At 43.0% G+C, this 55,947-nt stretch carries 46 protein-coding genes, 1 pseudogene and 1 CRISPR repeat array (1 of these 48 cut by a window edge); of the genes and pseudogenes, 32 read left to right on the top strand and 15 right to left on the bottom strand.

What is annotated here, in order from left to right; genetic code table 11:
* Positions 1–166: 166 nt before the first annotated feature.
* The 3 genes from DW182_RS18660 (at position 167) to mdh (ending at position 5,258) form a co-directional block, all read left to right on the top strand.
* Positions 167–3,292: a hypothetical protein gene (locus DW182_RS18660; protein ID WP_118296473.1), complete on the top strand. Its 3,126-nt coding sequence runs from the start codon at positions 167–169 to the stop codon at positions 3,290–3,292.
* Positions 3,293–3,575: 283 nt separating this feature from the next.
* Positions 3,576–4,001, top strand: coding sequence for a DUF1573 domain-containing protein (locus tag DW182_RS18655; RefSeq protein WP_118296472.1), 426 nt, complete (start codon positions 3,576–3,578; stop codon positions 3,999–4,001).
* Between the two features lie 315 nt (positions 4,002–4,316).
* On the top strand, positions 4,317–5,258 hold the full coding sequence (gene mdh / locus DW182_RS18650) for a malate dehydrogenase (protein WP_118296483.1): 942 nt from the start codon (positions 4,317–4,319) through the stop codon (positions 5,256–5,258).
* A 111-nt stretch (positions 5,259–5,369) separates the two neighbouring features.
* On the opposite strand, the gene DW182_RS18645 is transcribed toward mdh, so the two are convergent.
* Positions 5,370–6,239 carry an NAD kinase gene (locus DW182_RS18645; protein WP_007659715.1) on the bottom strand — a complete coding sequence of 290 codons (870 nt, stop codon included), beginning with the start codon at positions 6,237–6,239 and terminating at the stop codon, positions 5,370–5,372.
* A gap of 104 nt (positions 6,240–6,343) precedes the next feature.
* On the opposite strand from DW182_RS18645, the gene DW182_RS18640 reads away from it, so the two are divergent.
* From DW182_RS18640 to folE, 13 genes are all read left to right on the top strand, one after another.
* Positions 6,344–7,057, top strand: coding sequence for a pyridoxine 5'-phosphate synthase (locus tag DW182_RS18640; protein WP_060408294.1), 714 nt, complete (start codon positions 6,344–6,346; stop codon positions 7,055–7,057).
* Positions 7,057–7,773, top strand: coding sequence for a MotA/TolQ/ExbB proton channel family protein (locus tag DW182_RS18635; RefSeq protein WP_007659717.1), 717 nt, complete (start codon positions 7,057–7,059; stop codon positions 7,771–7,773). The genes DW182_RS18640 and DW182_RS18635 overlap by 1 nt, the downstream gene beginning before the upstream one ends.
* A gap of 36 nt (positions 7,774–7,809) precedes the next feature.
* Positions 7,810–8,223, top strand: a complete 414-nt coding sequence (locus DW182_RS18630; RefSeq protein WP_181982215.1) for a biopolymer transporter ExbD — start codon at positions 7,810–7,812, stop codon at positions 8,221–8,223.
* A 50-nt stretch (positions 8,224–8,273) separates the two neighbouring features.
* A complete protein-coding gene (locus tag DW182_RS18625) occupies positions 8,274–9,101 on the top strand; it encodes a TonB family protein (protein ID WP_117693877.1) in 828 nt (275 codons plus the stop codon).
* A gap of 14 nt (positions 9,102–9,115) precedes the next feature.
* On the top strand, positions 9,116–9,664 hold the full coding sequence (locus tag DW182_RS18620) for a DJ-1 family glyoxalase III (RefSeq protein ID WP_044266135.1): 549 nt from the start codon (positions 9,116–9,118) through the stop codon (positions 9,662–9,664).
* Between the two features lie 3 nt (positions 9,665–9,667).
* On the top strand, positions 9,668–10,342 hold the full coding sequence (locus DW182_RS18615; protein WP_118296471.1) for a 2-C-methyl-D-erythritol 4-phosphate cytidylyltransferase: 675 nt from the start codon (positions 9,668–9,670) through the stop codon (positions 10,340–10,342).
* On the top strand, positions 10,330–12,426 hold the full coding sequence (gene recG, locus DW182_RS18610; RefSeq protein WP_117693843.1) for an ATP-dependent DNA helicase RecG: 2,097 nt from the start codon (positions 10,330–10,332) through the stop codon (positions 12,424–12,426). The genes DW182_RS18615 and recG overlap by 13 nt, the downstream gene beginning before the upstream one ends.
* A 201-nt stretch (positions 12,427–12,627) precedes the next feature.
* Entirely contained in the window at positions 12,628–13,497 is an 870-nt protein-coding gene (locus tag DW182_RS18605) for a M23 family metallopeptidase (RefSeq protein WP_007659724.1), read from the top strand.
* A 105-nt stretch (positions 13,498–13,602) separates the two neighbouring features.
* Positions 13,603–14,145 carry a DUF1599 domain-containing protein gene (locus DW182_RS18600; protein ID WP_118296470.1) on the top strand — a complete coding sequence of 181 codons (543 nt, stop codon included), beginning with the start codon at positions 13,603–13,605 and terminating at the stop codon, positions 14,143–14,145.
* A complete protein-coding gene (locus tag DW182_RS22600) occupies positions 14,135–15,442 on the top strand; it encodes a BT_3928 family protein (protein WP_118296469.1) in 1,308 nt (435 codons plus the stop codon). The genes DW182_RS18600 and DW182_RS22600 overlap by 11 nt, the downstream gene beginning before the upstream one ends.
* A gap of 54 nt (positions 15,443–15,496) precedes the next feature.
* Complete coding sequence (gene tpiA, locus DW182_RS22595) at positions 15,497–16,252, top strand: triose-phosphate isomerase (protein ID WP_007659726.1); 756 nt, start codon at positions 15,497–15,499, stop codon at positions 16,250–16,252.
* A 102-nt stretch (positions 16,253–16,354) separates the two neighbouring features.
* The gene (locus DW182_RS18585; protein WP_007659727.1) at positions 16,355–16,810 is read left to right on the top strand and encodes an SPOR domain-containing protein; all 456 of its coding nucleotides are present in this window, start codon (positions 16,355–16,357) and stop codon (positions 16,808–16,810) included.
* Positions 16,811–16,871: 61 nt separating this feature from the next.
* Complete coding sequence (gene folE, locus DW182_RS18580) at positions 16,872–17,465, top strand: GTP cyclohydrolase I FolE (RefSeq protein ID WP_118296468.1); 594 nt, start codon at positions 16,872–16,874, stop codon at positions 17,463–17,465.
* Between the two features lie 191 nt (positions 17,466–17,656).
* Here the strand turns inward: folE and dnaG are convergent, their stop codons facing one another.
* Complete coding sequence (gene dnaG / locus DW182_RS18575; RefSeq protein ID WP_118296467.1) at positions 17,657–19,741, bottom strand: DNA primase; 2,085 nt, start codon at positions 19,739–19,741, stop codon at positions 17,657–17,659.
* 377 nt (positions 19,742–20,118) lie between these two features.
* On the opposite strand from dnaG, the gene cas9 reads away from it, so the two are divergent.
* The 3 genes from cas9 to cas2 all read left to right on the top strand — a co-directional run bounded on the left by cas9 (position 20,119) and on the right by cas2 (position 26,055).
* Positions 20,119–24,486, top strand: coding sequence for a type II CRISPR RNA-guided endonuclease Cas9 (gene cas9 / locus DW182_RS18570; protein ID WP_118296466.1), 4,368 nt, complete (start codon positions 20,119–20,121; stop codon positions 24,484–24,486).
* Between the two features lie 305 nt (positions 24,487–24,791).
* Positions 24,792–25,721, top strand: a complete 930-nt coding sequence (cas1, locus tag DW182_RS18565) for a type II CRISPR-associated endonuclease Cas1 (protein WP_118296465.1) — start codon at positions 24,792–24,794, stop codon at positions 25,719–25,721.
* A gap of 1 nt (position 25,722) precedes the next feature.
* Positions 25,723–26,055, top strand: coding sequence for a CRISPR-associated endonuclease Cas2 (gene cas2, locus DW182_RS18560; protein ID WP_118296464.1), 333 nt, complete (start codon positions 25,723–25,725; stop codon positions 26,053–26,055).
* A gap of 109 nt (positions 26,056–26,164) precedes the next feature.
* Positions 26,165–26,520: direct repeats of the CRISPR family, unit length 47 nt; unit sequence ACTGTTTCCAATGGTTCAAAGATACTTAAATGAAAGCAGACCACAAC.
* Positions 26,521–26,656: 136 nt separating this feature from the next.
* Here cas2 and DW182_RS18555 read toward each other — a convergent pair.
* The 6 genes and pseudogenes from DW182_RS18555 to DW182_RS18530 all read right to left on the bottom strand — a co-directional run bounded on the left by DW182_RS18555 (position 26,657) and on the right by DW182_RS18530 (position 33,722).
* Positions 26,657–27,871 (bottom strand): annotated as a pseudogene (locus DW182_RS18555) (IS256 family transposase).
* Between the two features lie 430 nt (positions 27,872–28,301).
* On the bottom strand, positions 28,302–29,075 hold the full coding sequence (locus tag DW182_RS18550) for a prephenate dehydrogenase/arogenate dehydrogenase family protein (RefSeq protein ID WP_007659729.1): 774 nt from the start codon (positions 29,073–29,075) through the stop codon (positions 28,302–28,304).
* 89 nt (positions 29,076–29,164) lie between these two features.
* On the bottom strand, positions 29,165–30,232 hold the full coding sequence (locus tag DW182_RS18545; RefSeq protein ID WP_118296463.1) for a bifunctional 3-deoxy-7-phosphoheptulonate synthase/chorismate mutase type II: 1,068 nt from the start codon (positions 30,230–30,232) through the stop codon (positions 29,165–29,167).
* A gap of 215 nt (positions 30,233–30,447) precedes the next feature.
* On the bottom strand, positions 30,448–31,629 hold the full coding sequence (locus tag DW182_RS18540; protein ID WP_118296462.1) for a pyridoxal phosphate-dependent aminotransferase: 1,182 nt from the start codon (positions 31,627–31,629) through the stop codon (positions 30,448–30,450).
* Positions 31,604–32,452, bottom strand: coding sequence for a prephenate dehydratase (locus tag DW182_RS18535; protein WP_118296461.1), 849 nt, complete (start codon positions 32,450–32,452; stop codon positions 31,604–31,606). The genes DW182_RS18540 and DW182_RS18535 overlap by 26 nt, the downstream gene beginning before the upstream one ends.
* A gap of 310 nt (positions 32,453–32,762) precedes the next feature.
* Entirely contained in the window at positions 32,763–33,722 is a 960-nt protein-coding gene (locus DW182_RS18530) for a tetratricopeptide repeat protein (RefSeq protein WP_118296460.1), read from the bottom strand.
* A gap of 433 nt (positions 33,723–34,155) precedes the next feature.
* Between DW182_RS18530 and DW182_RS18520 the strand changes: the two genes are divergently transcribed.
* On the top strand, positions 34,156–34,956 hold the full coding sequence (locus DW182_RS18520; protein ID WP_118296458.1) for a M48 family metallopeptidase: 801 nt from the start codon (positions 34,156–34,158) through the stop codon (positions 34,954–34,956).
* Positions 34,957–35,007: 51 nt separating this feature from the next.
* Here the strand turns inward: DW182_RS18520 and DW182_RS18515 are convergent, their stop codons facing one another.
* Positions 35,008–36,900 (bottom strand): ATP-dependent DNA helicase RecQ, encoded by a 1,893-nt coding sequence (locus DW182_RS18515; RefSeq protein WP_118296457.1) that lies wholly within the window; start codon positions 36,898–36,900, stop codon positions 35,008–35,010.
* A gap of 75 nt (positions 36,901–36,975) precedes the next feature.
* A complete protein-coding gene (recJ, locus tag DW182_RS18510) occupies positions 36,976–38,691 on the bottom strand; it encodes a single-stranded-DNA-specific exonuclease RecJ (RefSeq protein WP_117693863.1) in 1,716 nt (571 codons plus the stop codon).
* Positions 38,692–38,913: 222 nt separating this feature from the next.
* On the opposite strand from recJ, the gene yaaA reads away from it, so the two are divergent.
* Entirely contained in the window at positions 38,914–39,678 is a 765-nt protein-coding gene (gene yaaA / locus DW182_RS18505; RefSeq protein ID WP_118296456.1) for a peroxide stress protein YaaA, read from the top strand.
* 13 nt (positions 39,679–39,691) lie between these two features.
* On the opposite strand, the gene aat is transcribed toward yaaA, so the two are convergent.
* The 4 genes from aat to DW182_RS18485 all read right to left on the bottom strand — a co-directional run bounded on the left by aat (position 39,692) and on the right by DW182_RS18485 (position 43,438).
* Positions 39,692–40,330, bottom strand: a complete 639-nt coding sequence (gene aat, locus DW182_RS18500; protein ID WP_117706821.1) for a leucyl/phenylalanyl-tRNA--protein transferase — start codon at positions 40,328–40,330, stop codon at positions 39,692–39,694.
* 4 nt (positions 40,331–40,334) lie between these two features.
* Positions 40,335–42,563 carry an AAA family ATPase gene (locus DW182_RS18495; protein WP_118296455.1) on the bottom strand — a complete coding sequence of 743 codons (2,229 nt, stop codon included), beginning with the start codon at positions 42,561–42,563 and terminating at the stop codon, positions 40,335–40,337.
* Positions 42,564–42,579: 16 nt separating this feature from the next.
* Positions 42,580–42,888, bottom strand: a complete 309-nt coding sequence (locus tag DW182_RS18490) for an ATP-dependent Clp protease adaptor ClpS (RefSeq protein ID WP_025725925.1) — start codon at positions 42,886–42,888, stop codon at positions 42,580–42,582.
* A gap of 115 nt (positions 42,889–43,003) precedes the next feature.
* Positions 43,004–43,438 (bottom strand): thioesterase family protein, encoded by a 435-nt coding sequence (locus tag DW182_RS18485; protein ID WP_044534862.1) that lies wholly within the window; start codon positions 43,436–43,438, stop codon positions 43,004–43,006.
* 80 nt (positions 43,439–43,518) lie between these two features.
* On the opposite strand from DW182_RS18485, the gene DW182_RS18480 reads away from it, so the two are divergent.
* The 8 genes from DW182_RS18480 to DW182_RS18445 all read left to right on the top strand — a co-directional run bounded on the left by DW182_RS18480 (position 43,519) and on the right by DW182_RS18445 (position 52,406).
* A complete protein-coding gene (locus DW182_RS18480; protein ID WP_044534865.1) occupies positions 43,519–44,082 on the top strand; it encodes an L-threonylcarbamoyladenylate synthase in 564 nt (187 codons plus the stop codon).
* 15 nt (positions 44,083–44,097) lie between these two features.
* Entirely contained in the window at positions 44,098–45,888 is a 1,791-nt protein-coding gene (locus DW182_RS18475) for a chloride channel protein (RefSeq protein WP_117706827.1), read from the top strand.
* An 11-nt stretch (positions 45,889–45,899) separates the two neighbouring features.
* Positions 45,900–46,871, top strand: a complete 972-nt coding sequence (gene fmt / locus DW182_RS18470; protein WP_118296454.1) for a methionyl-tRNA formyltransferase — start codon at positions 45,900–45,902, stop codon at positions 46,869–46,871.
* Between the two features lie 205 nt (positions 46,872–47,076).
* On the top strand, positions 47,077–47,670 hold the full coding sequence (locus tag DW182_RS18465; RefSeq protein WP_007659775.1) for an RNA polymerase sigma factor: 594 nt from the start codon (positions 47,077–47,079) through the stop codon (positions 47,668–47,670).
* Between the two features lie 219 nt (positions 47,671–47,889).
* Positions 47,890–48,075 (top strand): hypothetical protein, encoded by a 186-nt coding sequence (locus tag DW182_RS18460; RefSeq protein ID WP_115503496.1) that lies wholly within the window; start codon positions 47,890–47,892, stop codon positions 48,073–48,075.
* 63 nt (positions 48,076–48,138) lie between these two features.
* Complete coding sequence (rpe, locus tag DW182_RS18455; RefSeq protein ID WP_115503497.1) at positions 48,139–48,789, top strand: ribulose-phosphate 3-epimerase; 651 nt, start codon at positions 48,139–48,141, stop codon at positions 48,787–48,789.
* A gap of 57 nt (positions 48,790–48,846) precedes the next feature.
* On the top strand, positions 48,847–50,949 hold the full coding sequence (locus tag DW182_RS18450) for a ComEC/Rec2 family competence protein (RefSeq protein ID WP_118296453.1): 2,103 nt from the start codon (positions 48,847–48,849) through the stop codon (positions 50,947–50,949).
* Between the two features lie 161 nt (positions 50,950–51,110).
* Positions 51,111–52,406, top strand: coding sequence for an ATP-binding protein (locus tag DW182_RS18445; RefSeq protein WP_118296452.1), 1,296 nt, complete (start codon positions 51,111–51,113; stop codon positions 52,404–52,406).
* 22 nt (positions 52,407–52,428) lie between these two features.
* Here the strand turns inward: DW182_RS18445 and DW182_RS18440 are convergent, their stop codons facing one another.
* A complete protein-coding gene (locus DW182_RS18440) occupies positions 52,429–53,064 on the bottom strand; it encodes a DUF6266 family protein (protein WP_118296451.1) in 636 nt (211 codons plus the stop codon).
* A 363-nt stretch (positions 53,065–53,427) separates the two neighbouring features.
* On the opposite strand from DW182_RS18440, the gene DW182_RS18430 reads away from it, so the two are divergent.
* The 3 genes from DW182_RS18430 to DW182_RS18420 form a co-directional block, all read left to right on the top strand.
* Positions 53,428–53,805: a DUF2809 domain-containing protein gene (locus DW182_RS18430; protein WP_118296482.1), complete on the top strand. Its 378-nt coding sequence runs from the start codon at positions 53,428–53,430 to the stop codon at positions 53,803–53,805.
* 135 nt (positions 53,806–53,940) lie between these two features.
* Positions 53,941–55,170: a DUF4934 domain-containing protein gene (locus DW182_RS18425; RefSeq protein WP_117693222.1), complete on the top strand. Its 1,230-nt coding sequence runs from the start codon at positions 53,941–53,943 to the stop codon at positions 55,168–55,170.
* 177 nt (positions 55,171–55,347) lie between these two features.
* Positions 55,348–55,947 carry the 5' portion of an efflux RND transporter periplasmic adaptor subunit gene (locus DW182_RS18420; RefSeq protein ID WP_044532904.1) on the top strand. It continues 474 nt past the right edge of the window, so only the first 600 of its 1,074 coding nucleotides appear in the window; it begins with the start codon at positions 55,348–55,350; the stop codon falls past the right edge of the window.

Below are 55,947 nucleotides of genomic sequence, written 5' to 3'. Positions count from 1 at the left end.
TTTATGATTATGAAAGTAGAAAAGGAAATGAAGTATGAGGCTCCGGAAGTGATGGTTCTGGAGATAGAAGTAGAATTAGGTTTTGCAGCAAGCCCAGTTCCTGGTGAAGATGGTGAACAAGCACCTGAATTATAAAAAGTAGCAATTGTAATTAAAGACAAATAAAATGAAAGCAAACAAAATTTTATTATTTACTCTCGCTTCTGCAATGTTTGCAGGCTGCTCCAATGACGAGTGGCAGAGCAATGAATATGCAGAAGGCTTGAAGAACGGGAAGTTGGTTTCTTCCGGTTTGTTGTCTATGAGTGTTGGCGCAGAAGCAGGCACACGCGCTCTCTCTCCTTTGGGCAATTTTGTATGGATGCCGGAAAGTGTGAATGAAAACGGTAATATCCTAGAAGATAGCAACCAGAAAATCGGTCTTTGTTGGACAGGTAGAAACATTGACGAGCCGGGCTATGGTGTCATTACCACAGAAGATGCCCTGACCGCCAATGTTTATTCTAACGTGAAGTTTGAACATGTGGGATGGTTGGATGTCAATGCCACAAAACCCAGCGGAGTGGAATGTGCAGAAGAAACTTTGGCAAATGGTGCTTACATCGTAGGTGAGGGTACTCCAGTAGCTGACTTTAGTGGTAGTTTGACGGGAGGCAGATACAACAAATATTATACAGAGGACAATAGAGCGACAGGCGCAAAAGGTGCTTACACTAAAACAGAACACGAGGAAAGTACTGGTGTGCTGAATTTGGGTAAGGGCTTATTCAAGACAGAGAATACTTCTGTATTTGCCGGTGAATATTTGGCTTACTATCCTTATACAGATAAATTCACCAAAGGCTCTATCATTGCAGAAGAACCCGTTGAATTTAACATCAATGTAGATGGTGATGCTTATGCAGCCACTTCTAAGTATGGGTTTGCCATCGGATATATCAGACAGTACAACGGTGGTATGGAGGCTTCGAAAGTTTCATCGAAGACACTGTCAGGTTTCTTCGGTGTGAAGTTGACGAACAGTGATGTTAATCAATCTAACAATATCAAAACCGTTATCTTCTATTCTCCGAAAACAGGTATCGTTTATAGCCAAATGCTGAACACCAAGGCTTGTGTGGCTGCATTGAAAGGACTTGACGCTGAAGGTCAGAGCGCAAGCTCAGCCGATCTGGGTAGCGGTTCTTCTCTCTTCGTAGGTGAGGGATTGACTAAAAATTCTGTATTCGTAAACCTGGAAGAAGGTGATAATAAATATGCTACTGTGACAAAAGATGAAATAGAGACAGTGGTTATCCCCGTTCTTCCGCAGACAATTGATGACCTGATGATTGTGCTGGTAAACGACAAAGACCAGACTTATACCATCACGAGTGAAGCAATTGCAGATGGCGTAAAAACTATCCAACCGAATAAGGCAAGCATCCATAGCATCGATTTAAAAGATGTTGTATTCAAGAATGAATACATGGTAGTGGACGAAGCTTCGTTTATAAGCGCAATGGCTAAGATTTATGCAAACGGTAGCGCAACTGATGTGAATACCATCCAGCTGCTGAACAACGTGAGACTGGAAAGCGTGAATGCAGAAAATTATGGTGATTTGAATTACATTGGTAATTTCCAAACCTTGTTCTTCAACAAGGACATCAACATCATAAGTGATTTTGACGCTACACTGACCATTGCCGAAGGACAGTACATCAACATTAAGAGTGACAACAACGATGCCAAACTGGACATTGATGTGGATGTCATCATTGAAGGTATGGGCTGCTGCGGCTTAGAAGTAGGCAAACTCGCTATTGGTGGTAAACAAGGAAAAATTGTCAAAGTTGACATGGAGAACGTAGTAAACCATGGTGCTTTGCTACTTGGTAATGTAACGGGCGATAATAGCGGAGCTGAAATCAATATTACCACTCTGGAAAACAAGTTCGACGAATATGCCGTCAGCAAGCAGAAGACAACCGATGCAGCCTGCCTCTTCTTACTGGGCGGAACGGCAACGGACGTCACAATTGGCACGCTGAACAACAACGGTACCATTCTTTCAAAAGCCATTACATTGGACGTATCATTGGAAACTGAATTGATGAATTTCCAAGCCACAGCTCCTGCTTATTCTGATCTTAAGAGCCGCATCATCAATACCAAAGTTACTACATTGGTAAACGAGACTTCCGAGAATAAGGGTGGTAAAATCAGCATTGAAGGCAATACCGAAATGTATGTAGAAAATCTGACCAACAAGAGTACTGATGCTTTGATTATTACCAAGAACATCAAGGATAATGAAGCATCCGACTTGGACGGTCGTCTGAGTGTGACCGGAAATTCTACCAATAACGGTATTATTGACAACAACGGTATCGTGAACTGGAACAAGCATTCCATGGAAAACAAAGGTTTGTTTATCGACCAGTTGAGTGGTCAGGTAGGTGGCTATCCGGTAATTAACGGTCAAGGTGATGGCAACAATATGACATATGAAGGCGTGATTTATGCTACAGATTTGAAAGTAAAAGGTATCTATGTATCTAAAGTGGCTTCTGCCGAAAGACTGAATTTTGCCCTGACAGACGCAGTGGAAGAACCTTCTACAAATGTTGTCGAAATTCTGGATATGGATGCTAAATACTATGATCTGTCTAAAGTTGACCCGAATAATAAGCTGCAAGACAAAGATGTGTATGTGGCTGCAGGAAAGCCTATCCTCTTTAAAGCTTTGGGTGCTGACAACAAAGGTGAAGAGAAGTACTTCGGTCACTGTGTGACTGTTCGCAGCGAAAGTAGCCTGCTTGTGAAAGACGGTGTGCTGAAAACTAAGGGTGACGTGAACGTAGAAGCTGAGGCTGAATTCACTGCTGATGTCAATTATACAGCCGAAAAGACTGAAGTAGAGATTGGAGGCAACCTGAACAATGAAGGTACAACAAATCACAAGGCAAATAAGATGACAGTGACTGAGGATTTAAACAATGCTACCGATGCTGAGTTTATCAGTGATCAGACGTTCAATGTGGTGGGCAACGTGCTAACTTCCGGAACGTTTGATTCTAATGGTTCTCCGAACACTGTGGGTGGGAACTTCACTCAGAAGGCTGGTGAGGTGACATTCGCCAACCAGACCACAACAGACATTGCTGGTCAATTCAGTTGTGAAGCTGGCATATTCACTCGTGAAGCATTGGGCACGAGCACTAATTTCCGTGCTACTGTAAACGTAGGAAGCTTGGGTGTTTTAACTGGAACCAACAATGGTGGCTGGCCTACAGTAAAAATCCAATAAACAAGATTGCACGCAGATTTTACGGATACAGGGGAATTTTTCCTGACCGCAAATTTACCGATAAAGAGAGGGAAGATATCCGGAAGGGAATATCTTCCCTCTCTTCCCTTTGAGGAGACGGATAGAATTCCTGCTTTGGAATGATGTATTTTGTTTATAATCAGTAAAAAATGCACTAAAAAGGCTGCAAGGGAATTGCAGCGACGTTGCAAAGAGGATTGTTTTATTCCTGATCTATAATTCCTTATCTTTCATCCTTCAACTTTAAATTCTTCTGTATAATATGAAACGAATATATACTTACCTTTATGTTACAGTTTTTCTGTTGCTTCTCGTTTTGTGCGCTTCCTGTCGCAATCGGACTTCCTCTCCTTCCGCTTCGCACAGGCTACCGTCAGCCGATATCTGTTTCACCGACACCGCACACGATTTTGGCGTCATCCCCCTTTCGCAGCCCGTCGACTCTTTCGATTTTGTATTTCGCAACACCGGCCGAGGTATGTTGGTGGTGCTGGGCATAAAAGCCTCATGTCACTGCACCAAGGCTGTTTTCCCCCGTACCCCCATAGCCTCCGGACAGCAGTCGCACATTCGTGTCTTCTACGACGGACGTGGTCGTCGTCCTGAATACTTTAACAAGTCCGTGCAAGTTTATACCAATGCCCCTTCGGAGTGCATAACACTTAATATCACGGGTAGGCTGCAATAAGACTATACATTTTCATCCCTTTCCTTTCTCACCTATTTCACTTAATTCATTACCCGGTTAGGAAAATATTTTTTCCCAGTTGGGAAAATAAAATTCTCCAGTTGGGAAAAAATAAGAGTCGACTTTTCGTTGGTGGAGTGCCGTTACACCGATACTATCTGAGTTGTGAAGGCGGACGATGGAGAAGATAGTTCGTCTGTTGCCCTTCGGATGAAGTATTTAACTAAAATTATTACGGAAAAATTTCCTTAATTACGAATGTCGTTGTACTTTTGTCGCAACTTTATAACACATATAAACAAAAAATTGAAGATTATGTCAAAAGTAACCGTAGTAGGTGCAGGTAACGTAGGTGCTACATGCGCTAATGTGTTGGCCTTTAATGAAGTGGCTGACGAAGTGGTAATGCTGGATGTTAAAGAAGGCGTTTCGGAAGGTAAGGCAATGGATATGATGCAGACTGCTCAATTGTTGGGTTTTGATACCACTATTGTAGGTTGCACCAACGATTATGAGAAGACTGCAAACTCTGACGTTATCGTTATCACATCAGGTATTCCCCGTAAGCCGGGTATGACTCGTGAAGAGTTGATCGGTGTAAATGCCGGTATCGTGAAAACTGTTGCAGAAAATGCATTGAAATATTCTCCCAACGCTATCCTTGTAGTTATTTCTAATCCGATGGATACAATGACTTATCTGGCATTGAAATCTTTGGGTCTGCCTAAGAACCGCGTTATCGGTATGGGTGGTGCTTTGGATAGCTCTCGTTTCAAATACTTCCTGTCTCAGGCTTTGGGTTGCAATGCAAACGAAGTAGAAGGTATGGTAATCGGTGGTCATGGTGATACAACTATGATTCCTTTGGCTCGTCTGGCTACATACAAAGGACAGCCGGTTAGCGCACTGTTGAGCGAAGAAAAATTGAGCGAAGTTGTTGCTTCTACTATGGTAGGTGGTGCAACTCTGACTAAGTTGCTGGGTACTTCCGCATGGTATGCGCCGGGTGCAGCAGGAGCTTATGTAGTTGAGTCTATCATTCACAACCAGAAGAAGATGATTCCTTGCTCTGTATTGCTGGAAGGCGAATATGGTGAATCTGATCTTTGTATCGGTGTTCCCGTTATCCTGGGCAAGAACGGTATTGAAAAAATCGTTGAACTGGAACTGACTGCTGACGAAAAAGAAAAATTTGCTGCCAGCGCTAAAGCTGTTCACGGAACCAACGCTGCATTGAAAGAGGTAGGTGCTCTCTAATTGGGAAAACTATTTCATACATAAATAAATTATTAGGGGGTTGATTCCATCAGGAATCAACCCCCTAATTTTGCCATGTATTCAATCTCAGAAGTAGTCTGATAATGTTATTTATCTTACATCCGCCCCCCACATCAATTTATTGCGAAGCGTATCAAAGAAAATATGATTGAAGCGCTTGATTACCTTAATACTGTAATCAGCCCGTGAGATTCGCAAGCGGGTTGTCTCTTTGCAGGATTCACTACGCCCGTCGATGGCAACCAGAAAATTGTGGCTGCGACTTTCAACATCAAGGGTGATTTCCCAATCATCACAAATGACGATAGGACGGACATTCAGGCTATGCGGAGCCACCGGAGTGATAGCGATCGTTTTGCTATGAGGCACGATAACCGGACCACCGACACTCAGCGAATAAGCTGTGGAACCGGTAGGGGTGGATACCACCAGCCCGTCCGCTTGATAAGTGGTGAGATGGGCCCCATTGATAGCAGTATGAATACTGATCATTGAAGAACTGTCGCGTTTCAATACAGCAATTTCATTGAGTGCATAAGGCGATTCCATCAATTTTTTATCATCACAATGTAATTGCAACACGCTGCGTTCTTCCACCTTGTAGTGGTTATTATAAATCTCATCGAAAGTCTCTTCCATCTCTTCCGGAGAAATGTCTGCCAGGAAACCGAGGCGGCCGGTATTGATGCCCAGAATGGGGATATTCTTTTTGCCTACCCGGCTGGCTGCTTTTAGGAACGTACCGTCGCCCCCGATACTGATGACCATATCTGCTGTAAAATCGTCTCCGTCAAAGAGTTCGGCGGAAGCGATAGTCATGTGCAGGTCGGAAGTCAGGAAGTTATAGAACTCCCTGCAAATGCAAAGCTGGGCATTACGCCGTTCCAGCAAGCGGAATAAAGTTTCCGCATGTGTTGATTTTTTGGCTTGGTAAGTATTTCCAAATATGGCAAATTTCATCGTCTGTACTTTCTTAATGAAATGCAAATATGGTGTTTTTTTCTCAGAACGCTGCCAATGTATCGCTATTATTTGTACATTTGCGGCAAACTATGATCCGAATTATGACTAGATTAAGTGTAAACATAAACAAGATTGCGACGTTGCGTAATGCGCGTGGAGGGGATGTACCTAATGTGGTGAAGGTAGCCTTGGATTGTGAAAGCTTCGGTGCGGAAGGAATTACCGTACATCCACGCCCTGATGAACGTCATATACGCCAGAGGGATGTGTATGATCTTCGCCCGTTGCTTCGTACTGAATTTAATATCGAAGGATATCCTGCCCCCGAATTTATTGACCTGGTATTGAAAGTGAAACCGCATCAGGTGACTCTGGTTCCGGATAGTCCGACTCAGCTGACTTCTAACGCAGGTTGGGATACCAAGCAGAATCTGGAATTTCTGACTGAAGTGCTCGATACATTTAATGATGCAGGCATCCGTACTTCCGTATTTGTATCGGCGGATGCGGAGATGATAGAGTATGCTGCCAAGGCTGGTGCCGACCGGGTGGAACTCTATACCGAACCCTATGCGACCGCTTATCCGCAGAATAAGGAAGCCGCCGTTGCTCCTTTTGTAGAGGCAGCCAAAGTGGCACGTAGTCTGGGGCTGGGGCTGAATGCCGGTCATGACCTGAGTTTGGTGAATCTGAATTATTTATATCAAAACATTCCATGGATGGATGAAGTCTCTATCGGACACTCGCTGATAAGCGATGCTCTGTATCTGGGATTGGAACGTACCATTCAGGAATATAAAAACTGTCTTCGTTGATGAATGTAATGTTGTTATTAGCCCAAGTGGCTCCGGCGCTGACCGATTCTATTGCGGGCGCCAATCCGGTATTGACTCCGGTAGCTGGTCCTGAAGAGATGAACTTATGGAGTATGGCTGTCAAGGGTGGTTGGATTATGATCGTTCTTGGCCTGCTGTCCATTCTTTGTTTCTACATCTTGTTCGAACGCAACTATGTGATCAGGAAAGCCGGCAAAGAGGACCCGATGTTCATGGATAAGATAAAGGATTATATCTTGGATGGAGAAATAAAAGCTGCCATAGCCTATTGCCGCAGCGTAAATACTCCGGCTGCCCGTATGATTGAGAAAGGTATCAGCCGTTTGGGACGTCCGGTGAATGATGTGCAGGCTGCCATTGAGAATGTGGGAAATATTGAGGTAGCGAAACTGGAAAAAGGATTGACGATTATGGCAACCATCTCCGGAGGTGCGCCGATGATTGGTTTCCTCGGTACGGTGACCGGTATGGTGCGTGCTTTTTACGAAATGGCCAATGCAGGCAACAACATCGATATCACATTGCTTTCGGGCGGTATCTACGAAGCTATGATCACTACGGTAGGTGGCTTGATCGTGGGTATTATTGCGATGTTTGCCTATAACTACCTCGTGACTCTGGTGGACGGCGTGGTGAATAAGATGGAGGCTAAGACCATGGCATTCATGGACCTCTTGAATGAACCCGCTTCCTAAGTAATTAATAATTAGTAATTAATAATTGAACTAAGCGTGTTACAACGTAGAGCTAAAATATCGCCCAATTTCAGTATGGCATCCATGACGGACGTCATCTTCCTGTTGCTGATCTTCTTTATGATCACGTCTACGGTTGTTTCGCCGAATGCTATCAAGGTGTTGCTTCCGCAGGGAAAACAGCAGACGTCGGCTAAGCCCTTGACGCGGGTTATTATCGATAAGGACCTGAATTTTTACGCGGCGTTTGGAAATGATAAGGAGCAGGCGATTTCTTTGGAAGAATTGACTCCTTTCCTGCAATCGTGCGCTGCGAAAGAACCGGAAATGTATGTGGCGCTTTATGCTGATGAAGCTGTGCCTTACCGGGAGATCGTGAAAGTGCTGAATATTGCCAATGAGAATAAGTTCAAGATGGTGCTGGCTACACGGCCGCCGGAAAGCAAATAAATGTACGATGGCTAAATTGTACATTGTAAATGGTTAAATAGTAAATGGCAATGGTGAATCCGAAGAAGAAAGGCAAATATATAGGAATAGTAGGTGCGTTGCTGGTACATGTAGCGTTCATTCTCCTGTTGATACTGGTGGGCTTCGCTTTGCCGGAGCAGCAGGATGAAGACGGTATGCCGGTAATGCTGGGTGAAGTGCCCAATGCATTTGGAAGTGCTGACCCTTCCCTGGTAAAAGTGGATGTGATGCCCGAGACCGTTGCTCCTAAAGTACAGGAGACGGTAGAACAGGAGATGCTTACACAGGAGGATGAAGAAACCGTTGTTATCAAGCCCAAAGCGGAACCTAAAAAGGAAGAAGTAAAGAAGAAGCCGGAAAAACCGGAGAAGACGGAAGCCGAGAAAGCGGAAGAAGCCCGGAAGTTGGCGGAAGCTAAAGCTGAGCGGGAACGCAGGGAGGCGGAAGAGGCTGCCCGCAAGAGGGTGGCAGGTGCCTTCGGAAAAGGAGCGCAAATGGGAAGCAAAGGTAAGACTGAGGGAACAGGTATCCAGGGAAGTCCCACCGGAAATGCACCGGAAGGTGCGTCGAGCGGAACGGGAGGTTATGGAACTTTTGACCTCGGCGGACGTTCTATAGGACAAGGAGGTTTGCCGCGTCCGACATATAACGTACAGGACGAGGGCAGAGTGGTGGTTACGATTACTGTGAATCCTGCGGGATATGTAATTGCTACCAGCATCAACCGACAGACCAATACCGTAAATCCTGCTTTGCGGAAAGCGGCTGAAGATGCTGCTAAGAAAGCGCGTTTCAATAAAGTAGAGGGTTTGAATAACCAGACAGGAACGATAACATATTACTTTAATCTAAAATAATAAGGAGAACAATTATGGGTACAGTTTATGTTTTTTTTGCAGACGGATTTGAAGAAGTGGAAGCTTTCACCTCTGTGGATGTAATGAGACGTGCAGGGCTGAACGTGGAAATGATTACGGTGACTCCCGATGAGATAGTAACTGGTGCACATGATGTACCGGTGCTTTGCGATAAGAATGTAGTGAACTGTGATTTTTATGACGCAGATTTAGTTCTTTTACCCGGTGGAATGCCTGGTGCAGCTACTTTGGAAAAGTGCCCGGAACTACGTAAACTGGTTTTAGACTTTGCAGAAAAGAATAAACCGATTGCTGCCATTTGTGCTGCTCCTATGATATTGGGTAAACTCGGCTTGCTGAAAGGCCGCAAGGCAACTTGCTATCCAGGCTTCGAACAATACCTGGAAGGTGCTGAATGTACCGGTGCTCCGGTGGAAAGAGACGGTAATATCATTACTGGAAAAGGACCGGGTGCTGCGATGGAATTTGCTCTGACGGTGGTAGATATGATGCTCGGAAAAGAGAAGGTACAGGAACTGAAAGAGGCAATGTGTGTTAATTGATTTATGGTTCAGTATGCTCTGATAGTTGCCGGTGGTAAAGGGTTGCGCATGGGAGGTGAACTTCCCAAACAATTTCTGCCTATAGGTGGAAAACCTGTTTTGATGCGTACTTTGGAAGCCTTTTATGACTACAATCCGGAGATACATATAATATTAGTGCTCCCGCATAGTCAGCAGTCTTATTGGAAGGAGCTATGTGCGGAGCATTCTTTTTCTTTGCCGCATACAGTAGCGGATGGAGGTGAAACCCGCTTTCATTCGGTAAAGAACGGATTGGCTCACGTTACTACTCCGGGATTGGTTGGTGTCCATGATGGGGTACGCCCGTTTGTTTCCCGGGAAGTCATAGCCCGCTGTTATGAATTGGCTGCCGAAAAAAAAGCGGTGATTCCCGTGACAGATGTGGTGGAGACTATACGCCATCTTAAAGGAGAAGAAAGTGTGACCGTCAGCCGGGATGAGTATAAATTGGTACAGACTCCCCAGGTGTTTGATGCCGATTTACTGAAACAGGCCTATGAACAACCTTATGCTTCTTTCTTTACGGACGACGCTTCTGTAGTGGAAGCGATGGGAGCATCTGTATACCTCGCGGCAGGTAATCGGGAAAACATTAAAATTACGACCCCCTTTGATTTGAAAATAGCCGCTGCTTTGTTGGATTCATGTTTGATTTAGCTTCTCGTGACATAAAATACCTGTCGGGTGTAGGGCCGCAACGTGCCTCAGTACTCAATAAGGAATTGAATATCTATTCCCTTCACGACTTATTGTATTATTTCCCCTATAAATATGTAGACCGTAGCCGTATCTATTATATCCATGAAATAGACGGTACGATGCCTTATATCCAGCTAAAAGGTGAAATCCTGGGCTTTGAGACGATTGGAGAAGGTAGGCAGCGCCGTCTGATTGCCCATTTCTCAGATGGTACGGGGATTGTGGATTTAGTCTGGTTTCAGGGAATTAAATTTCTCGTCGGTAAGTATAAGGTACATCAGGAATATATTGTATTTGGTAAACCCAGCGTCTTCAACGGACGGATCAACATTGCTCATCCGGATATCGATAATGCTTCGGAGTTGAAGCTCTCGACAATGGGATTGCAACCTTATTATAATACAACGGAGAAAATGAAGCGGAGTTCTCTCAATTCTCATGCAATTGAGAAGATGATGAGCGCCGTAGTGCAGCAACTCCACGAACCGTTGCCCGAAACGCTTTCTTCCGCTATATTGACAGAACATCATTTGATGCCGCTGACGGAAGCTTTGATGAATATCCATTTTCCGGCAAATCCGGAACTGCTCCGTAAAGCGCAATATCGTTTGAAGTTTGAAGAACTTTTTTATGTACAGTTGAATATTCTCCGCTATGCAAAAGATAGGCAACGGAAATACCGTGGATATGTATTTGAAACGGTGGGAGAGATATTCAATACTTTCTATGCCAAGAATCTGCCTTTCGAACTGACAGGTGCCCAGAAGCGTGTACTGAAAGAAATACGCCGGGATGTGGGCAGCGGTAAGCAAATGAATCGTCTGTTGCAGGGGGATGTAGGTAGTGGGAAAACGCTGGTGGCACTGATGAGTATGCTGATAGCGTTGGATAATGGTTATCAGGCTTGTATGATGGCGCCTACCGAAATCCTGGCTAACCAGCATTTTGAAACAATCCGCGAGCTATTGTACGGAATGGATATACGTGTGGAATTGCTGACCGGCTCTGTGAAAGGAAAGAAGCGGGAAGCCATTCTCACCGGTCTGTTAACGGGAGATGTGCGAATACTGATCGGTACGCATGCCGTGATAGAAGATACCGTGAATTTCTCTTCACTGGGATTGGTAGTGATAGATGAACAGCACCGTTTCGGTGTGGCACAACGCGCACGTTTATGGACTAAGAATGTGCAGCCGCCCCATGTGCTAGTCATGACAGCTACCCCTATTCCGCGTACGCTGGCCATGACATTATACGGTGATCTCGATGTCTCTGTCATTGATGAACTGCCGCCGGGACGTAAACCTATTGTGACTATTCATAAATATGATGCGCACCGTGTAAGCTTGTACCAATCCGTTCATAGACAGATTGCAGAGGGCAGACAGGTGTATATTGTATATCCTTTGATTAAGGAAAGTGAGAAAATAGACTTAAAGAATCTGGAAGAAGGCTACCTTCATATTTGTGAGGAATTCCCGGATTGTAGAGTCTGCAAAGTGCATGGCAAGATGAAAGCGGTTGAGAAAGATGCACAGATGCAGCTTTTTGTTTCGGGCGAAGCACAGATAATGGTAGCGACTACAGTGATTGAGGTAGGTGTAAATGTACCGAATGCTTCCGTGATGATTATTGAGAATGCAGAGCGCTTCGGGTTGTCGCAACTCCATCAGTTGCGTGGTCGTGTAGGTCGTGGAGCGGAACAGTCTTATTGTATTTTAGTGACCGGATACAAGTTGGTCGAGGAAACCCGCAAGCGCCTGGAAATTATGGTGCGGACAAATGACGGCTTTGAAATCGCTGAAGCCGATCTGAAGCTACGAGGTCCCGGTGATTTGGAAGGCACACAGCAAAGCGGCATTGCCTTCGACTTGAAAATTGCCGATATAGCACGTGACGGACAGTTGCTGCAATATGTGCGCAATGTTGCTGAAGAAGTGGTGGATGCTGATCCTACCGGTATTCGTCCGGAGAATGAAATCCTGTGGCGACAGTTGAAAGCACTTCGGAAAACTAACGTTAACTGGGCTTCCATTAGTTGAATAACGGTTAAACATACACTTTATTTACATTTTTATGTTGTAAAACATGTTGGCTCTTATCTTGCCGATATACAGGGAGTTAGGAACAGTTTTAATATATACCTTTTAGTTCCTTACCGAAAAAATAGTTAAGAACAGCCTTTTCATTTAGAGAAGAAATACTACCTTTGGGAGAATTTTTTAAAAGAATGACGAAACGGAATGAATTTCAATTGCATTAAAACGATCCTAATAGCTGCGACGGCAATGGTCAGCCTGAATTCTTTTTCTCAGGATTTGATTGCCCGACAAGCCCCCATCGACAGGAAACTAAAGAGCGTTGACTCGTTGGCTTTACAGAAACAGATACGTGCTGAACAATCTGCTTATCCAGGTCTAAGTCTATATCCGACTTGGAACAATGAGTATGTACAAGCTTATGGCGATGCTATCGTTCCTGAAAGCTATAAAGTAGACCTGACAGGTTTCTGTATGCCTACCACGCATACGAAGATTACCGATGTATTCGGTTATCGCCCCAGAAGACGCAGAATGCACTATGGCTTGGATGTTAAAGTATTCATCGGTGATACGATTCGAGCTGCTTTCGATGGTAAAGTACGTGTAGTAAAGAACCAAGGACGCCGTGGCTATGGTAAGTATATCGTTATTCGTCATGACAATGGACTGGAAACAGTTTATGGGCACTTGTCCAAACAGATCGTAGAAATTAATCAATTGGTTAAAGCCGGAGAGCCTATCGCTTTAGGTGGCAATACCGGACGTTCTACCGGTTCGCATCTTCACTTTGAAACCCGCTTCCTGGGAATTCCTATCAACCCTGCTTTAATGTTCGACTTTGAAAAGCAGGATATTGTTGCTGATCATTATACTTTCACTAAAACAAAGACTTCAAAAGGAACGGCTCGTAGCATGGCTTCCGGTGAAGGTTTGTTCTATAAAGTGAAGAGTGGCGATACATTGTCTAAGATTGCATCCCGCCAGGGAGTATCTATTGACAAGCTTTGTCAGTTGAATCGTATTACACGGAAAACAATCTTACGTCCGGGACAGGTATTACGTTGTTCGTAAGATATCAATAAACCCATAAAGGAGAGGGCACTTTAATATAATTTAGAGTGCCCTCTTTTCTTTTTTCTTTAATTATTCCTACCTTTGCAACCAATTTGTAAAGAAATGAAAGATACCAAACAACAATTTGAGCATGTCATAGCCATCTGTCGTGATTTGTTCTCCAAGAAACTACATGATTACGGTCCGGCATGGCGTATTCTCCGTCCGGCTTCCGTGACTGACCAGATATTTATTAAAGCCAATCGTATCAGGAGTATTGAAACCAAAGGAGTGACGTTGGTGGACGAAGGAATACGTTCCGAGTTCATTGCGATTATCAACTATGGCATTATCGGATTGATACAGCTGGAACTGGGATATGCGGAATCAGCCGATATCACGAATGAAGAAGCAATGGCATTGTATGACAAATACGCTAAAACTTCATTGGATCTAATGCTTGCTAAGAATCATGATTACGATGAGGCATGGCGCAGCATGCGTGTCAGTTCATATACTGATCTGATATTGATGAAAATCTACCGTACGAAACAGATTGAAAGCCTGTCGGGACAGACTTTGGTTTCGGAAGGAGTAGATGCTAATTATATGGACATGATTAATTATTCCGTATTCGGTTTGATTAAGATTGAATTTGGAGACTAAGCAGAAACATATAATATGGAAGAGCTGGGTGAATGTTTGCCGTTTTTTACTGGCGGCGGTATTCATCTTTTCCGGCTTTGTGAAGGCTGTCGATCCGTTAGGCTCTTTTTATAAGATTCAGGATTATCTGACGGCTTTCGGAATGGCCGCATGGTTTCCTACATATTTGCAGTTACTGTTTGCCATCGTATTGTCGGCTTTGGAATTCTCAGTGGGAGTATTCCTGTTCTTCGGTATACGGCGGAGGTTTGCTACGACTCTGGCACTGTTGTTGATGATCGTGATGACACCGCTGACACTGTATCTGGCATTAGCGAATCCGGTGGCTGATTGTGGTTGTTTCGGTGATGCATGGGTGTTGACAAACTGGGAAACGTTCGGCAAGAATGTAGTATTGCTTATTGCAGCCGTATCTGTCTTCAAAGGTGGAAAACAAATCATCCGCTTTATTACGGCAAAAATGGCATGGATGGTTTCCATGTATACGTTTTTTTTCGTGTTTGTGCTTTCGTTCTATTGCCTGGACAATCTGCCCATTCTTGATTTCCGTCCTTATAAGGTCGGAAAGAATATCAAAGAAGGTATGGAAATCCCCGAAGGAGCAAAACCCAGTGTGTTTGAGAGCAAGTTCATTCTGGAGAAAGACGGGAAAAAGCAGGAGTTTACACTGGATAACTACCCGGACAGCACATGGACGTTTGTTGAAACACGTACGGTGTTGAAGGAAAAAGGATACGAACCTCCGATTCATGACTTCTCTATTGTGAGTCTGGAAACCGGAGAGGATTTGACCGATAGCATTTTATCAGATAAGGGATACACATTCCTGTTGGTAGCTCATCGTATTGAAGGAGCTGACGATAGCGATATAGACCTTATTAATGAGATCTATGATTACAGTGTGGAGCATGGTTATGGCTTTTATGCCCTGACTTCTTCGCCAGAGGAACAAATAGAATTGTGGCGTGACAAGACCGGAGCGGAATATCCTTTCTGCCAGATGGACGACATCACTTTGAAGACCATTATCCGTTCCAATCCCGGACTGATGCTGATAAAGGATGGCGTTATTCTGAATAAGTGGAGTGATAACAGTTTGCCGGATGAATATGTGTTGACGGATAGCTTGGATAAACTGGAACTCGGTCAGCAGAAACAAGAAAGTGATTTGCGCACGATTGGTTACGTTCTTTTGTGGTTTATCATTCCGTTGCTGATGGTTATCGGCGTGGATATTCTGGTTGTGAAGCGCAGGGAAAGAAAGAGAGAGAAAAATAAAGAGCTTCCTCAGCCATAAATCACAAATTATAAATAGTAAATACATTAACCCTTTTAATAAATAAAAAACAAAATGAGAAAAAACATTGTTGCAGGAAACTGGAAAATGAACAAAACCCTTCAGGAGGGTATTGCTCTTGCAAAAGAACTGAATGAAGTATTGGCTAACGAAAAGCCTAACTGTGATGTAATCATCTGTACTCCTTTTATCCATCTGGCATCGGTTACTCCGTTGGTAGACCCCGCTAAGATTGGCGTAGGTGCTGAAAACTGTGCTGACAAAGAATCAGGTGCTTACACTGGTGAAGTTTCAGCTGCTATGGTTGCTTCTACAGGTGCTAAATATGTAATCCTGGGTCACTCAGAACGTCGTGCTTACTATGGCGAAACAGTTGCCATCCTGGAAGAAAAAGTAAAATTGGCTTTGGCTAACGGCCTGACTCCGATCTTCTGTATCGGTGAGGTGCTGGAAGAACGCGAGGCTAACAAGCAGAATGAAGTAGTTGCCGCTCAGTTGGCTTCTGTATTCTCTCTGTCTGCTGAAGATTTCTCTAAGATCGTATTGGCTTACGAACCGGTTTGGGCTATCGGTACAGGTAAAACTGCTACTCCCGACCAGGCTCAGGAAATCCACGCTTTCATCCGTTCACTGATTGCTGACAAGTATGGTAAGGAAGTTGCTGACAACTGTTCTATCCTTTACGGTGGTAGCGCTAAACCGTCTAACGCAAAGGAATTGTTCGCTAATCCTGACGTTGATGGTGGCTTGATCGGTGGTGCAGCTCTGAAGGCAGCAGACTTCAAAGGTATCATTGATGCTTTTAACTAATAGATAATGGAAGACTGATAATTGATAACCGGTGAAGTGCCGTTTGTCGGTTATCAGTCTCTATAATCATATTATCAATCGTCTATTATTTTATTATTCATTATGAAGAAGCTTGGTTTACTTTTAATTGCATGCTTTGCTTTCGCCGCTTTTGCTTCGGCGCAGAATAACATTGTGAAGAGTCTGGAACGCAATGTGCCGGGACAGGGTAAGGTAACCATCCATCAGGATGCCCGCATCGAGGCCTTGATAGGTCAGGAATATATCCCCAATGGAACGGAAAACAGAGTGCTTAAAAGTCAGGGTTACCGCGTACAGGTGTATGCCGGAAACAATACCAGTAGAGCCAAGAATGAAGCTCACTCAGTGGGCTCACGAATCAAAGAATATTTCCCGGAGCTTTCTGTTTATACCTCTTTCCACTCTCCCCGCTGGCTGTGCCGTGTAGGAGACTTCCGCAGTATTGAAGAAGCGGATGCCATGATGCGCCAGTTGCGTGCTACAGGCGTATTCAAAGAAGTTTCTATTGTGAAAGAGCAGATAAACATACCGCTTTAAGTTTATAAGTTGTTCAGTTTTTGAGTTGTACTGAAACTCGGAAACTTAAAAACTCAAATATATGTTAGGAAAAGAAGAAATCGTATCTCCTGCACTGGATGAACTGAAAGAACACTATCAGCGTATTATAACTTTATTGGGCGAAGATGCCGAACGCGAAGGACTACTGAAAACCCCCGAACGCGTAGCGAAAGCTATGCTGAGTTTGACAAAAGGCTATTTCATGGACCCGCACGAAGTGCTCCGCTCTGCCAAGTTCAAGGAAGAATACAGTCAGATGGTGATTGTGAAAGACATTGATTTCTTCTCACTTTGCGAACACCACATGCTTCCGTTCTACGGAAAAGCACATGTGGCCTATATCCCCAACGGTTACATTACGGGGCTGAGCAAGATTGCCCGTGTAGTGGATATCTTCTCCCACCGTCTTCAGGTGCAGGAACGCATGACGCTCCAGATTAAAGAATGCATCCAGGAAACACTGAATCCCCTGGGCGTAATGGTGGTTGTGGAAGCCAAGCACATGTGTATGCAGATGCGTGGAGTTGAAAAACAGAATTCCATAACGACCACTTCTGATTTTACAGGTGGTTTCAATCAGGCAAAGACTCGTGAAGAGTTTATGAACCTCATTCGTCAGAATTCATTCACATAACAATCCCAGACCTTATTTCATGAAAGGAAACTGCAGTTCCCATGAAGGGGGACTGTCGTACCCATTAAAGGAAACGCGCGTTCCCTTTAGGGGGAAACTATCGTTTCTGTATGAGGAAACTGTCGTTCCCATTAGGGGGAACTGTCGTTTCTGCATAAGGAAACTATCGTTCTCATTAGGAGTAAGGTGATTTAACCGAGTACAACTCTGTCTCCCAGTCGTTTGGCCATAATACTTTTGATCTCACGCAGTTCTGAGTAGCGTTTCATGATAGAGGTACATTGTTCTTCATCATTGGCTACGGCAGGGTCTTGTAGGGCATACATCATGTGTTTCATTTCTTCACTGATGATGGCGAACTTGAAATTAATCATGAGTGTAGGTACCAATTCAAATAGGCGTTCCTCGTCGGTCACTAACCTTTGGGCTTTGGAATGATATTTGCTCAGTTGGTAACGGTCTGCAATCAACTCTGTACTTAGTTTGCTGATGATAGGGTTGGGATGCGCCAGGAAATACCGTTCTGCAGTGAAGCCTTCATTGTGTATATGCTCTGCCGCTTCCGTCAACATCTGCCTGTGCAGCGGGTTGTGGAAAGCCAGTTCGTCCTCCTTCAAGTCATTGACTACGTATTCCGTTACCGTAATAGGAATTTCTTTCCCTTCCTCATCGGGAACGTTGCACAATACTTTCTCTCCGTAGCGTACTACCATTTGCAAGATAAGGCGCTCGTATTTGTAGAATTCCTGTCCTTCTTTCCCTTCCTGCGGGATATAAGATACGTATTCGGCAGCTTCCGCTGGGAGCGGTGCACCACCGTCAGGTATTTCTCCATCCATGGGATAAGGAGGCATGTCTTCAGGGTAGGGTGGTTGCATACCGTCGGGAAGCGGTGCTTGTGCAGCGTCGCGGGCTGCATTATTCTTTCTTGTTTCCCGGTTTCTTTGTTCCGCCTGCTTCTCAGCCTGCGTTTCGCGTCGTTTGGCAACTTCCGAAACCAGCAGCTTGTCTTCTACACGAAGCAGCTGGCTACATTCTTTAATATATACATCGCGGACGATTGCCTCAGGAATAATAGATATACTTTGTACAAGATTACCGATTAACTCAGCACGCTTGATGGGATCTTTTCCTGCATCTTCCAGTAGAAGATTGGTTTTGAAACGTATAAAGTCTGTTTCATTATATTGTATGAATTTCTGGAATTCTGTAGCATTGTGCTTGCGGGCGAAGGAGTCCGGATCTTCCCCGTCGGGAAGTAGGCAAACCTTGATATTCATTCCTTCTTCCAGCAGCATGTCGATACCGCGGAGAGAAGCCTTGATACCTGCCACGTCACCGTCATAGAGTACCGTAATGTTATTGGTGAAGCGGTGAATGAGCTTAATTTGCCCCGGAGTCAGTGCCGTACCCGAAGAAGCTACCACATTCTCGACACCTGACTGATGCATGGAAATAACGTCCGTGTATCCTTCCACCAAGAAGCAGCGGTCTTGTTTTACAATCGCCTGTTTGGCAAAATAAATGCCATACAACTCATTACTCTTATGATAGATTTCCGATTCGGGAGAATTGACATATTTTACCTTGACTCCCTTCGTCGCACTGCTAAGCACGCGCCCGCCGAAAGCGACCACCTTACCGGAAAGTGTGTGTACCGGAAAAATAACGCGTCCCCAAAAGCGGTCACGTAAGCGGTGATCGTCCGTTTCGTAGCAAAGCCCTGTCTTGACAAGATATTCTTTCTTGAATCCCTTCTTGATGGCTTCTTGAGCCATGGCATCGTGACTTTCTGTGCAATAGCCTAACTGGAACTTTTCGATGATATCATCCCGGAAACCACGATTGCGGAAGTATGCCATACCAATGCTACGTCCGTCCACATGGTTTTTAAGTATATTTTGGAAGTAATCACGTGCAAAGTTGTTCACGATGAACAGGCTTTCACGCTCGCTCTGCATCAGCTTCTCTTCGCTGGACAGTTCGCGCTCCTTGATTTCGATACCGTATTTCTTTGCCAGATATTTCAGAGCTTCGGGGTAACTCATCTGCTCGTGCTCCATAATGAAGTGCACCGCATTGCCACCCTTACCGCAGGAAAAGCATTTGCACAACCCTTTGGAAGGCGACACGTAGAAAGATGGCGTCTTGTCATCATGGAACGGACACAAGCCTACATAATTCACACCTCGCTTGCGCAACGTAACGAAGTCCGATACAATGTCTACAATCTGTGCGGCATCCAGAATTCTGTCTATGGTAGGTTGGTCTATCATTGGATAATTGTTTTTGCGAATGCAAAGATAAAAAAAATCCCTCGTTGAGGACGAGGGAACCTAATGTTTTCACAACGGAATAATCCTTATTGTGATTTGCTTCATTTTAGTGTAACAAGGTTATATCTAAACAGGATTTATACGGAATTGAATAAAGAAAAGTTTTTTCTTTATAGGGATAAGTATAATAAAGTGAGAAAAATTTTGCTGGGAACAGGAAAATTGTAACTTTGAAGAAAAATAAAAGCTCTACGGAATACGCAGAGCTAAGATGTCTTCGGCTTATAGCCTTATTGTGAAAAGTCTTTCACTTTAAGTATCTTGACTACAAAGATAAAAAAGAATAAGATAATAACAAAATAAAAAGAGAAAAATATATGGCAAGAGTTTTAGGACTTGATTTAGGTACAGCTTCTATCGGCTATAGTCTACGTGACACAGACAAAGGAACAAACATTACGGAACAATTGGTGAGGTTTGGTTCCATTATCTTTCAAAAAGGAGTTGGGAACAGTAAAACTGGAGAATTTTCGTATGCTGCAGAACGGACAAAACACCGTGCTTCGAGACGGCTTTACCAAGCTCGGAGATATCGTATTTGGGAAACACTTGCAACTCTTATTGAATTTGGTTTTTGCCCATTGTCTATTGAAGATTTGGATAGATGGAGAGTCTATGATAAGGCAAGGAATTTGAAACGCCGATACCCGGTTGATGCTGCTAATTTTGAACAATGGGTGCGATTGGATTTTGATGGTGATGGGAAATCGGATTATTCAAGTCCTTATCAGTTGCGGGAAGAGTTGGCAATCGTACAACTGGATTTCTCGCAAGAGATCAACCGTTTTAAACTGGGACGTGCTTTATATCATATAGCTCAACGGCGCGGTTTTAAAAGCAGTAAAGGGGAGACTTTAAAAGAACAGGAAGATGCTGTAAAAGATGATATAGCAAATGAAATGAGTTTAGAATCTGTTTCATTAAAAAAGTCAGAAGAAAGGAAGTCTAAGGATTTGGCTAGTTATATGGAAGAGAATGCTCTGCATACTGTAGGTTGTGCCTTTGCCCAATTGGAGAGAGAAGGTGTTCGTGTGCGGGCAAGTAAATATCAGGCTGTGCGTTCTCAATATAAAGAAGAGATAAAATATATATTTGAGTTTCAAAATGGTTTGGACATAGATGGAGATTTCTTCAAACGTATATATAGCGACAGAAAAGATGGGTGCATTTTTTACAAGCGTCCCTTGCGCTCTCAAAAAGGATTGGTGGGAAAATGTACGTTAGAACCTGCAAAGTCTCGCTGTCCAATTAGTCATCCTGAATTTGAAAAGTTTCGTGCATTTGCATTCATTAATAATATTCAATATCGAAGGACTACTGAAGATGAATGGCTGAATCTTACTGCTGAACAGAAACTAAAACTTTATAATGATAAGTTCCTTCAGGCAAAGCCTAGTTTTAAGTTCGAAGCTATTCGTAAGTGGATTGAAAAAGAGATTGGATTATTGCAAGATTACCATTTGTCTAAAGAGAAGAGAACCATTAATTATAGCGATAGAACGAATGTTACTGGTTGTCCTATTTCCGGAAGAATGAAGGCTCTTTTAGGTGAGAAATGGGAAGAATACAAGCAACAATCAGATAAAATACGAAAAAATAAAAATGGTAAAGAGCATGTTGTTTCCTATATGATGGAAGATATATGGCATGTCTGTTTTTCGTATGATGATGAAGAGGCTGTATCAGAATTTGCCAAATCATTGAAATTCGACGATAAACAAGTAAAACAGTTTCTAAATCTTTGGATAGCCATTCCTCAAGGGTATGCAATGTTAAGTCTAAAGGCTATTCGTAATATAAATAGGTTCTTAGTGCCGAAGAGAGATAATCCTTTATATAAAGGTCATATTTATACAGAAGCTGCACTACTTGGTAAAATGCCTGAGATTTTAGGAGAAAAGCAATGGGCGGATAACGAAAAGAGTATATTGGGAGCTATTAATGGATGGATAAACCAAAACCGAGAAGAAAAACGTATTTTGAATATTGTTAATAATCTGATTTCTGCCTATAAATCACTAGAATATGCAGAACAGTTTGCCTACAAAAATATAGAGTATCAATTAGATGACTCAGATAAGGAAGATATTGAGAAATATACGATTGAAGCATTTGGGCAAAAATCATGGGAAAAGGAAACACAAGAAATGAAAGATAAGGTTCTAAAAGATGTTGAAAGGATGTATCAGCAATTCTTTTTCACATCCAAGCGCGATTATTTTCGGCTACCAAAACTGGGAGATACTATAAAATTGTATCTGTCTAACAATTTTCCTGAGTTCTACTGCGCTAATAGTTTTGTTGAATCTCAAACTGGTTTACAGTGCCGTTGTGCTGCTTGTAAGAAGTTGAATAAATTATATCATCCGTCAATGGTTGAATTTTATAAACCGGCTAATGAACAAGAATTTGAATATGATGGTGTTATGCTGTCGAAAAAATTATTGGCAAATCCGGTAATTGGTGCGTTTAAGAACCCAATGGCTATGCGGACTTTACATCAATTACGTAATTTCATCAATTATTTCATCAAAGAGGGTCTTGTTGAAGAAGATACGCGAATTGTCGTTGAAACTGCACGCGATTTGAACGATGCCAACATGCGATGGGCAATTGAAGAATATCAGCGTGAAAGAGAAAAGGAGAATAAAGCGATTCTTGAAGCAATCAAAGAGTTAAAAGGTGAAGAGAAAAATAATGATGATATAGATAAAGCACGTTTGCTTATTGAGCAGAATCCTGAATACTTGTTTAATAAAGACAGATATGAAGTAGAAAGTGGAGATGATACAAACAATAAGAAAAAGAAAGCAGTGGGAAAAGCAACTGATTTTTTATATAAGAAAGATGTGGCTAAATATCGTTTGTGGTTAGAGCAAGGGATGCAATGTATCTATACAGGTAAAACAATTAGTATTTCCGAGTTATTTGATGAAAATAAGACAGATTTTGAGCATACTATACCCAGAAGTAAGTCTTTTGATAGCTCATTAGCGAATTTGACCGTATGCGATGCTTATTACAATCGTCATATAAAAAAGAATTGCATACCGACAGAATTGCCCAACTATGAAGAAATAGAACATCGTTTGCAACCTTGGAAAAAGAAAGTGGAACAACTGAAAAATAATGTAGAGTTTTGGAGACAGAAATCAAAACAGGCTCAGACTAAAGATGCAAAAGATAAGGCCATTCGGCAGAAGCATTTGTGGCAGATGGAATTAGATTACTGGCAAGATAAATTGTCGCGTTTCACCATGACAGAAGTGACCAGCGGCTTTAAACATAGTCAACTGAATGACACAAGGCTGATTACTAAGTATGCATATCACTATTTAAAATCTGTATTTAGTAAGGTCGAAGTCCAGAAAGGTTTGGTAACTGCTGATTTTCGTAAGATGCTTGGTGTACAGTCTGCTGATGAAAAAAAAGACCGCAATAAACATTCACATCACGCCATTGATGCTACAATTCTTTCGTTGATACCTGTAGCAGCTAAACGGGATAAGATCTTGGAGCTTTTTTATAAGATACAAGAAGAAAAGAAACTTAATTTCAATACTGAATATTGGGAGAAAGAATTGCAAAAAGAAATTCGCTCTTGTCAAATTGGGAACATTTCTTCTTTACCTGACTATATAGAGGAGAATATTTTAATTAATCATATTTCAAAAGATCAGACTTTAGTACCGGCAAAACGTAAAATGCGGACAAGAGGGAAAGTTATTTGGCAGAGAGATGAAGATGGACAAATTTGTATGGATAAGGATGGATATAAAATGCCAAAACATTGGATAAAAGGGGATTGCATTAGAGGAAAGCTGCATGGGGATTCTTTCTATGGTGCTATTAAACAATCCAAAAAGAAAGGTGAAAAAGATTATCTAACTTCATATGAAGATATTTCGTATGTTATTCGTAGGGAATTGAAATATAAGAAAACACCTACAGATAAGGGCTTTAAAGATTTAGATGATTTGCATCTGTCTATTGTTGATGAGGGTTTATTTAATATAATTAAGCAGCAATGTGATGGAAAATCTTTCAAAGAGGCATGTGATGACGGTTTTTATATGCTGAATAGAGATGGATATAAAGTGAATAAAATCAGACATATAAGATGTTATACCTCTGTAAAGAAACCTTTATCCATTAAACGACAATCATATCTATCTGATAAGGAATACAAACAATCTTATTATGCTGAAGTCGGTGATTTATATGCAATGTGTAAATATTGCAATGCAGATAAAACAAAAGTACGGTATGAAGTAATAAACCTGTTTGATATAACTGAGAATAGGAGATATGGTTATAACATAGCAGAAGTATTGGAAGATGATAAGAAAAAAGAAAAATACTATTTAGTCGCAGTTTTACAAGCAGGCAAACAAGTAATCCTTTATAAAAATGATGATGAACTTGAAAGCATAATAGAGATGTCTAATGATAAATTGTCAGATCGATTATATGTTATTAGTGGATTTGAGAGCCCTTATAGAATTATACTTAAGAAACATATATGTGCAAAGTCTGACAGTGAATTAGGAAGAGGAGAGTCTATAAAATCATTTAATGAACTTCCGGATAAAATTAGACAGAGTGTTAATGCTACAAATTATCTTCTAGAAGATATTGATTTTTATATTTCTCCAGATGGTTTAATAACATTTAAAAACGACTAATGAGCAATATTGAATTCTTCCGAAAATGAAAATCTGTTTTGTATGAAATGTAGAGAAGCAGTTTCTCATTTGTTGATATAGTAGAGGCGTTAACTGATAGTGTGTCTATATACAATCTCTGAATGAAATTTTGACTTTGACCGGGGGTAAATTGTATCTCAGTTAAATGATGGTAGAGGATGGGAAAAGGAAAAGACTTGAGTAAAGTGAGGTTAGATACATCTCTTCAAGTCTTTTTAGATGAAGAATAGCTTTAATTGCCTTTTGAAGCGGATAGTGAATAAGTAACTTAAAAACAGAATACTATGATTAAAAAAACGCTTTATTTTGGTAATCCTGTTTATTTATCTTTGAAGAATGCACAGTTAGTAATCAAGTTACCGGAGGTTGTGAAGAGCGACGTTTTACCTAAAGGTTTCAAACAACAGTCAGAGATAACTAAACCAATAGAGGATCTTGGTGTAGTAGTGCTGGATAATAAGCAGATAACTATTACTTCGGGAGTATTAGAAGCGTTACTTGAAAACAATTGTGCTATCATAACTTGCGACAGCAAGAGTATGCCGGTTGGTTTAATGCTTCCTTTATATGGAAATACCACACAAAATGAACGGTTTCGTCAACAGTTGGATGCTTCTCTTCCTTTGACAAAGCAGTTGTGGCAACAGACTATAAGAATAAAGATTGAAAATCAAGCAGCTGTATTGAAAAAATGTGCAGGTGAAGAAGTAAAGTGTATGGCTATATGGGCTGCTGATGTGAAAAGTGGAGATTCTGATAATCTGGAAGCACGTGCAGCTGCCTATTATTGGAAAAACTTGTTTAAGATAAAGGGATTTACAAGAGACAGAGAAGGGATTTCACCTAATAATTTGCTAAATTATGGATATGCGATTCTTAGGGCTGTTGTTGCGCGTGGATTAGTTGCCAGTGGACTTTTACCTACATTAGGCATACATCATCATAATAGATACAATGCTTATTGTTTAGCTGACGATATTATGGAGCCATATCGACCTTATGTTGATGAGTTGGTCTATAAGATATTGCAAGAGGGGATGAATTGTGATGAATTGACAAAAGGTTTAAAAGCTCGGTTACTTACTATTCCTACATTAGAAGTTGCTATCTCAGGCAAACGCAGTCCTTTGATGGTTGCAGTGGGACAGACTACTGCATCTCTATATAAATGCTTTAGTGGTGAACTACGTAGAATAATATATCCGGAAATGTGAGATGAACCGATTTAGTGAATATCGTATTATGTGGGTACTTGTATTATTTGATTTGCCTACTGACACAAAGAAGGATAAGAAGGCATATGTAGATTTTAAGAAAAATCTGCAGAAAGATGGCTTTACTATGTTTCAGTTTTCTATTTATGTTCGTCATTGTGCAAGTAGTGAGAATGCGGAGGTTCATGTAAAAAGAGTTAAGTCTTTCTTGCCTGAGTATGGGCAGGTTGGAATTATGTGTATTACAGATAAGCAATTTGGGAGTATAGAGTTATTTTATGGGAAAAAGTCTTTGGATATAAATACCCCTGGTCAACAATTAGAACTTTTTTAGAAAAAGAAAATCCCGCTTAAATGCGGGATTTTTAATTGAAAACAGTTTTGTTTTTGCAATTCTAAAACTATAGATAATGTATTGGATACCAGTGATTAATATGGAATATACTGTTTCCAATGGTTCAAAGATACTTAAATGAAAGCAGACCACAACTTGTTGCTGCTGATTATTTAACCAGTTTTAACTGTTTCCAATGGTTCAAAGATACTTAAATGAAAGCAGACCACAACTTGATTCAGGGTGCTGAAGAAAAGCTGAAGACTGTTTCCAATGGTTCAAAGATACTTAAATGAAAGCAGACCACAACCGTTTCCTTTAAAAGCGTCCACGACGTGGAACTGTTTCCAATGGTTCAAAGATACTTAAATGAAAGCAGACCACAACGTAGGTTCAAGTCCTACACGGAGAGCAAAAACTGTTTCCAATGGTTCAAAGATACTTAAAATGAAAGCAGACCACAACCCCTTAACCAGTATAATGAACTGACCATGGGTAGTGTAAAATAAACTGTGTCACGCATTATTTTTCTCTATAAAACTCATCGGTCGGGGAACGGCCAAGCGCCAAGGGGCGGGCCCCCGTCCCGACGAGCGTAAAATTACAATAAATTAAATCGCTCTCCAAACTTTATGGCTAATTGTTGTGAGATTGTATCCCAGTTAGCCAGTGGCATGGTCCACTTCTTCCGTATGTTACGGTATGCAAGATAAACCAGTTTTTCAAGGGCTGTATCCGATGGGAACACACACTTGCTTTTTGTTACCTTACGGATCTGTCTGTGATAACCTTCAACGGTATTTGTGGTATATATAAGTTTACGTATTGCCGGAGTATATTGGAAGTATTCAGACAGCTTATCCCAGTTCTCCTGCCAGGACCTGATAACGATAGGATATTGTTCACCCCATTTTCCATCCAGTTTAAGAAGTTCATTCTCTGCAGATTCTTTATTTACAGCCTGTTAGACGCATTTTAAATCCTTAAGGAATTCCTTCTGATTTTTGGAGCCTACATACTTGATGGAATTACGTATCTGATGTAGTATACAAAGCTGTACGGCAGTGTTGGGATAAACACTTTGAATGGCTTCAGGAAAACCTTTCAAACCATCTATACTGGCTATGAGAATATCTTCCACTCCACGATTCTGAAGATCTGTCAGAACGCTAAGCCAGAAGTTGGTACCTTCATTTTTAGATATATACATACCGAGAAGCTCTTTGTGACCGTCCTTGTTAATACCTAATACATTATAGATTGCACGGGATACTGCACAACCGCGTTCATCTATCACTTTATAGTGAATGGCATCCATCCAGACTATTGGATACACTGAATCCAGCATACGGGATTTCCATGCCTTTATTTCCGGAAGTACACGGTCGGTAATGGCGCTGATTGTATCTGCAGAAACACGATTCCCAAGATTTTCTTCCATCCAATCACTGATTTCCCGGGTGCTGTTTCCAAGGGCATAAAGACCAATTATACGGTCTGCAACCCCTTCAGCAAGAATAGTCTCGCGTTTCTTGATAAACTGGGGTTCAAAACTTGAATTACGGTCACGAGGGGTAGAGACTGTGACCTCGCCCAATGGAGTCTGGACCTGCTTCTGCATTTTACCATTACGGCGATTACCAAATTGGCGTTCTTCATCTGTAAGATGTGCGTCCATCTCACCTTCCAAGGCTGCATTCAAGATACTTTCCAATAAAGGAGCAAAAGCACCATCTTTACCTAACAAAGGCTTGCCAGCTTTTAGCTGTTCAATGGCCTTGTTCTTGATACTCTCAAAATCAAATTCTTCTTTCATACAAAAAAACTGTGTTAGCAAAGTTAATATTTTATTTCTTTTCTTTGCTGACACAGTTTAATTTACAGCCTCTGAACCAGGACTGTTTCCAATGGTTCAAAGATACTTAAATGAAAGCAGACCACAACAGCAATTGTAGCGATTCTTCAAAGTTAATGACTGTTTCCAATGGTTCTACTTAAATAGAAGTCAGTTACAATATGGTTCTAGCAAAACAAACACAGAGTCATTTACAATAATTCAAATAGAGTAGTATACGAGAATTTCATATCATTCCTGCCAATATTTGACTATTTTCAATAATTTTAGAAATAAGTATGCCCCTACCTAATCCTAAATATCATCACCTCTCTTTATTAACAAATTGAAGAGAGAAGCCCCATTTCCTTTTTCGTACCCCTCCTCTCTTCAATCCCTTAATCTCACCTATCTATTTTATCTTTTCCCTAATCTTCGTCAGATACTGCTTCATTCCTTCCGCATCCTTCGTACTGATAATTTCCAGCAAATTCTTCAGCTCCAGACGAATATTTTCCACTTGCGAGGGAGTGCGCGGGTTGAAAAGAATTTCCTGAAGCAAGTAATCATCCTCACTCAGTAAACCCTTAGCAATAGCCATGTGCTTCTTGAACGTAGTACCCGGAGCCTCCTGATGCTTCATCACCGCTGCAAAAACAAACGTAGAGACAAAAGGAATAGACAGAGAATAAGCTACCGTCTCATCATGCTCATCGAAAGTATATTCGAAGATATTGAGGCGGAGCGTCTGGTAAAGGTCCTTGAAGAAAATTTTTCCCAGGTGGTCACCTTCACTGATGATGATAGCATTCTCGCTGCTCAGATTACTAAGGCTGGCAAATGTAGGGCCAAACATCGGATGCGACGATACATAACGGAAACCACTTTCCTCATAGAATTTCTTCAATCCTGTCTTCACCGAGGCGATATCACTGATGATACAATCCTTGGGCAGCACGGGCAGCACCTTGCGGAATGCATCCAATGTATATTTCACCGTGGCGGCATTGATTACCAACTCCGGTTCGAAGTCCTTTATCTCTTCCAGCGTGGTGAAACGATACGTGTTGTAGACAAAACGCAGCTGGTGCGGATTCACGTCGAACACTGCCGTTTCATGTTGGAAACTTAGAATATCTGTAAAGAAAGAGCCCATCTTGCCGGCTCCGAGTATTAAAATACGCATAAATCTAATGTTATTAGCTACAAGTTACGAGTTACAAGCTACGAGTGTCCTGCGGTATGATGGCGCAGCTACTCGTAGCCTGTAGCTTGTCACTTATTAATTATTTCCATTTGTTGCCTCACACTCTCCTCGTGTATCAGCTCGAATACCTTCTTGATAAATTCGGAATCCACGCCAAGGAGCACGCCTTGTGAACCGCGTTTGTCCAGAATTTCATTGTAACGTTCCGTTTGCAGGATCGTCATATCGTGCTCTTTCTTGAACGTACCGATTTCACGTGCCACACGCATACGCTTGGCAAGTTCCTGCATCAGGTTGTTGTCGCACTCGTCAATCTGTTTGCGCAGTTCGCTGAGGTTCTCCGTAGTCTGTGTCTCCTTACGAATGACGAGCAGGTTCAGGATGTAATCCAGTACGTCCGGAGTCACTTGCTGCGAAGCATCGCTCCATGCACAATCCGGGTTGCAGTGGCTTTCGATAATCAGACCGTTGAAGCCGAGATCCATTGCCTGCTGACAAAGCGGAGCTATCAGTTCGCGTTTTCCGCCTATATGGCTGGGGTCGCAGATAATCGGCAGGTTGGGGATGCGGCGACGCAACTCGATGGGGATATGCCATTGCGGCAGGTTGCGGTACAACTTCTTGTCGTAGCTGCTGAAACCGCGGTGGATGGCTGCCAGACGTTTCAGACCGGCATTGTTGATACGCTCTAGGGCACCGATCCAGAGTTCCAGATCCGGGTTTACCGGGTTTTTCACAAACACAGGAATATCCACACCCTTCAGTGCATCGGCAATTTCCTGCATGGCAAACGGGTTGGCAGTGGTGCGTGCGCCAATCCAAAGGATATCGATACCTGCTTTCAGACACTCGTATACATGCTTCGAAGTGGCTACTTCGGTAGCCACGTACATACCGGTTTCTTTCTTCACCTCTTTCAGCCATGCTAGACCGTCTACGCCTACACCTTCGAAACCACCCGGTTTGGTACGCGGTTTCCAGATTCCTGCACGGAATATCTTCATTCCCTTTTCGGCCAGTTGCTTGGCGGTGCACATTACTTGTTCTTCTGTCTCGGCGCTGCAAGGACCTGCAATTACCATGGGACGTTTGTCCTCAATACCCGGCAGCAAAATCGATTCTAATTCAAGTTCCATATTCTTTTATTTTTGTTCAATTATATTTTTATTGTATAGATATTTCTCTGTATCTCCTGAACCCTCTACAACCCCCGTTGATAAAGCCTTTCAAACGTGTTAATAAATACAGGCCTCGTTTTTTTCAAACGTTGCCCTTATTCTTTAAAAACGTCGGGCACGTTTTTTTAAACGGTGAGTGGCTTGTGTTACAGGACTTCTTTTTTGTAAACATATTACTTCATCTCCCTGATGCGTTTCAGTGCCTCTTCCAATTTATGGTCTTTGCAGCAAAGCGAGATGCGGATATACCGTTTTCCGTTACTTCCGAAGATGAATCCCGGAGTGATGAACACGCGTGCGTTGTGCAACACCGTTTCAGTCAGTTCTTCCACGTCGGCGCAGCTATCGGGAATTTTCCCCCAAAGGAACATACCCACCTGTTTTTCGTCATACGTACATCCCAGTGCGTGCATGATTTCTCCTGCCAGATGGCGGCGGTTGCGGTAGTTCTTGTTATTTCCGTCGTACCATTCCTGTTCGGCTTCCAAGGCGTTGGCGGCTGCCAGTTGCATGGCGCGGAACATACCGCTGTCAATGTTGCTCTTCACTTTCAATATCCATTGCACAAAGTCAGCGTTGCTTGCCAGCATACCGATACGCCAGCCCGGCATATTGTGGCTCTTGCTCATGGAGTTGAACTCGATGCAACACTCCTTGGCACCCGGTACGCTGAGGATGCTGAGGGGGTGGTCGTTCAGGATGAAGCTGTACGGGTTATCGTTTACAATTACGATGTCCTTACGGTGTGCGAAGTCCACCAGTTTTGCATAAAGTTCCGGGGTGGCGTTGGCTCCGGTCGGCATGTTCGGATAGTTGGTCCACATCAACTTTACGCGGCTCATATCCATCTTTTCCAGTTCGTCGAAGTCGGGCATCCAGCCGTTTTCCTCTTTCAGGTTGTAGTTGATGACTTCCGCGCCCAGTATCTTGCTCAGTGAGGTGTAAGTGGGGTAGCCCGGATTGGGAACCAATACCTGTTCGCCCGGATTGACGAAAGCGAGTGTGACGTGCAGGATACCTTCTTTCGAGCCGATGAGCGGTTGTATTTCAGTATTGGGATTCAACTCCACGCCGTACCATTTCTTATACCAGGTGGCAAAGCTGCGGCGAAGTTCGGGGATACCGACATAAGGCATATAGCCATGTCCATCTGGGTTTTGTGCTTCGCGACATAAGGTTTGTATGGTTGCTTCCGAGGGAGGCATGTCGGGGCTGCCGATTCCGAGGCTGATTACGTCTTTTCCTTCGGCATTCATTTGTGCCACCTCTTTCAACTTCTTGGAGAAGTAGTATTCGCTCACGCTGGCCAACCGGTCGGCGGGCTTGATCTTAGATGTTTGATTTTCCGTCTGCATATTCGCCTAATATTTTAAGTTCTTTGGTTAGCGGTGTGATGGCCGCGATGGATTGTTTATATCTCAGTATGTTGTCGAAAACGACGTCTACGTAAAATTGGTATTCCCATTCCCGCCCGATGATGGGCAGCGACTGTATCTTGGTCAGGTTGATGCTGTAGAATGAAAGGATGGACAGCACTTGCGAGAGGCTCCCTTCTGTGTGGGGCAGTGTGAATACCATGCTTGCCTTGTTGGTTTCCGGGTGTGGATGGCGGTGTATCTCGTCCACCTGCCAAGGGTCGGCAACTACCAGAAAACGGGTGAAGTTGTGCTTGTTTGTTTCGATGCCTTCCTGCAACACCTTCATGCCGTAACGCTCGGCAGCGGCTTTGGAGCAGATGGCGGCGTGTCCTTTCAGGTTCTCCCGCTTGATGATTTCGGCGCTGAGGGCGGTGTCTTCCGCTTCCACTACTTTCATTTTCGGGTGCTGGGCAAGGAACTCGCGGCATTGCATCAGTGCGATGGGGTGGGAGTTGACTTCCGTCAGATCGTTCCAGTCCTCATCGGGCAGGCAGACAAAGCTGTGTGATATGCGTAGTTTGTATTCGCCTATGATTTGTGTGCCGCTTTGCCGCAGCAACTCATTGTTGTGCAACAGGCTGCCTGCAATGGTATTCTCTATCGCCAACATTCCTATGGTCTTGCTGTCCTTCTTCACGGCTGCAAACACGTCCTCAAAAGTAGCGCAACAGATTAACTCTATTTCTTCTCCTTCGAAGTACTTGTGTGCGGCGATGTCGTGATACGACCCTAATGTTCCTTGAATGGCTATTTTCTTCATACTGTTTCTTTAAAAAAAAATCCCGCTTCCATACAATGGAGCGGGATTTAAGTATATTACTTTAGTTCTCTACTCAGTTCTTAAGCATCACTGTCACTTGATACATACAAACTCCCGCTCTACTTTCTGGCTAAAGTAAAAGTAAAAAAAGAAGTAATATGCATAAGTAAACAAATTCATACTTTCGTTTTCTTTTTGATTCTTAATTCGTGGCAAAAGTAATACTTTTCTTTTATATGCAAACAAAAAACGATCTTTTTTTTATTTGAAGCTTCATTTTATTGACTTGCTTATATAATTAAGGTGGAACCTATAGTCCTAGTACATTCGGTTGTCTTTCGTTAGACTGGTTGCCATATTGTCCGTTGAAGGCTTGAACTTCTTTCGGATTTAGTTCCAATGCTATCTTTGTGTCCTCAACCGAACCATCTTTGTCGCCATTCAGCAACTTGGCACGTCCGCGTTCGTGGTAGGCTTGCGCAAAATTAGGGTTCAGTTCAATAGCTTCATCAAAGAGGGCGATAGCTTCCGGAAGTTTCTTTTGCTCAATATAGAGTTGTCCCAGATAGAGGAAACCTTGCTCATTGAAGGGATTCAGTTCAGTCACGTGACAATAATCGGCTTCTGCCGCTCCGGCGTCACCGGTGGCTTCTTTGATTTTGCCGCGTAGCAAGAGGGTGCTTTCGTCATCTGCATCTTGTGCCAATATAGCGTCAATGTCCTCCATGGCTTCATTATACTGCTTCATCTTGGTTAATGCTTCGGCACGTAGGAGGCGTGCTTCGGTGAAATCATCTTTCAGAACGATGGCTTTGGTGAGGTGGGCGATGCTCATAATGCCATCATCCATTCCTTGCTTGGCCCTTCCCAGAAGATAGTGCGCCATGGCGTTGCCTTCTTCTATTTCAATAGCTTTCTGTGCGGCTTCGGTCATGGCCTGATAATCTTCTTGCAGGTAGCATACATTGGCAAGGGTGAGGAAGGTGGAAGTATGTTCCGGTTCCAGTTTCGCCATACGTTCCAAAAGCTCATGTGCTTCGCTGAGGGCATTTGTCTGGGTGTAAACCTGGCTCAGATAACTCATGGTTTCAAAGTCATCCTGGATGGCCAAGGCTTCGGTGAAACATTTAATGGCGTAGTCCGGACGTCCCATGCGCTGTGCACGCATGCCGTCATACTTGAAAATTTCAAAGTTCTTCTGCTCGTTTTTCTGTTTTTCAGTTTCCGGCTTGTCTTGTTTGCCGGAGAAGAAAGATTTAAAGAATCCCATAATTATGTATGTCTTTGATATTTTGTTTCTATTCTTTTGCAAACTTAAAGAAATTCTCCGGAATATACGAATAAAAAGAAAAAATCAATGAAAAACGAATTACCGTACCTGATCCGATCATAAACCGAACATGAATTGGAATTCGTCGTATGAGACTTGATATACTTTTATAAATCCGGCGGCTCTTTCGCCTTCGAATTCGGTGCATGCATCGACACAATAGCAATTGTTGGAATTTGGCGAGAACAAACCCTCATAAGGTATGATATTATTTAGAAACAGTTTGGGTTTGCATAAAAAATTAGTCTTTATACCAAGAACTTTGTCGAAAAAGAGAAAAACATCTCCTAATATGTTGATGGTATCATTTAAAATTTGTTCTTTTGCGCCACATTTATCAAAATAAAAATAATCATCTTCTAAAAACACAAGAATGAAAAAGACTCTTATGAAGTGGGCCCTTCTTCTCGTATGCATGGCTGTGACAATGCCTGCAATGGCTCAGTTTAATGTGAAAGCATTGAAAGGTGCAGTAAAAGCCGTTAAAGCGGTGACTTTAACAGATGCTCAAATGACGGAGTATGTGAAAGAATACATCGACTGGATGGATACTCACAATCAGGTGTGTGCGGACGACAATGAGTACACTATCCGCTTGAAGAAGCTGACTGACGGCTTGACGGATGTGGAAGGAATTCCCTTGAATTTTAAAGTTTATTATGTGATAGACGTCAATGCCTTTGCGTGTGCAGATGGTAGTGTACGTATCTTTTCTTCTTTGATGGACATTATGAGTGACGATGAATTGCTTGGTGTTATCGGTCACGAAGTGGGGCATGTGGCACACAAGGACTCTAAGAATGGCTTCCGCACAGCATTGCTGACTTCTGCCTTGAAAGACGGTATTTCTTCGCAAGGCGGTACGGCTGCTAAACTGACAGATTCTCAGTTGGGCGATTTGGGTGAAGCTTTGGTGAACTCCACTTACTCACAGAAGCAGGAACGCAGTGCCGACGATTACGGCTACGAGTTCTTGAAGAGTCATGGCAAGAACCCTTGGGCGATGGCTTTGTCTTTCCAGAAGTTGAAGAAATTGCAGGAAGAAGCCGGTGCACAGAAAAGTAGTAAGCTGAATCAACTGTTCTCTACTCATCCTGATTTGGATGCCCGTATCCAGCGTATGGAAGAACGCGCAACCAACGAAGGTATTGAGAAACCGACAGTAACGGAATAATTCTTATTGATATATAAGGAGAAGGGCGTGCAATTTACTGTACGCCCTTTCTTATGCCCTCAGGCTTATGATGCCGTTCACCGTCTTCAGATCTCCTTCTTCCAGCAACTCCCGGATGCATTGAGAGATGATTTCTTTGTCTGCTTCTATTTGTGAGGCAATATCGGCAGGTGTCAGAGGTTGCTTGCGAAGCAATTCTTTAATTTCTTCTTTTATTTGTTGGGGGGAAAGCTCGGGAGTTTCGGCACGGTGGCTGAGGCAGACATCGCATATTCCGCAGTTATGTTCATTCTTCTCACCGAAATACCGTAGAAGCATACGGCTGCGGCAAACGGTTTCGGTCGTTACATAATCTACCATTGCTTGAATGCGGGCTTCATAGCGTTCCTTACGCTCCTCGTATATACTGCGGGAGATTTGCAGATGTTGCCTGTCTACGCGTTCGCGTGTGTATATGATATAAGGTGTTTTTTTATGTGGGATATAGTCGATGATACGCATCTTGGATAGGCGTATCAGCAAGTCGTACACCCGTTGTCGCGTTAATCCGCTACGTACGGCAAGTGAATTCTCGTTGATAAAAGTGTAATCCGTGAATACTCCAGTGTAAGAGCGCAGAACGATTTGGATAAGTTTATCCATATCCTCTCCCAGTTCGCGTAATTTATATAGTTCATCACGGCGCACAGTGAAATAAAGGCGGGAGGCATTGTCCTGTTCGTCGGTATATTCCAGATATCCTGCTTGCGTCAGAATCTTCAATGCACTGTCGGCAGGCACAGGGAAGTATTTGAACTTCCGGCAAAAGTCTTCCAGATTGAACTCTCTGATACATCCCAAACCGTCTCCCATTGCCATTTGGTAATAATATTGCAGATGTTCGTACACCTGTTTGATGTAGTCTTTCTCCGGAAAGGTGTCCGGGATACGTTTATGAAGGGTGACTTTGTCCGATTTGGCATAGAGTATTACGGCATACGCTTTGTTGCCGTCACGTCCTGCACGTCCTGCTTCCTGGAAATAGGCTTCGGGAGAGTCCGGTAAATCGAGGTGGATTACGATACGTACATCGGGCTTGTCGATCCCCATGCCGAAAGCGTTGGTAGCAACCATTACACGACTCTCGCCTGTTTGCCAGCGATGCTGACGTATATCCTTGGTGGCATCATCCAGACCGGCGTGGTAGAAGTCGGCGGTAATCTCTTCGTTAATTAAAAGTTCGGTGATTTCTTTGGTTCGCCGACGATTGCGTACATAAATAATGGCGCTACCCGGCATACGGCGCAGGATGTGAAGAAGTTCTCCGGTCTTATTTTCTGTTTTGCGGACTATGTAGGCAAGGTTCTTCCGTTCGAAACTCATACGGAAAACATTTTCTTGCCGGAAGCACAGCCGTGCCTGGATATCCTTCACGACTTCCGGGGTAGCGGTTGCAGTCAGTGCCAGCACAGGGACACCGGGTAGGAGATCACGTATTTCGGCTATTTTCAGATAGGCAGGACGGAAATCATATCCCCATTGTGATATGCAATGGCTCTCGTCAACGGTTATCATACTGACGTTCATTTTCCGTAGCTTGGTGCGGAAGATTTCCGTATCCAACCGTTCGGGCGATATATACAAGAATTTGTAATTGCCGAAAATACAGTTTTCCAGTGTGACGATAATCTCTTGCCGGGACATTCCGGAGTAGATGGCAAGTGCTTTGATTCCTCTTTTTTTCAGGTTCTGCACTTGGTCTTTCATCAGAGAAATCAGGGGAGTGATAACTATGCAAAGTCCCTCTCTGGCAAGTGCAGGCACCTGGAATGTGATGGACTTTCCACCGCCCGTAGGCATCAGTCCCAAGGTGTCTCTGCCTTCGCCAATACTATTGATGATGTCTTCCTGTATGCCTCGGAAGTTGTCATATCCCCAGTATTGCTTTAAGATTTCCTTATACATAGAAGTGAAGAGTGAAAAACGAAGAATGAAGAATTAGCTATGCTATTATCCGTATGGTAATTCTTCATTCTTCATTTAATTAGGTTGAATATCCTCTATCTGCAACTGTACCTCGCCCCGTTTATGGGTATTCTCTTCAATGGTGTAGCAGATATCAAACGAACGCTTGGTTTTGATGAAACGTACATGTGAACTTTGTCCGAAGGCAATGCCGTTCATTACATTATTCGATTTGTTGTCTACCAGTTCCAGCTTGATATGTTCCTGATCGCGTCCCACTACTTTACTAGTGCCGTAATCATAAACATTATGTGTGCAGAATATCGGCTTCGGATTATCCGGACCATAAGGATTGAACTTCTTCAGGTCACTAAAAAATTTCGGAGAAATATCCCTGAAATCTATCTCTGCATCAATATTTATGACTGCACTTGTCTGTTCCGGTAGGATGTTCTGTGAAACGAATTCCTCGAAGCGTTCGGTAAAGGCGGGAACATTCTCCACTTTCATCGAAAGACCGGCTGCATAGGTATGGCCACCGAAATTTTCCAGCAGATCACGACAATATTCAATCGCCTTATACACGTCAAAACCAGATACGGAACGGGCGGAACCTGTTGCCATATCATCCGTACGGGTCAGTACTACCGCGGGGCGATAATAAATCTCCGTCAGGCGGGAGGCAACGATACCGATAACACCTTTGTGCCAATCCTCGTTGTATAACACGATGGAGCGGCGGTCTGCCAGTCCTTCCAGGTCAGCTACAATCTGGTTGGCTTCCTCGGTCATGGTCTTATCGAGGTCTTTCCGGGTTTCATTGTATTGATTGATTTGATTGGCTTTTTCCAAAGCCATGGAGAAATCTTTCTCTGTCAGCAGGTCGACAGCTTCTTTTCCGTTTTGGATACGTCCGGAGGCATTGATGCGTGGGCCTATCTTGAACACGATGTCGCTGACGGTAATATCCTTTTCCGTCAGTCCGCATACGTCGATGATCGCTTTCAAGCCTACACTGGGATTACTGTTCAATTGCTTCAATCCATGGAAAGCAAGTATCCGGTTTTCTCCCATGATGGGAACAATGTCCGAGGCGATGCTTACGGCAACCAAGTCGAGCAGTGGAATGAGGTGATGGAACTCAATGCCATTGCTGATGGCAAATGCCTGCATAAATTTAAAGCCTACGCCGCAACCGGAAAGGTGCTCGTAAGGATACGTATTATCTAAACGCTTGGCGTTCAGGATAGCGGCGGCAGGTGGAAGTACATCGTCGGGCACATGATGGTCGCAGATGATGAAGTCAATGCCTTTTTCTTTGGCATAGGTGATCTCCTCTACAGCTTTGATGCCGCAATCCAGTACGATAATCAATCCTACACCGGTTTCCGCGGCATAGTCTACCCCTTTGGTAGATACCCCGTAGCCTTCGTTGTAGCGGTCGGGGATGTAATAGTCAATGTTCGAATAGAACTGTTGAATAAACTTGTAGACCAATGCCACTGCAGTAGTACCGTCTACATCATAGTCACCATAAATCAGAATACGCTCTTTCTTTCCCATTGCCTTATTAAGGCGTTCCACGGCCACATCCATGTCTTTCATCAGGAATGGGTCGTGCAAGTCGGGCAATTGCGGGCGGAAAAACTTCTTGGCATCCTGTGCCTTCGTTATTCCCCGCTGCACCAATAATCCGCTAAGAATCGGGCTAATCCCTAATTCTTGGGCCAACTTTTGGCTTGTCTCTACCTGTTCGGGTGTAATGGGTTGATAATTCCATTTGTGAGTCATTTTATATATTGTTTTTTCCTTTTTTCAGTCTCGTGGTTGGAACAGGTTTCGTTTCTCTCGGGAAAAGCCTATATTTTTCCAACAAGGCGTAAAAGTACGAAAAAGTATGGAAATAGAGGACGATTATGCGGAAAAACTTTGCGCAAAACTTTTTCATACGAATATGAAAGTTCTGCATTCGATTTGCATTATCTTTGTTTCCCAAAAAACTTTGAACGTGATATGTTGACATTCATCTCTTGTGCCAAAACGATGACGGCACGTATATCTGTAGGAGTCCCTGAAATAACCGTTCCGCATTTTCAGGCGGAAGCAGTACAGAATGCCTTGGATATGGGGCAATTTTCAGCTGCTGACCTGGAATGTCTGCTACGTATAAATTCCAAGATTGCCGCTGAGAATTATCTGCGCTATCAGGATTTCTTTTCGGAGGCAAATTCTGCGATGCCCGCTATCTGTGCCTATACCGGTGCGGTGTTCAAGCGTATAGTACCGAAAGATTTTTCCGAAGATGATTTTCGTTATGCTCAAGAACACATGCGCATCACTTCCTTTCTGTACGGACTGCTTCGTCCGCTGGACGGGATAAAACCTTATCGTCTGGAAGGAGATGTACGCCTGCCCGAAAGGGGAGGGGTGACTATGTTTGATTACTGGAAACCTTTGCTAACGGATTATTTTATAGCGGATATCAAACGGCAGGGTGGCATACTCGTTAATCTTGCCAGTGGTGAGATGAGAGATTTGTTCGACTGGAAGCGAGTAGAAGAAGAAGTCCGTGTCATTACTCCCGAATTTCAGGTATGGAAAGACGGGCAGCTGAAGACAATTGTGATATATGCCAAGATGTGCCGCGGAGAAATGTTGCGCTATATTATTAAAAATCGCATTGAAAATCCCGAAGACTTGAAGGCGTTTACGTGGGAGGGCTTCGCTTACGATGAGGGACGCAGTACGGATGAGCATTTGCAATTTACGCTGGTGTGACCAGCGAAGGTAGTTATGATTGCAAAAGCTCCATATATTCTTCGTAGCTGATATATCTTCCTCCCATTGATTTCAGATGGGGAGTTTCGAACTGACAGTCTATCAGTACACCGCCATGCTCTCCGAAGAATTGTGCCAAGTGGATAAGGGCTAACTTGGATGCACTGGGAACCAGTGAAAACATACTTTCACCGAAAAAGCAGCGCCCCAAGGTTACTCCGTAGAGTCCGCCTACTAACTGTTCCTCTTCCCATATTTCTACGCTGGCGGCAAAGCCCTGTTCATGCAGAAGTGTGTAAGCCTCTATCATCTCCGGACCGAGCCAGGCACCTTCCATATCCATCCTCAGTTCTCCGCACTTACGGATGACTTCATCAAAAGCCTGATTGATGGTGACGTCGTATTTCCCCTTGTTCATGAGCGTACGCATGGAGTGGGAGATATGGACTTCGTCAGGGAAAATGACGAAGCGTTCCAGCGGGCACCACCATTGTATCATTCCCTCCTGAAAAGTGTACCAGGGGAATATCCCGTTGGAGTAAGCCAGGATGAGGCGGTCGGTCGACAGATCACCGCCCACTGCCAGTAATCCGTCCGGATCGCCGTAGTGCGGATCGGGAAATGTAATTTCGTCAGTTAGTGCAAAGACCATAGTATCACTTTTTTGAGAGTTGCAGGATTAACTGATCTTTGTCTACCCGTATGCAAGTTTTACCACCGGACTTTAAGGAACCGAATAAGATTTCGCGCATCAGTAGTGGCTTCAGATGCGAAGCTATCACACGGTCCATTTCGCGGGCGCCATATTCGGGCAGGAATCCACGTTGCAATAACCAGTTGCGGGCTTCCGGACTCAGTTCCATCTCTATCTGACGTGTGGCAAGCTTGTTGCTCAGTTCTCCAAGCTTCTTGTTGAGGATAAGTGAGGCCATATCCCGATTCATATCGTGGAAAACGACAGTAGCGGACAGACGGTTGATAAACTCCGGCTTGAAGGTCTTCTTGACTTGTTTCAACATGGCTTCCCCGGCTGTAATCTGACTGCTGAATCCAATAGATGCCTGACGGGCAAATTGTGCACCGGCATTTGAAGTCATGATAAGTACAACGTGGCGGCAGTCGGCTTTTCGTCCCTTATTATCCGTAAGAACAGCATAGTCCATTACTTGTAGCAGGATGTTGAATACATCGGGATGGGCTTTCTCTATTTCATCAAGCAGCAGTACGCAGTTGGGAGTTTTGCGGATGGCGTCGGTTAATAAACCACCGTCTTCATAACCTACATATCCGGCGGGTGAACCGATTAATTTGGCTACGGTATGCTTCTCGGTATATTCGCTCATATCGAAACGTTGCAAGGAAATACCCAGTTCGGAGGCCAGCACTTTGGCTACTTCGGTTTTACCTACTCCGGTAGGACCGACGAAGAGCAGGCTTGCCAGCGGTTTGTTTTCATCCAGCAGTCCGGCTTTGGACATTTGTACGGCTTCCACTACTTGACGCACTGCCTCTTCCTGACCGTAAATTTTGGCACTGATACGTGCATGCAAAGTTTCCAGTGAGGTGGTATCTTCTTCTTTCATGGCGAGTGCATCTACTTTACAGATACGGGCGAGTACATCGGTTATCAATGTCTTGTCCACAATTTGCTCTCCGGAAGGTATAGGGTGAATTTCGCGGTAAGCTCCTGCTTCATCCACCAAGTCGATAGCCTTGTCGGGCAGAAAGCGGTCGCTGATATAGCGGACACTTGCTTTGACGGCGTAAGGGATTACATCAGGTTGATAGGTTACTCCATGAAATTCTTCATATTTTTCTTTCAGTCCTTCTACAATATGGATGGTTTCCTCAATGCTCGGTTCATGTATATCTATTTGTTGGAAGCGGCGCACCAACCCCTTGCTGCGGGCAAAGTAACGGTTGTATTCCTCGTAAGTAGTAGAACCGATGAAACGGATGTCTCCGCTTTCCAGATAAGGTTTCAGCATATTGGATGCATCCATGGAGCCGTCTCCTGTACGTCCGGCACCTATCAGATTGTGTATCTCGTCGATATAGATGATGGCACGTCCTTCATTGCGGACACCTTCCATAATGGTTTTCAGGCGTTTTTCAAAGTCACCCCGGTATTGCGTACCTGCCAGTAGAGTACCTAAATCCAGTTCATAGATACGGCAGTCGAGGAGTCGTTCGGGGACCTCACGTGCTTCGATGCGGGCAGCGAGTCCGTAAGCGAGGGAGGTTTTGCCAACGCCCGGTTCGCCTACATGCAGCGGATTATTTTTCTCTTTGCGACAGAGCACCTGGATGGTTCGTTCCAGTTCTGCTTCCCGTCCGATGAGTGGATTATGGTCTTGCAGACAGTCATTCAGACAGGTTACAAAGTTTCGCCAGGGCTCGCTTTTTTCCTGTGGAGAGGCTTGCAGGTCATCTTCTTCCTCTACTTCTTCATATCGGGAGATGAGTTGGCTGATAAATTCGGGTAGCTCTTCTTCAAGAGTTTCTTTCAGAATATGGCATGCCCAGGAGTCTTTGAGCTGAAGCATGCTTTGCACTAAATGGGGGACATTCAATGCTTCAGCACTTGAATAGTCTATCATCAGATAGGCATGTTGTATCAGTTCGTTGAGCTGGGTTGAAACTTCCAGTTCATAATCCATGTCTGCGGGAACGCTTTCCAGTTCTTCCGTGAAATAATTCTCTAAAGAGAAAGCCAGCTCTTGGGTATCACAGAAACACATATTTAAGGCACTGGTAAAGGGACTCTGTTCCAGAAATGCACTCAGCAAATGTTCAGGTGTGATAAATTCATGGCGGTACGATATCGCCTTCTTTTGTGCAAAGGTGAATGCGCTGTTCACATGCACTGTATTTTGTATATCCATAATCTTCTCCTAATTCTTATTCTTCTTCCGGTGCAACGGTGAGCCGTAGTGGAAAATTTTCTTCGCGTGCCATGCGGGTGGCTTTCTGTACCTTCGATTGTGCAATGTCGTATGTATAGATGCCTACCACTGCCGATTGACTCTTGTGTACCTGTAACATCAGCGTTTCTGCTTCTGCTGCCGATTTAAAGAATATGGTAGTAAGTATCTTGACGACAAACTCCATCGTGGTGAAGTCATCGTTATAGATGATCACCTTGAAGTGCTGCGGCTCGCGCAGGTCTGTACGTTCCTTTTCTTTGAAAGATGATTGTTGCTGTTCCATAATTGGGCAAATATTTTTTTCCTATTGGGCAAAAGTTTTTCTCCTACTGAAGAAAATAAAACGTTCATTCCGTACTCGGTCTGTGTTAGGAGCAGAGGTGTGGATAAGTATATCCTTATCTCTTCTTTCTCAAATCCCTTCCTTCGTATTTACAGATTGCCTGAATCCATTCTTCTTCCAGAGGTTTGGATTCATGTTTCTCTAAATCAAAAGTGACCATTACAGAGGTACAGATGCATTTGATCTCCTGTGTTTCCGTATCAATCACCCGCTGTGCGAGGTGAAAACTTTTGGTGCCGATTTCAGTAACGGCTGTTTGTACAGCGATATGATCCGAACCATAAATTTGTGCAAGGAAGTTCGCTTCTATATGTACAACGACAATGCCGTCTTTCTCCCAATCGACGTCCGGGCATACGGAAGCAAAGTACTCGGTTTTCCCCAAATCATAGAAAGAGAAATAAACCGTATTGTTCACGTGGCCGAACTTATCGACATCATTAAATCGTAGTTGTATGGGCAGGGTGTGGTTAAATTGAATTTCTTCCATTGTTTTCTCTTAAACTTTTCTATTAATCCGTGCAAAAATACTACTTTTGCGTGTTAATCACTGTATTTATACACCAAGAAATGATAGAAGATATTAAAAAAGCCTGTCAAGTGATGAACGAAGGCGGAGTCATTCTGTACCCCACCGACACCATTTGGGGCATAGGTTGTGACGCTACTAACGAAGAAGCTGTGCGGCGAGTGTATCAGATAAAGCAGCGTTCGGACAGTAAAGCGATGCTTGTGTTGGTCGATTCTCCTGTAAAGGTGGACTTTTATGTGCAGGATGTGCCGGAAGTAGCTTGGGATTTGATTGAGGTGGCAGACAAACCGCTGACAATCATTTATTCCGGTGCACGAAACCTGGCATCCAACCTGATTGCCGAAGATGGCAGCGTAGGTATCCGGGTGACGAATGAAGAGTTCTCCAAACGTCTCTGTCAACAGTTTCGTAAGGCGATTGTTTCTACGTCAGCTAATATCAGCGGACAACCTTCACCGGCAAATTATAGTGAGATCACAGAGGAACTAAAGTCTATGGTCGACTATGTAGTAGGCTATCGACAGGAAGAAATGGGGCATCCGAAACCATCCAGCATTATAAAACTGGATAAAGGTGGCGTTATAAAAATTATCCGGGAATAAGATAACGGACTGCACATGGAAAAAGAGAAGAGAAGTTTGTTTCAGCGTTTCCTTTTATGGCGTGAAAAGAATATAAAGGAAAAACAGTTTATCTTGATACTCAGTTTTCTGGTAGGTATCTTTACGGCTATTACAGCTTTGATATTGAAGATGCTGATACACTGGATACAGAATTTCCTGACGAATAATTTCAATACGACGGAGGCTAACTACCTTTATTTAGTCTATCCGGTAGTGGGAATTTTTCTGGCAGGCTTGTTTGTACGCTATGTCGTGAAGGATGACATCAGTCATGGAGTTACAAAAATCCTTTATGCCATTTCCCGTCGGCAAGGGCGGATTAAGCGGCATAATACATGGTCGTCTGTGATTGCCAGTTCCATAACCATTGGTTTTGGTGGTTCGGTAGGAGCGGAGGCGCCTATTGTACTGACAGGCTCTGCCATTGGCTCCAATCTGGGAAGTGTCTTCAAAATGGAACATCGCACTTTGATGCTTTTGGTAGGCTGTGGTGCTGCCGGTGCCATTGCCGGTATCTTCAAGGCACCTATTGCAGGATTGGTGTTTACGCTGGAAGTGCTGATGATAGACTTGACTATGACCTCTCTGCTCCCCTTGCTGATTTCTGCGGTGACGGCTGCTACCGTTTCCTATATCACCACCGGAACAGAAGCAATGTTTAAGTTTCACCTTGATCAGGCATTCGAGATGGAGCGCATTCCTTACGTTATCATGCTGGGTATTTTCTGCGGATTGGTTTCGCTCTACTTTACCCGTGCCATGAATTCTGTAGAAGGCGTTTTCGGCAAACTGAAAGGCCCTTACCAGAAACTGGCTTTAGGTGGTATTATGCTGAGTATCCTGATATTTCTCTTTCCACCACTCTATGGTGAAGGTTACGATACTATAGAATTATTGCTGAACGGTACTTCCAATGCGGATTGGGATACAGTCATGAACAACTCATTCTTTTATGGACATGGTAATTTGTTACTGCTTTATCTGATGCTGATTATCTTGTTTAAGGTGTTTGCATCCAGTGCCACAAACGGTGGTGGAGGTTGCGGTGGTATTTTTGCACCCTCTTTGTATCTGGGTTGTATTGCAGGCTTCGTCTTTGCCTTTTTCAGCAATAAGTTTGATTTCTCGTACTATTTACCTGAAAAGAATTTTGCCTTGATGGGTATGGCAGGGGTGATGAGTGGTGTCATGCATGCCCCGCTGACCGGGGTCTTCCTGATAGCCGAGCTGACGGGAGGATATGACCTTTTCCTGCCACTGATGATTGTAGCTGCCAGTTCATATCTGACGATTATAGTTTTCGAACCTCATAGCATTTACTCCATGCGTTTGGCCAAGAAGGGAGAATTGCTAACCCATCATAAGGATAAAGCGGTACTTACCCTGATGAAAGTAGAGAATGTCGTGGAGAAAGATTTTGTTGTGGTTCATCCTGAAATGGATTTGGGTGAGTTGGTGAAGGCTATTTCGGCTTCACGGCGTAATATATTCCCTGTAACGGATAAGAGTGGGATACTGATTGGAATTGTCACTTTAGATGATATCCGAAATATCATGTTCAGGCAGGAACTATATCATCGTTTCACAGTAGGAAAACTGATGACGGCTATCCCCGCACGTCTGTATGATACGGATAACATGGAGCAGGTGATGCGTACGTTTGATGATACGAAAGCATGGAACCTTCCTGTAGTAGATGAAGAAGGACACTATTTGGGATTTGTCTCCAAGTCTAAGATATTCAACTCATACCGTCAGGTATTGGTACATTTCTCTGAAGATTAGAAAGTTTTTATATGATGAAGAAAGAAGATTTACGGATTGTTTACATGGGTACTCCGGATTTTGCAGTGGAGTCCTTGCGTTGTTTGGTAGAAGGTGGATATAATGTAGTAGGGGTCATCACCATGCCTGATAAACCGGCGGGTAGAGGGCATAAACTTCAGTTCTCTCCTGTGAAGCAATATGCACTGGAACAGAATCTTCCTTTATTGCAGCCGGAAAAATTGAAAGATGAGGCTTTTGTCGAAGCTCTGCGTGAGTGGAAAGCCGATTTGCAAATAGTGGTTGCTTTCCGTATGCTGCCCGAGGTGGTATGGAATATGCCACGTTTGGGAACCTTCAATCTTCATGCTTCTCTTTTGCCCCAATACCGGGGAGCAGCTCCCATTAATTGGGCAGTTATCAATGGTGATACAGAAACGGGAATCACGACTTTTTTCCTGCGTCATGAGATTGATACAGGCGAAGTGATTCAGCAAGTGCGTATTCCTATCGCAGATACAGATAATGTAGGCATTGTACACGATAAGCTGATGATGCTTGGTGGAAAACTGGTAACTGAAACGGTGGATGCAATATTGAATGATGCTGTGAAACCTATTCCACAGGAAGAAATGGCGATTGTAGGCGAGTTGCGACCGGCACCGAAGATTTTTAAAGATACATGCCGCATCGATTGGAATCAACCAGTCAAACGTATTTATGATTTTATCCGTGGTTTGTCTCCTTATCCGGCTGCCTGGTCAGAACTGGTTCAATCCGATGGAGAAGCGGTAGTTGTGAAGATATTTGAGACAAAAAAGATATTAAAGTCCCATGAATTAGCTCCCGGTACTTTGCTGACAGATGGCAAAACTTATATCCATGTGGCTGCGGCAGACGGCTTTATTGATATACATGCCTTGCAGCTTCCCGGCAAGAAGCGTCTGAAGACAGATGAACTTTTGCGTGGCTTCCGGTTGACCGAAGAGTTCAGAATGAAATAGTTACGAGCTACGAGCTACAAGTTACAAGCTACAAGTTGCTACGCTATCACTCTGCATAGCACTTGTAGCTTGTAGCTCGTAGCTTGTAACTTATTGCTTATATTTTTGTTCCTTTCCCAAAATTTTCCTTTCTTTGCACATTATTAACTACTAAACATTGAATGCCTATCGGAACACATTACGCTGAAATCTAAAAACACACGTAATGAAAAAGCAAACAAATGCTACTGACGAAACGTTGGTAGCCCTTTATGCACAAGGTAATAACGAGGCATTCGATATCCTGTTGAACCGTTATAAGGATCGTCTTTATGCGTATATCTATTACACGGTACGTAATGAAGAACTGGCGGAAGATATATTTCAGGAAACTTTCACAAAAGCTATTGTCACTATTCAGCAAGGGCGTTACAATGAAAATGGCAAATTTCCTGCTTGGTTGACCCGTATTGCCCATAATCTTATTATTGACTGTTTCCGTCAGGAAAAACAGGAGAATCTGGTATCCTGCGATGAAGAAGAACGGAATTTACTGAACAATATCCGTTTGTCCGAAGGGACGGTTGAATCTGAAATCGTAAATCATCAGATTCTTTCAGATGTGCGTCGTTTAATAAAGCACTTGCCGGACGAACAACGTGAGGTCGTACATATGCGTTTTTATCAAGACCTCAGTTTCAAGGAGATAGCTGAGATGACGGGAGTCAGTATCAATACTTCTTTGGGGCGGATGCGTTATGCCATTTTAAACCTGAGACGGATGGCGGAGAAATATGGAATAGCCTTGACCGTAAACTAAAATATTTCATTCAATTTAACTCACGGATTTGCCCGGGCATAGTGGTTTTACATTATGCTCGGGCGGTTTGTCTACAAAACTCATATTTTTTATAGTTTCTCGTATACTATTTTTCTTTCTCTCACGTTCTTATCATATAAAGGAACTCCTATCTCATGACGGGTAGCCTGTGACTTCAGCTTTTAATTTTTAATTATCAATTTTTAATTCAATGAGCCTATGGATAAAAAAACTACTCCTTCCTTTTCTTCTTCATCCGTAAAACCGCGTACATCCGGTGGTACAATATCCGGTGAACGTCCGCAGCCTTCTGAGAAAACTTTGGATTTTCTTCGTAGTCTGGCCCGCAATTACCGGATTGTAACTCAGCTTCCGCAAGGCTTGCAGGGGATAATATTAGGATGAATGAAATCTTTTGTCTACATTTGTACGTTATATCTATATATAATCTGTAAAATGTAGTGTATTATGAAACCAATCATAGCTCCTTCAATCCTGTCCGCAGATTTCGCTTATCTGGCAAAGGACCTGGAAATGCTGAACCGCAGTGAAGCCGACTGGGTACATATTGATGTTATGGACGGTGTGTTCGTTCCCAATATATCTTTCGGTTTTCCCGTATTGAAGTACGTAGCAAAGATTTCAAAGAAGCCTTTGGATGTACATCTGATGATAGTACAACCCGAGAAATTCATTCATGAAGTGAAAGCGTTGGGGGCACACACCATGAACGTGCATTTTGAAGCATGTCCGCACCTGCACCGGGTAGTGCAACAAATACGTGAGGCCGGTATGCAACCAGCTGTCACGCTGAATCCTGCTACTCCTGTAGCTATGCTGAAAGATATTATCCAGGATGTATATATGGTGTTGCTGATGAGTGTAAATCCCGGCTTTGGCGGACAGAAATTTATCGAACATACAGTTGAGAAAGTACGGGAATTGCGTGCTTTGATAGACAGTACCGGTTCGAAAGCATTGATAGAAGTGGATGGTGGCGTGAATTTGGAGACAGGTGCACGCTTGATAGCTGCCGGTGCAGATGCATTGGTTGCAGGTAGTGCCGTATTTGCAGCTCCTGATCCCGAAGGCATGATACATTCGTTAAAAGAACTCTAACTTTACATTCAGTTGATAAACAACATCCTGCAACGGCATCCTTTCTTACGACTTTTGATGCCGTTGACAGGGGGTATTATATGCGGAGATGCATACTTCTTCCGACAGCGCGCAGAGCTTTCCTTAAATATTCCCGAAGAGACATCTTATTTGTTTTCCACGTTTTCTCCTGTCTGGATTTGTTTGACAGGTTTCCTTTTACTCTTTCTCGTTTATTTTCTTTCCGGTAAATATCGAATTCATTGGTTGTATGGTCTTTCTGTATTTCTTTGTTGCTTTGGTTTGGGTGTCGGCATATCAGGGGAGCGTTTGCATCGTGTGGATTTTCCTTTTTCAGGTGATGCAGCAGTTTACCAGGCAGTTATCAGTGAACAACCGGAAATGAAGGAAAAAAGTCTTTTATGTTGGGTTCAGTTAGAAGGGAGAGTGGAAAAAGGGGCTGTGCAAAGAAGTGATCGTGAGCATACTTTCTTGTTCTATTTCCCGAAAGATTCTACTACTGCTTCATTGAGCCGGGGAGATAGATTGTGGGTGCGCACCCGACTTACTCCCCCGGTTAATAATGGCAATCCTGATGAATTCGATTATATACGTTATCTTGTCCGTAAAGGTGGTACTGGTACGGCTTATATCCCTGCCGGACATTGGCGGATAGTGGGGCATGATGCTTCTCGTACTCTCCGTCAGATAGCTTCGGATTATCAGGAAAAAGTGTTGGGGCTTTATCGTCGTTTAGGCTTTCAGGGCGATAATCTGGCTGTACTTTCCGCTCTCACGGTTGGCGACAAAGAAAACCTGAGTGAAGACATCCGGGAGACTTATTCTATAACAGGTGCCAGTCATGTGCTGGCTCTTTCGGGGCTCCATATCGGTTTTTTGTATGCTTTACTCTTTTTTCTTTTGTCTCTTATTTGGAAGCGGTGGAGTTACTTTAAGCCTTTCGGGCTTTTTCTGATTATTCTTTTTTTATGGGGATTTGCCTTCCTAACGGGACTGTCTTCTTCTGTAGTACGTTCTGTTATCATGTTTTCTTTATTAGCGATATCCAGTCTGCAACCAGAGAAACCGTTAACACTGAATACTCTGGCTGCTACTGCTTTTCTGATGCTGCTTTATAATCCGCTTTGGCTGTTTGATGTCGGTTTTCAATTATCTTTTGTTGCAGTAGCTTCTATCTTACTCATTCAACCCAAACTTTATATTTTACTTTCCGTACGACATCGTATTTCTCGTTACATTTGGGGCCTGTTGACAGTTTCTATTGCTGCGCAAATTGGTACGGCTCCTTTGGTTATTCTTTATTTCTCCCGTTTTTCAACTCATTTTCTGCTAACGAACTTGTGGGTAATTCCTATGGTAACGTTGATTTTATATTCTGCTGTTTTTATGCTTATTCTGACTCCTTTCCCTTTTCTACAACAAGGATTTGCATCTGTTGTCAATATATTACTAAGTAGCCAGAATCATGTTCTACGCCGTATAGAACAATTTCCCGTGTCTTCCATTGATGGACTCTGGACGGAATGTTGGGAAATAATGCTGTTTTATATTTTTCTTTTGTCTCTGTTCAGGAGTTTTTCTCTTCGTACTTCCCGTAGCATCTATTTTTCTTTGTGTTGTTTACTTCTTCTTACTACTTATCATACAGTTTCGGTTAGTTTGTCTGTTCCTCAGTGCAGTATTACCTTTTATAACGTGCGTAACTGTCCTGCTGTTCATTGCCTTGCCGCTAATGGAAAGTCCTGGTTGGCCTGTGCCGATAGCTTGCCGGATGTATCCCGTTTGTATCGTGCGCTTTCTCCGAACTGGAATCATCAGCGTCTTTCCGCTCCCGAAGTATTGACCGGTGATTATGCTACCTCTGGTTTGGCTTTCCATAACCATATTGTTTCTTATGCCGGTAAGCGGATTTGTTTGCTTCACGATGCCCGCTGGCGGCATAAAATTTCGAGTCGTCCTTTAACTATTGATTATCTGTATATTTCTAAAGGTTATAAAGGGCGCATCGAAGAACTAACTACCTTGTTCCGTATCCGGACTGTTATTCTGGATACTTCCCTTTCTGATTATCGCAGTGACATCCTTAGAGAGGATTGCTCCCGTTTGGCTATTCCTTGTATTTCTTTGAAAGAGAGGGGAGCGCTTTGTATTCGTTTGTAGAAGGCATAGACTTTGTGATTACACTTTTATCTTGATAAAAATGTCAAATACACACCTTTTTATCTTGATAAAAGTGTGTTTAGGTCACATTTTTATCAAGATATAATTGTCTTTTTCTTTATTATATTCTATCTTTGTGTCTATAAATAGATGATAATGATATGGATAGAGATACATTACAGGATTTGATAGCATGGAAAAATAAGTCAACTCGTAAACCTCTTATCGTGCGAGGTGCTCGTCAGGTTGGTAAAACGTGGCTGTTAAAGGAATTTGGCAGAACACAATATCGTCAATGTGTATATGTCAACTTTGAAAATGCAATAACTTTGCAGGACATGTTTTTGAAGGACTTTGATATAAATCGCATTATTCAAACCCTGCAAATATATGCTCAAACCCGGATAACGCCTGAAGATACGTTAATCGTTTTTGACGAAGTGCAAGCTGCCGAACGAGGACTGACCTCTTTAAAGTACTTCTGTGAAGATGCTCCTCAATATCATGTTGTGGCAGCTGGTTCTTTGCTGGGTATGGGGCTGCATTCTCAAGTATCCTTTCCGGTGGGTAAAGTGAATTTCTTGGATATGCGTCCCTTGTCATTCAGGGAATTTTTGCGTGCGATGAATGAAGGACAACTTGTTGAAACTCTGTTGAAAGGTGATTGGGAGATAATATCTGTTTTCCATCAAAAACTGGTGGAATACTTAAAGACTTATCTCTATGTAGGTGGTATGCCGGAAGTTGTGAAAACTTACCTCCAGACCAATGACTTCAGTCAAGTGCGCCAGGTGCAACGGGAAATACTGAATGCTTACGAAGCCGACTTTTCCAAACACGCACCTCTTGAGGTGGTACCTCGTATACAAATGGTTTGGCGTAGTATTCCCTCTCAACTGGCAAAAGAAAACAAGAAATTTGTTTACAGTGTCCTTCGAGAGGGAGCACGAGCCAAAGATTTTGAGCTTGCGATAGAGTGGTTATGTAACTGCGGACTTTTTTTAAAGTCTCAACGCATCTCTAAACCGGATATGCCTCTGATCGCTTATCAGGACTTACCGGTATTCAAACTGTTTTTATTAGATGTCGGCTTATTGGCTGCTATGACTTCTCTGGATGTCCGTGTTTTGATTGAGAAGGAACGAATATTCACAGAATTCAAAGGAGCGCTGACCGAGCAATATGTCATGCAGCAATTGCGCCTGCGGAGTGAAGACTATATAGGTTATTGGACCAATGAACGCAGTACGGCAGAAGTTGACTTTGTTATACAACGTGGTGCTGAGGTTATTCCTATAGAGGTGAAAGCCGAAAACAATGTGCGCGCCCGGAGCTTCAAGTTGTTTTGTGAAAAATATCAGCCCCAATTAGCGGTTCGGACCTCCATGCTTCCCTATCATAAAGAAGATTGGATGACAAATATTCCTTTGTATGGGATTGAGGCCCCGTTTTCCTGATAGGTAAAATTTTTCTGATGCTTCATCTTTTGCGTATTGCCATACGCACACTATTTGCCACACTGCTACCATCAGCACTACGAAAACTGAGATAAGCTATCAGTTCATCATCTTGCCATTCATCAGGAATCATTAGTTCGGCAGTTTCGTCCTGGCGAAAACCGGCTTCGGTGTCATAGACAGCCATTCCTTTGTCTTTGTTGTACGCCAGAACCATAGTTATGTCTGTGTCTTCTGCATTGCCCATGCCGCTATTATCCTTCCAGTTAAAAAACATTTTGCCTTCTGATGCCGTAGCCGTACCTTCGAACACCGGCATGAGGCTTCCTGTAGATACCAGTACACGGTTGAAGTCAATCGTAATTTCCTTTTCGCTATTTATCACTACCTTCTTCAGCATATAGGACATAGCGGCGTTATACGCTGATTTTTCTTCTGTAAATTCTTTATAACCGATGCGTATGAAAGGTTTGATTGTCTTCAGAAAACCGAATGCCGTAGCAAACTTTCCCCGTTGTTCCTGTTGTTTGGGTGTGCGCGGGTTGCTGACTTTGGCAGCATGTGCACGTATATAATAGTTTGATTTCCAGTGAACACCTACTATTGTTCCTACTTTCCCGGAGACACCTCCTAGGATGCCTTTTTTGATAGTTCCCATAATGTTTCCTTTTTAAATTATTGTTTTTGTTTAGGGTGTGAAGGTATGGAAAAGAAGCACTCTTATCACTATTTCTGTGATTTTTGCGTTCAATTGCAGCATTTTGCTTAGTTATTCTGAATTTACCGGAAGATTTATTTTTCCGGTATATCATTTATCCCTCTCTATACTTGAGACATACCTGCTCCATATTAAGACCGTATTTTCTCCATGTAGAGGTACCCCTGAGTGGGAAATGTATGGAGCAAGTATGTCTCAGATATTGTTCATACTATAGAATTTCATTCACATTTCTCATCTGAAAATATAAGTTGTATGAAAATAAATGATATTTTTACAGGCATTATTACGACAAAAGAATTTATGAATACTAAGAATACTACATTTATTGGAAGCCGTTGGTTTTATGCCATCTGTTTTATCGGACTGTTTATTGTTGAAACGCTAATAGCTCTTTTTGTCCGCGATGCCTTTATACGTCCCTATATGGGTGATGTATTGGTAGTGATACTGATATACTGTTTTGTGCGTATATTTATCACTGAACCTTTGCGCGGACTACCGTTATGGATATTCCTGTTTGCTTGTTGCATTGAAGCGTTCCAGTACTTTCAGATTATTACTGTGTTGGGATTACAAGATTGTACGTTAGCAAAGGTCGTATTAGGTACGTCATTTTCGTGGTGGGATATCGTTTGTTATGCAGTGGGGTGTGTGCCTCTGTTTTTTATAAAGAAGTAGTGCCCATTCCTTGTGAATCCCTATTTTAATTGGGCTTTTTAGTTCTTTAACGATAAAATTTAGTTTTAAAACTAAAAATATTAGTTTATTTGCGGAGATGTTATAAATGTTGAATCTGAAAACACACTAAGAATTATGAGAAAAGGATGGTTATACGCCACAGGTCTGGTTTGTCTGATGGCTGCTTGTACCGGTACTCCGCAATCCTCTGCAGATGGATTATGCTCGATTGATGTGGCAGGTGCTATGGAAAAGCCTGCCGAGTTGAAACTTTCGGAATTGGGAAGCGATGTGCGTTATGTTTTGTTGGAAACCACTGATTCATGCCTGATAGGTGGGAATCCGAATATTCTGTTGCTGGATAAACAGATTGCAGTTGTCTCAGGAAAAAACTGTTTCTTGTTTGATAAGGAAACAGGCAAGTTCTTAACTAAGGTTGGTCATGTGGGAGAAGATCCGGAAGCATATTCAGGACCGGCACCTACGTATAATGATGTGGACGGACTGCTTTACTTTATGCGTCGCCCTGCTACCTTGCAAAAGTATGATATGCAGGGAAAGTATCGCGGTAAACTGACTATTCCTACCCCTCCGGCCTCACCGGGAGATTTTTGTTTTACAGATTCATTGGTGATCGGACATTATAATAATCTGGCTATGGGATACAATGCCCGTTCATTATTGTTTTTCAACGAAGCGGGCGAACAGGTAGATACGGTTCCCAGTCTATTTCCGGTATTGCCGGAAAAGGGCGTGCAGGATATTGCCAGCATCAGTGTGATCAAGCAAGGCAATGCGGGTATTGTTTTGAGTAACTTTAAAGATGGGGAAAATTCGGCAAGTATTACAGGTATTCCTTTCTTATGGAAGAGTGATGGAGAAGTACGGTTTAAAGAGAGTTTTAACGATACGATCTATACTGTGGAGAGGAATGGTCTGGTTCCTTATATTGCATTCGCTACCGGTAAATGGCATTGGGGAGCAGAGGCGCGTACCGATTCTAAAGATAACGAAAATCGCTTGTTGGTAGGCTGTATCTTTGAAACAAAAGACAATGTCTTCTTCCAGTGTATTCAGGGACTATATTCAGATCCCAAGACATTCAATGGCATTTATGACCGGAAAGCAAAGACTACCCGTATGTATGCCGAAGCAGATGGCATAACGGATGACTTGAACGGATTTATGGCTTTTCGTCCTAAAGCATGTAGTATGAAGGGAGAATATGGAATGATTATAGACTCCGGAACTGTACTGGAATGGCTGGAAGAAAATCCCGAAGCTGCGGAAAATGACAAGCTCTCAGTATTGAAAGAATTGACGGATGATTCTAATCCGATAGTAGCTATTACAGTACCCAAATAAAAAATGGCATGTATTCTTGTCCACCCCTTTTGGGGTGGGCAAAAATGTATTTCTTTGATAATTAGAAAAATAATGCTTTAAAAGCAATCTGTTTTTGTCCACATATCTATAATGACTTATAATCGAAAAACGACTAATTTTGCATACATTAAGTGTAAACGGAAAAACTAATATCGAATGATAAAGACACAGAACTATCGGCTTTTGCTCTGCCTGGCACTATTTGTACTGGCAGCATGCTCCGGTGCAAAAAAAGAAGAAGCTGCTGACGAAGGAGTGGCAACCGTGCTGCCGGATGAGAAAAATGAAGTGACCGTGATGACCTTAAAACGGCAAACCTTCAACCATGAACTGGTAAGCAACGGTAAGGTAGTAGCTGGAGGAATGGCAGATTTGCGTTTTGAAAGTTCGGGGATCGTGGCACAGATTTATGTGAAAAACGGTGACCGGGTACATAAAGGACAAAAACTGGCGGAACTGGATAAATTCCGTTTGAAGAATAAGACCGCCCAAACCAAGGATGCTTTGGAGAAAGCGAAATTAGAATTGCAGGATGTATTGATCGGTCAGGGTTATGCGGCAGATGATACAGCCAAGGTGCCCGACGATATTATGCAGTTGGCAAGAGTGAAGAGCGGTTATGATCAAACCCTTTCCCAATACGAACTGGCTAAATATGAAGAAGAGCATGCTACGTTGGTTGCTCCTTTCGATGGAGTGGTGGCCAATCTCTTTTCTAAGCCATACAATGCAGCAAACACTTCCGATACTTTCTGT

This window comes from Bacteroides sp. AM16-24 (assembly GCF_003471885.1).
In the GTDB taxonomy this organism is placed as follows: domain Bacteria; phylum Bacteroidota; class Bacteroidia; order Bacteroidales; family Bacteroidaceae; genus Bacteroides.
This window is presented reverse-complemented; position numbering and strand designations above follow the sequence as displayed.

Excerpts from the sequence above, each read along its gene's own strand:
- DW182_RS18540 (WP_118296462.1), bottom strand. The coding sequence starts at position 31,629 with ATGCAGACGGAAAATCAAACATCTAAGATCAAGCCCGCCGACCGGTTG.
- mdh (WP_118296483.1), top strand. The coding sequence starts at position 4,317 with ATGTCAAAAGTAACCGTAGTAGGTGCAGGTAACGTAGGTGCTACATGC.
- DW182_RS18475 (WP_117706827.1), top strand. The coding sequence starts at position 44,098 with ATGGAAAAAGAGAAGAGAAGTTTGTTTCAGCGTTTCCTTTTATGGCGT.
- DW182_RS18450 (WP_118296453.1), top strand. The coding sequence starts at position 48,847 with ATGCCGTTGACAGGGGGTATTATATGCGGAGATGCATACTTCTTCCGA.
- DW182_RS18520 (WP_118296458.1), top strand. The coding sequence starts at position 34,156 with ATGAAAAAGACTCTTATGAAGTGGGCCCTTCTTCTCGTATGCATGGCT.
- dnaG (WP_118296467.1), bottom strand. The coding sequence starts at position 19,741 with ATGATAGACCAACCTACCATAGACAGAATTCTGGATGCCGCACAGATT.
- DW182_RS18495 (WP_118296455.1), bottom strand. The coding sequence starts at position 42,563 with ATGGATATACAAAATACAGTGCATGTGAACAGCGCATTCACCTTTGCA.
- DW182_RS18430 (WP_118296482.1), top strand. The coding sequence starts at position 53,428 with ATGAATACTAAGAATACTACATTTATTGGAAGCCGTTGGTTTTATGCC.
- DW182_RS18460 (WP_115503496.1), top strand. The coding sequence starts at position 47,890 with ATGGATAAAAAAACTACTCCTTCCTTTTCTTCTTCATCCGTAAAACCG.
- cas1 (WP_118296465.1), top strand. The coding sequence starts at position 24,792 with ATGATTAAAAAAACGCTTTATTTTGGTAATCCTGTTTATTTATCTTTG.
- DW182_RS18485 (WP_044534862.1), bottom strand. The coding sequence starts at position 43,438 with ATGGAAGAAATTCAATTTAACCACACCCTGCCCATACAACTACGATTT.
- DW182_RS18645 (WP_007659715.1), bottom strand. The coding sequence starts at position 6,239 with ATGAAATTTGCCATATTTGGAAATACTTACCAAGCCAAAAAATCAACA.
- DW182_RS18625 (WP_117693877.1), top strand. The coding sequence starts at position 8,274 with ATGGTGAATCCGAAGAAGAAAGGCAAATATATAGGAATAGTAGGTGCG.
- DW182_RS18550 (WP_007659729.1), bottom strand. The coding sequence starts at position 29,075 with ATGCGTATTTTAATACTCGGAGCCGGCAAGATGGGCTCTTTCTTTACA.
- yaaA (WP_118296456.1), top strand. The coding sequence starts at position 38,914 with ATGTTGACATTCATCTCTTGTGCCAAAACGATGACGGCACGTATATCT.
- cas9 (WP_118296466.1), top strand. The coding sequence starts at position 20,119 with ATGGCAAGAGTTTTAGGACTTGATTTAGGTACAGCTTCTATCGGCTAT.
- DW182_RS18655 (WP_118296472.1), top strand. The coding sequence starts at position 3,576 with ATGAAACGAATATATACTTACCTTTATGTTACAGTTTTTCTGTTGCTT.
- DW182_RS18490 (WP_025725925.1), bottom strand. The coding sequence starts at position 42,888 with ATGGAACAGCAACAATCATCTTTCAAAGAAAAGGAACGTACAGACCTG.
- tpiA (WP_007659726.1), top strand. The coding sequence starts at position 15,497 with ATGAGAAAAAACATTGTTGCAGGAAACTGGAAAATGAACAAAACCCTT.
- recG (WP_117693843.1), top strand. The coding sequence starts at position 10,330 with ATGTTTGATTTAGCTTCTCGTGACATAAAATACCTGTCGGGTGTAGGG.
- DW182_RS18465 (WP_007659775.1), top strand. The coding sequence starts at position 47,077 with ATGAAAAAGCAAACAAATGCTACTGACGAAACGTTGGTAGCCCTTTAT.
- DW182_RS18605 (WP_007659724.1), top strand. The coding sequence starts at position 12,628 with ATGAATTTCAATTGCATTAAAACGATCCTAATAGCTGCGACGGCAATG.
- cas2 (WP_118296464.1), top strand. The coding sequence starts at position 25,723 with ATGAACCGATTTAGTGAATATCGTATTATGTGGGTACTTGTATTATTT.
- recJ (WP_117693863.1), bottom strand. The coding sequence starts at position 38,691 with ATGACTCACAAATGGAATTATCAACCCATTACACCCGAACAGGTAGAG.
- DW182_RS18425 (WP_117693222.1), top strand. The coding sequence starts at position 53,941 with ATGAGAAAAGGATGGTTATACGCCACAGGTCTGGTTTGTCTGATGGCT.
- DW182_RS18620 (WP_044266135.1), top strand. The coding sequence starts at position 9,116 with ATGGGTACAGTTTATGTTTTTTTTGCAGACGGATTTGAAGAAGTGGAA.
- DW182_RS18600 (WP_118296470.1), top strand. The coding sequence starts at position 13,603 with ATGAAAGATACCAAACAACAATTTGAGCATGTCATAGCCATCTGTCGT.
- DW182_RS18545 (WP_118296463.1), bottom strand. The coding sequence starts at position 30,232 with ATGGAACTTGAATTAGAATCGATTTTGCTGCCGGGTATTGAGGACAAA.
- DW182_RS18660 (WP_118296473.1), top strand. The coding sequence starts at position 167 with ATGAAAGCAAACAAAATTTTATTATTTACTCTCGCTTCTGCAATGTTT.
- DW182_RS18480 (WP_044534865.1), top strand. The coding sequence starts at position 43,519 with ATGATAGAAGATATTAAAAAAGCCTGTCAAGTGATGAACGAAGGCGGA.
- DW182_RS18615 (WP_118296471.1), top strand. The coding sequence starts at position 9,668 with ATGGTTCAGTATGCTCTGATAGTTGCCGGTGGTAAAGGGTTGCGCATG.
- DW182_RS18585 (WP_007659727.1), top strand. The coding sequence starts at position 16,355 with ATGAAGAAGCTTGGTTTACTTTTAATTGCATGCTTTGCTTTCGCCGCT.
- DW182_RS18445 (WP_118296452.1), top strand. The coding sequence starts at position 51,111 with ATGGATAGAGATACATTACAGGATTTGATAGCATGGAAAAATAAGTCA.
- DW182_RS18440 (WP_118296451.1), bottom strand. The coding sequence starts at position 53,064 with ATGGGAACTATCAAAAAAGGCATCCTAGGAGGTGTCTCCGGGAAAGTA.
- aat (WP_117706821.1), bottom strand. The coding sequence starts at position 40,330 with ATGGTCTTTGCACTAACTGACGAAATTACATTTCCCGATCCGCACTAC.
- fmt (WP_118296454.1), top strand. The coding sequence starts at position 45,900 with ATGATGAAGAAAGAAGATTTACGGATTGTTTACATGGGTACTCCGGAT.
- folE (WP_118296468.1), top strand. The coding sequence starts at position 16,872 with ATGTTAGGAAAAGAAGAAATCGTATCTCCTGCACTGGATGAACTGAAA.
- DW182_RS18640 (WP_060408294.1), top strand. The coding sequence starts at position 6,344 with ATGACTAGATTAAGTGTAAACATAAACAAGATTGCGACGTTGCGTAAT.
- DW182_RS18535 (WP_118296461.1), bottom strand. The coding sequence starts at position 32,452 with ATGAAGAAAATAGCCATTCAAGGAACATTAGGGTCGTATCACGACATC.
- rpe (WP_115503497.1), top strand. The coding sequence starts at position 48,139 with ATGAAACCAATCATAGCTCCTTCAATCCTGTCCGCAGATTTCGCTTAT.
- DW182_RS18515 (WP_118296457.1), bottom strand. The coding sequence starts at position 36,900 with ATGTATAAGGAAATCTTAAAGCAATACTGGGGATATGACAACTTCCGA.
- DW182_RS18635 (WP_007659717.1), top strand. The coding sequence starts at position 7,057 with ATGAATGTAATGTTGTTATTAGCCCAAGTGGCTCCGGCGCTGACCGAT.
- DW182_RS18530 (WP_118296460.1), bottom strand. The coding sequence starts at position 33,722 with ATGGGATTCTTTAAATCTTTCTTCTCCGGCAAACAAGACAAGCCGGAA.